This window comes from Nonomuraea sp. bgisy101, assembly GCF_057708945.1.
Genome location: NZ_JBYITD010000045.1, coordinates 1 through 56019, shown reverse-complemented (window position 1 = coordinate 56019; position 56019 = coordinate 1). Strand labels below are relative to the sequence as shown.

The window sequence follows — 56019 nt, the reverse complement described above, 5'->3', positions numbered from 1 at the left end:
GATCTTGCTCTCCACGCACTGCTCGGCCAGCTGCTGCGGCAGGCCTGAGCACTCCGCGAAGTAGTTGGAGACCCAGATGGCCGCGCCCACCGCCAGGACCAGCGTGAGCACGCTGAGACCGATGCCGACCCACGCCCTGCCCTTGCTGCCGCCCTTGGACAGGGCGATCACGCCCAGAACGAGGCCGACGAGCGCGGTGATCACACCCGTGAAGCACACCAGCAGCAGGAACAGGCTCGCGATGCCCAGGACCAGCGAAGCGGTGGCCAGCCCGTTGCCCGGCTTGGCCGGACGCCAGCCGGCGCCCTGGTACGGGGCCGCGCCGCCGGGCGGAGGCGCGTAGACGGCTCCCCCTGCCGGGGCGGCGTACGGCGGGGGCGTCTCGAAGGCGCCGGGCGCCGTTCCCTCGGGTGTGGTGCCCTGGGCGCCGCTGCCGTAGGGGCCGCTGCCCTGGCCCCCTCCGTAGGGGCTGCCGGGAACGCCGCCATACGGGCCGCCTCCTGGGGCGCCTGGGGTCCCGCCTTCGTGGCCGCCGCTGCCGGGAGCGCCGGGGACGCCCGAAGCGCCTGGAGAGCCCGGCATGCCCGGTGTGCCTGGGCGCTCGGGGGTTCCCGGAGTGCCGGGGGATTCGCCGGCGAACGCGCCGGTCCCGTAGGGCCCGCCGCCTGGTGTCTCGGCGCCGCCCAGGCCGGCTCCCTGCCCGGGAAGCCCTCCCTGTGGGCTGCCGCCGGTCCGGGGGCCGCCGTACGGGCTGGCGCCCTGCTGGGGGCCTCCGTAGGCGCCGCCGCCCTGCCGGCCCGCGCCGTAAAGGGAGCCGCTCGGCGGGGTCTGCTCACGGGACGTGCTGTAGGGCGTGGTCCCCGTGCCTGGGGCTCCGCCGTACGGACTGGAGGGTGAGACGCCGGGAGTCGACGGGTCGGGCTCGCCCCGACCGCCCGCGGCGAACGCTCCTGCGGCGGCGCCACCAAGGCCGGGAAGGTCTCTGGGGTACTCCTTCGGGCCTCCCTCGTACGGCGACGCGCCGGACAGGTGGCTCGGGTTCGTGTCGGCCGAGTCCGGATACGCAGGCTGGCCGTACGGAGGAGTGGACGGGGTCGGCGGGTCGTACCTGGAAGGGCCTGAGGGCGGCGTCATCTCGCGGGTCTGGTCGTCCTCCGCCCAGCCGGGATAGGTGGGCGTCGAGCCTGGGACCTGGTAGCCGGGCTCCGGCCTGCCCCACTCGGTGAACACCTGCGTACGGTCGGCGTCGGCGTCTCCTCCGGCGGGAGACTGCCGGCCCTGGCTCGGCGAGGGCACCTCGGGCGCGGACGGCAGGTCGGGGTGGCCGGGCTCAGGAGTGGCAGGCGGCTCGGGAACGTCCGGCTGCACCGGAACGGAAGGCGGCTCGGGCACGATCGGGGGCTCTGGCGAGATCGGCGGCTCCGGGGAGATCGGCGGCTCGGGGACGAACGGCGGCTCAGGCGGGACCGGCTGCCCCGGCTCGATCGGCGGCTCAGGCTGGATCGGCCGCTCAGGCTCGGCAGGCTGCTCCGCCCGCTCGTACCCACCCCAGGAGCCCTCTCCCCAGGAGCGCTCCGGCGACCCATGACCCCCGGGCGACGCCGGCTGCCCCGGCGACCCGTACCCGCCGGGCGACTCATACCTCCCGAATGACGCAGGCTGCTCCGGCGACTCGTATCCACCCGACGACGCAGGCCGCCCCGGCGACTCGTATCCACCTGGTGACGTAGGCTGCCCCGGCGGCTCGGACCGTTCCGACCACTCGTATCGGGCCGACGACTCGGACCATTCCGACGGCTCGTAGCTGCCCGACGACCGGGACCGTTCCGGCGACGAGGGCTCGGTCAGGTCGGGCCACTCCGACTGGTCTCCCGGCCCTCCACCCGACCACGCGGACTGCTCGGCAGGCCTCGGCGTGCCGTACGGCTCGCCCGGGCCACTCGTGCCCCATGCGGACTCCGCGGACGACGCCGTGGAAGGCCACTCCGACTCCTCGGACGACCATGACGGGGACGCCTCTGCCTCGGACCATGTGGAGTGCGCCCCGCTCGACTCCTCCGAACCCTGTGTGGAGGGCTTCGGCGTCTCAGGTGTCGGCCAGACGGGCACGTCGGACTCACGCTCGTACGGCCCGCCCCACCTGGTGGGCTCCTCCCCCGAGGAAGCGGGCGGCTCTGGCGCGATCGGCTCCCCGTGCGGCGTCGTGGACGCCTCGTCAGGCCATGGAGCCGCCTCCGGCTCGGATGGCTTGCGCTCGGCGCTGGGCTCGGTCGGATCGCCCGTGGGCTCGCCGCCTCGCGGGCTCTGGCCCGGCCGAGGGTGGTTGGGGTCTCCAGGTGTGGTCACGGTCTACGTCTCCCCCGACGTGTCGGCATGCCGGAACTCCACACTCCCCCGGAACACCCCGTCGAAACGGTGCGACACGGCAAAAGAGTGGCGATCCTTGGGTCACAGTGCGCCAAGCGCCCAGGGCGGATGTGCAACGGCCGAAGCGAGCCTTGCCCCCGGCTCTTGCGTGCCAGGAGCGAACAACCGTTTCACTTACGGCGAAACCCGGCCGCACCTCCGGGGGACCAGCCGATCCAGCCGAACCAGCCGACCCGAGGACCCGACCCACAGAACCCACAGGACCCACCCGACCCGGGCACCCAGCCGACCCGAGTCCTGCTGCCCGCACCTCACGAACCCGAACACCCCGTGAACCCGAATCCTGCTGCCCGGGCACCTCACGGACCTGAACACCCCGTGAACCCGAGTTCTGATGCCCGGACCTCTGCCTGGACCTCACGAACCCGAACACCCTGCGGAGCCGGGACCCCGACGGCCCGGGGCTCCGCAGACCCGCGCACCCCGCGGTCCAGACGGACCCGGCGACCCCAGGCGCCTCGCGGACCCGAGAACGCGACAGACCCGAGCGCCTCGCGGACCCAAGGACGCGACGGACCCGTGCGCCTCCGAACCCGAGGACGCGACGGGCCCGAGGACGCGACGGCCCCCCGGGAGGCGATGGAGCCCAGGACGCGGCGAACCCCCGGACGCGATGGAGCCCAGGACGCGGCGAACCCCGGGACGCGACAGACCCGAGGACGCGGCAGACCCGGGAACGCGACAGACCCGAGAACGCGGTGGAATCCAGGACCCGCCAATGGGGGGACGCGGCGGACGAGATGGGGTTGGTGCGGTCACAGCAGAGAGATCATCGGAGAACGTTCCAATACGGGACGAACACGTCAACTGATGTGATCAGGGCCCCTGGTGTGCGAGCAGCGTCGCAGCCGACCTAAACTGAACCACGTGCTGAAGGGCGACGGCCTGCTGGGCCATGACCTGGACCCCCGTGACCGCGCACCGAAGGACGCCTGTGGCGTCTTCGGAGTCTGGGCGCCAGGCGAAGAAGTCTCCAAACTCACCTACTACGGGCTGTACGCGTTGCAGCACCGCGGGCAAGAGTCCGCGGGCATCGCGGTCAGCGAAGGCAGCCGCATCCTCATCTACAAGGACATGGGCCTGGTGGCCCAGGTCTTCGACGAGTCGGTGCTCGGCACGCTCCGCGGGCATCTCGCGATCGGCCACTGCCGCTACTCCACGACCGGTTCGAGCGTGTGGGAGAACGCGCAGCCCACGCTGAGCTCGACCGAGGTGGGTGGTCTGGCCCTCGCCCACAACGGCAACCTGATCAACACCCCCGAGCTGGCCGAGCGCCTGGCCCCAGGCGTGACCAGGGCGACCACCGACACCGAGGTGCTCACCAACCTGCTGGCCCAGGACCGCACCCGCTCCATCGAGGACGCCGCGGCCGAGCTGCTCCCGCAGGTCAAGGGCGCCTACTCGCTGGTGTTCATGGACGAGAAGACGCTCTACGCCGCCCGTGACCCGCAGGGCATCCGCCCGCTGGTGCTCGGCCGCCTGGAGCGCGGCTGGGTCGTGGCCTCGGAGACCGCCGCCCTCGACATCGTGGGCGCGACGTTCGTGCGCGAGGTCGAGCCCGGCGAGCTGCTGACGATCGACGAGGGCGGCGTGCGCTCGCGCAGGTTCGCCCTGGCCGACCCGAAGGGCTGCCTGTTCGAGTACGTCTACCTCGCCCGCCCCGACACCACGATCGCGGGCCGCGGCGTCCAGACGACGAGGGTGGAGGTGGGCAGGATCCTGGCCCGCGAGCATCCGGTCGAGGCGGACCTGGTCATCCCGACCCCCGAGTCGGGCACGCCCGCCGCCGTCGGCTACGCCGAGGAGAGCGGCATCCCGTACGGCCAGGGCCTGGTGAAGAACTCCTACGTCGGCAGGACGTTCATCCAGCCGTCGCAGACCATCCGCCAGCTGGGCATCCGCCTGAAGCTCAACCCGCTCAAGGAAGTCGTCGCGGGCAAGCGCCTGGTCGTCGTGGACGACTCGATCGTGCGCGGCAACACGCAGCGGCAGATCGTCCGCATGCTGCGTGAGGCGGGCGCGCGCGAGGTGCACGTGCGCATCTCCTCGCCGCCGGTCGCCTGGCCCTGCTTCTACGGCATCGACTTCGCCACGCGTGCCGAGCTCATCGCGGGCTCGCTCAGCGTGGAGGAGATCCGCCAGTCGCTCGGCGCCGACTCGCTCGGCTACATCTCGCTCGAGGGCCTGACCAAGGCGACCACGATCCCCGCCGGGCGCCTGTGCAGGGCGTGCTTCGACGGCTCGTACCCCATCCCGATCGACCAGGACAACGTCGGCAAGTACGTACTGGAGAGTTCGCCCAAGTGAGCACCTACGAGGCCGCAGGCGTCGACATCGAGGCGGGCGAGCGCGCCGTCGAGCTGATGAAGGACAAGGTCGCCCGCTCGCGCCGGCCGGAGGTGGTCGACGACGCCAGCGGGTTCGCCGGGCTGTTCGACGCCTCGGCGCTGCTGCGCTACAAGCGGCCGCTGCTGGCGACCTCGACCGACGGCGTCGGCACCAAGGTCATGCTCGCCCAGCAGTACGGCAAGCACGACACGATCGGCGTCGACCTGGTCGGCATGGTGCTCGACGACCTGGTGGTGTGCGGCGCCGAGCCGCTGTTCATGACCGACTACATCGCCTGCGGCAAGGTCGTGCCCGAGCGGATCGCCGAGATCGTCGGCGGCGTGGCCGAGGGCTGCAGGCTGGCGGGCGCGGCCCTGGTCGGCGGCGAGACCGCCGAGCATCCGGGCGCGATGGGCGCCGACGAGTACGACCTGGCGGGCGCCGGCACGGGCGTCGTCGAGGCCGACGCGATGCTCGGCCCCGACCGGGTGCGTGAGGGCGACGTGGTGCTCGGCCTGGCCTCGTCGGGCGTCCACTCCAACGGCTATTCGCTGGTACGGCACGTCATCAAGCAGGCGGGGCTGTCCCTCGACACCGAGGTGCCCGAGTTCGGCCGGCCGCTGGGCGAGGAGTTGCTGGAGCCGACGAGGATCTACTCGCTCGACTGCCTGGAGCTGGCCCGCACGCTCGAGGTGCACGCCTACGCGCACATCACCGGCGGCGGCATCGAGGGCAACCTGTCGAGGTCGCTTCCCCCGCACCTCGACGCGCTGCTCGACCGCTCGTCGTGGACGGTTCCCGCCGTTTTCGGCGTGCTCGCCGGGCACGGCGGGATCGAGCGGCAGGCGATGGACCGCACGTTCAACCTGGGTGTCGGCATGGCGGCGATCGTCCCCGCCGAGGTGGCCGACCCTGCGATCGAGCTGCTCGCGGCGCGAGGGCTCGAGTCGTGGGTGCTGGGCGAGGTCGTGGCGGGCGGCACAGGCCAGGCGCGCTACCGCTAGCTCGCGGGCGCGGTCCTTCCGAAGCCTGGCTTCGGAGGGACCGCCGCCGTGTGTGCCTTCGGGAAAAGTGCGGAAACGCGGAAGTGCCCCACGGGTGGGTCACCCGCGGGGCTCACCGCGACAACAGATCAGCTATCGACGCCCGGAGGGCCGGTCGTCGTCATCGTCGCCGTAGTCATCGGCGTAATCGGCATAGCGATCCGCCAGCTCGTCGTTGAGGTCGTCGGCGTCGTCATCGTGGTTGGAGTCAGAGACTCCGAGCTCATCGCGAAGACGCTCAAGATCCGTGCCACCGCTGTTGTACTTCAGCTGGCGAGCAACCTTGACCTGCTTGGCCTTTGCTCGGCCGCGCCCCATTGGCTCGACCCCCTCGTGTGGGGTCGTCCCCGACCCCTCGTCGCTAACGCACCACACACTGACGCCATGACTTTGGGCGTCAGTCTCTCGTTCGCCTATTACCGTACCTGTTTTGCGCTCAGCTCGGTACGTCGTATGGACGTGGGGCGTCAGCCGCCCAGCCAGATGGCCCTAATTCGCCCGACTTCCGACATTCTGCGCTCAGCCAGCCTATCCGCTGCCACCGCCGGTGGCACGCCCTCCTCGGACGCGATGCCGAAAATCTTGAGCGTGGTGTCGAAGATCTGGCTCGCCTTGGCCCTCGCGCGCTCCATGTTGAAGCCCTCGATCTCGTCGGCGACCTGGATGACGCCGCCGGAGTTGACCACGTAGTCGGGGGCGTAGAGGATCCCGCGGTCGGCGAGTTGCTTCTCCACTCCCGCGTGGGCGAGCTGGTTGTTCGCGCCTCCGCAGACGATCTTCGCACGGAGCCGGGCGACCACGGCGTCGTCGAGCGCACCGCCGAGCGCACAGGGCGCGTAGACGTCGATGTCGGCCGCGGTCATCTCGGCCGCCGACGCCACGACCTCGACCGAGGGGTGGCGCTGCCGTACCCGCTCGACGGCCGAGGCGTTGACGTCGCAGACGACGACCTCTGCGCCGTCGTCGACGAGGTGGTCGACGAGGCGGTGGCCCACCTTGCCGACGCCTTCGACCCCGACCCGCTTGCCGCGCAGCGAAGCCGTATCCCACAGGAAGGAGGAGGAGGCGCGCATGCCCTGGAAGACGCCGTACGCGGTGAGGATGGAGGAGTCGCCCGCGCCGCCGTGGGCGACCGTGCGACCGGTGACGAAGCGGCTCTCGCGGGCGACGAGGTCCATGTCCTCGCTGAAGGTGCCCACGTCGCACGCGGTGTAGTAGCGGCCGTTCAGCGACTGGACGAAACGTCCGTAGGCGCGTAGCAGCGCCTCGGACTTCAGCGTGGCGGGGTCGCCGATGATGACGGCCTTGCCGCCGCCGAGGTCGAGCCCGGCGAGCGCGTTCTTGTAGGCCATGCCCTTGGAGAGGTTGAGCACGTCGGCCAGCGCGGCCTGCTCGCTCTCGTAGGGATAGAACCTGGTGCCCCCGAGTGCTGGGCCGAGCGCGGTGTTGTAGATGGCGATGATGGCGCGCAGCCCGCTCTGCTCGTCTGCGCAGAAGACGACCTGCTCATGCGTGTCCTTGTGGGACAGCCCGAAGACGTCGGTCACGGTAGTGACTCCCTGTCCGGTCCGCCGCCCCTTCGCGGCGGAGATCACCTCTCAGGGTAGAGGGCGGCACGGCATGCCGTCGCCCCATGCACCGGCGCGAGTGGCCAGGTCGCAGCGTTCAGTGTGGACCACAACGGTGCAAGCGGGTTGTCTTCGTGACACGATGCCACCGTGCTGCCCTATGCCGCTTACCTTCGTGTCTACGAGCCGCTGACCGCGTTCCCCGAGCAGGATCGCGCCGCCTGGGCCGAATACGCGGAGTCACGCGACCGTCCGCGCAGGGCCACCGCGCTCGACGCCGAGCACGGCGAGTCCATCCGGCGGCTGCTCGCGAAGCCTCCCCACCCGGCTCCGCCCCAGGAGAGCCCCAACGCCTATCTGCGGCGTGTCGAGGATCGTCTCTATGTCTGTCCCTGGCAGACCCGGTTGCGCTCGTGGCTGGCGTTCTCAGACTTTCGTGGGAGCACTCCTGTGAAACTGATGGACAGCTTCGTGCCGCAGACGATCGCCGAGCAGACCGCCGACGACTTCGACAAGTACAAGCGGCAGGGCGGCTCGTCGGCGCTGCGCACCCACATCAGGACGACGACGTGGAACGTCCCTCCCGCGTGGTTCGTGCCGTTCGACGGCAACGAGCGGTGGCTGGTGCTGGGCAAGCCGGCCAACGGCCAGGACACCACGACGACCACGGGGCGCAACCTCATCTACGTCACCTCCATGGCGCAGGCCAGGCGGCGTTCGGCCAAGGCGCTGCAGGTCATCCGCAGGCATGTGGGCGAAGTGGCCACCGGTATAGAGGTGGAGGACATCGCCAGGTGGCTGGAGGAGTTCCACCCCCACTCGCTGGTCGAGCTCGACTACGGGGGCCTCGTCCACCTGATGGACGACGAGGCGCTGCAGGCCGACCAGTCCGTGGCCGAGCTGTCGGCCGCACTCACCGGTCTGGACACAGGTCAAGAAGAACTTGCCTTCGCCATGTACCAACGCGTGATCTTGCGGTGGAAGTCAATGCAACTTCTGGAATCTGCCAACTGAACCCCAAAACAACGGTCTGACCTGCATGAGTAGGTCACGCGTCGCGGCTGCTGGCTTCTGCGAACTGAGTAGTTTGCCGTTTTCACTGCGATACCACGAAACGTGTCGCTAGAATCACCGAGCGTGACATCGCCACGTGGGCGGGCAAGTGGGTCAAAGAAGGGCTCGCCAATCGCTCTGCGTGGCGGTATGGTCACTTCGGGTGATGCCGCATATGGCCCAGAAAAGCCGCACGCGCTGGGCCATAGGGGGACATCCGTGACACGCGCAGAAGCAGTCGCAGGATCGCTGAGCCGGTCCACACGGAGGAGAGGCCGCACAAATGTCAGCTCGTACACCCGAGGCCGAGCCACTGCTCACGCCCGCCGAGGTCGCGACCATGTTCAGGGTCGACCCCAAGACCGTCACGCGGTGGGCCAAGGCGGGTAAGTTGACGTCGATTCGCACCCTGGGGGGACACCGGCGTTACCGGGAGACCGAGGTTCGTGCTCTGCTCGCGGGCATTCCGCAGCAGCGCTCGGAGTAAGTCCGGGGTCGTCACGATCCTTAGGGGGGTTCACGGTGGGCCAGGTTCTACGGCCCGGTCCACCCGCGTGACGACGTCGAGTCTCCCCGCGCGTCGGGGGACGCATACGGGAGTTGGCGCCGCCCGCCCGGCGCCATCCTTCCTCCCCTGTCACCGGCGGTGAGCGTGCGCGAGGTCCACTGTTCGGTACGGTCCCCCCGGCCTGTCAGCCACGGTGGGCCAGACCTCGCCATGAGTCACGCCAGGTCGCGAAGCAGCCGCTCGACGCCCTGGTCGTAGGTCGCCGCCACGCCGAGCAGCGCCACCATGTGGTCGACGAGCATCTTCTCGAGCGTCGGACGCTCGATGTCGCGATGCTCCAGCCAGTCGAGACCCGCGGTCTCGACCGAGGCGATCCACGACCGCAGGGTCGTGCGCAGCACAGGGCTCGGCTCGTCGACGCGCATCTGCTTCTGGATCATCAGGAACAGCCGCCGCCGTACCCCGTCGACGATCTCGCCGACCTCGCCGGCCCGGTTGGCGGGGCCGCCGCGCAGCAGCGCGGCGAAACCCGCCGCGTGTTCCTCGACGAAGTCGAAGTAGCGCCGCAGCCCCAGCGCCAGGTCCTCCAGCGGACGGCCGCCACCCTGGGGGCGCAGCCTCGACTCCAGCTGCTCGGCCGCGCTCCTGAGCGCGGCCACGTACAGCTCCTGCTTGCCGCCGAAGTAGTGGTAGACGAGGGCGCGCGACGCCCCCGCGGCCGAGGCGACGTCGTCGATCGAGACGTCCTCGGCATCACGCTCGCTGAACAACTCCAGGGCGGCCGCCATGAGCTCCTCACGGCGCCGATCCACGCTCAGCCTGCGCCGCGCAGGGCGGGTGCCGCTGCCTGCGGAATTCCCGGAAGTCACACCTGCACACTATCGGAGCCCATGCCTAATAACGCTCGGGCCCGTACCCTGCCGCGTCCTCGATCGTTTGGTGAGACAGGTGCCCATCCAACGCATCGCGGGGGAGACACATGTCAGGACCGCCAGTCAACACGTCCGTCGTCGAGGTAGTAGACACCCTGCCTCGCCCGAGACCCACCATCCGCAACGTCGCCGAACGCGCCGGCGTCTCCAAATCGCTGGTCTCGCTCGTGCTTCGCGGATCCCCGCACGTCAGCGAGCATCGCCGGCAAGCCGTGCTCCAGGCCGCGCGCGAGCTCGGTTACCGCCCCAACGCCGTGGCCCGCAGTCTCGTCGAGGGCCGCACCCACCTGGTCGGCGCGCTCGTGGCCGACCTGCACAACCCGTTCTACGCCGAGTTCCTGGACGGCCTGCAGGAGAGCCTGCACGGCGACGGCCTCAGGATGCTGATCGGCAACAGCCAATGGGACCCGGCTTTCGAGGACGAGGCCGTCGAAGCGTTCCTGGAGCTGAGAGTGGACGGGCTGGTGCTGCTCGGCATCGCTCCGACCAGCGAGACCCTCATCGAGGCGACCTCCTACACCCCCACGGTCGTCGTAGGGGAACGTGACATCGAGCTCGACAACGTCGACATCGTGGTCGACGACGACCAGCTCGGCGCCCGCCTGGCCATCGACCACCTGGTCGACCTCGGCCACAAGCGCATCGCGCACATCGAGGGCACGCGCTCCTCACGCTGCGAGGGCTACCTGGTCGCGATGAGGCGGCACGCGCTCGCGCCGTACATCATGGTCGAGCACGGCGACAGCACCGAGGAGGGCGGCAGGCGCACCGCACGCGCGCTGCTGACCCGCGACCCCAGGCCCACCGCGATCTTCGCGGCCAACGACGTCGTCGCGCTCGGCGTGCTGTCGGCGGCCAGCGAGCTCGGGCTGCGGGTGCCGGAAGACCTCTCGGTGGTCGGCTACGACAACACCCACCTGTCGGCCGTCCACCACATCTCCCTCACCTCCGTCGACCAGCCCAGGCGAACCATGGGCCGTTCGGCGGCGGCGCTGCTGAGCGACCGGATCCAGGACCCCGGCAAGGTCGCCCGGCTGCGCCAGGTCACCCCCGAGCTGATCGTACGGCGGAGCACAGGCCCCGCCTAAGCGTTGGTCAAACACCGGGGCGCCCTCCCGCCGCGGTTGTTAACTCTGACGGGTCACTGCTGTATCTGACCCGGGGGACAGTCATGCGTGATCCAGAACTGGTGTCATGCGCCCAGCGCGCGGCGGCCGAGCTCGAGCGCGCCTGGGCGCACTGGCGCGCGGGACGGGGACGGGGAACGGACGTCGGGGCCGAGTCGGTGGCCAGTTATGTGGCCCACTCCCTCGACCATCCGTGGGGCCGCCCGCGCGTGGTGCTGGGGCTCGACGCCGAGGACGCGAGAGAGCTGGCGGCGCTGCTGCAGCGCCAGGAAGTCGGCGAACACGTCTGGTGAGTCCTGCCCGTCACGTATTTTGGAGCGTATGCGTTTTCTAGCTGCCTCCACTCTCGCCCTCTGCGGCCTCGCCGCCGCCGCGTGCGGCGGCACCGCCAACAGCGAGAGGGTCGCCGCGCCCGTGACCGCCCAGCCACCGGTCGCGGGCTCTCCGGGCGCCGCGGCGCAGGTGCGGGAGAAGCCGCTCGAGGGCAAGACCATCGTGGTCGACCCCGGCCACAACGGGGGCAACGCCAGGAACCCGAAGGCCATCAACCGCCAGGTCAACGTCCTGACCCAGTGGAAGGCCTGCGACACCACCGGCACCTCGACCAACGACGGCTACAGCGAGGCCGCCTTCACCTGGGACGTCTCCCAGCGCCTCGTCAAGATCCTCAAGTCGCGTGGCGCCACTGTGAAGCTGACCCGCAAGGACAACGCCGGCGTCGGCCCCTGCATCACCGAGCGGGCCGCCATCGGCAACAAGACCAGGGCCGACGCGGCCATCTCCGTCCACGGCGACGGCTCCGCGCCCGCCAATCACGGCTTCCACGTCATCATGCCGAAGAAGATCAACGGCCCGGTCGACCCGGTCGTCGGCGACTCCCGCGAGCTGGGCCTCAAGGTGCGTGACGCCTTCAAGAAGGAGACGGGCCTGCCGTACTCCACCTACATCGGGGCGAAGGCGCTCAGCTTCCGCAGTGACCTGGGCGGGCTGAACCTGTCGACGGTACCGAAGATCTTCATCGAGTGCGGCAACATGCGCAACGCCGCCGAGGCCGCCAAGTTCCAGAATCCCGCCTTCCGGCAGCGGATCGCGCAGGGTCTGGCGGACGGTTTGCAAAATTACCTGAAGTGACATCATTTGCGGCATGAACACGCTGCTGCTGCCCCGCCCGAATGTTCTGTCCACGCTGTCCGGTTCGTATGAGCTCTCCGTAGGGGCCACCGTCTCGGGCCCCGCCGACCTGGCCGACGCGGTACGGCGGGCGCTGCCGATCCTCGACCTGCGCCCTGGCGACACCGGCGCGATCGACGTCAGGGTGGACCCGTCGCTCGGCGAGGAGGCCTACCGCCTGGTCGTCGGCTCGCGCGGCGTCGAGATCACCGCGGGCGGCAGGGCGGGCGCGTTCTACGCCGCGCAGTCGCTGCACCAGCTGCTTCCCGACGCGACCTACCGCAGCGCCGTACCGGCTGAGTCGTGGGTCGTGCCCGGCGTCCGCGTCGAGGACGCCCCCGCCCACACGTGGCGCGGGCTGCACGTGGACGTGGCGCGGCACTTCCTGCCCAAGCGCGAGGTCCTGCGCGTGATCGACCTGATGGCCGTCCACAAGCTGAACCGGCTCCACCTGCACCTCGTGGACGACCAGGGCTGGCGGGTGGAGAGCAGGGCCTACCCGCGTCTGCAGGAGGTCGCCTCCCACCGGACGCGGACCGCCACCAACTACCACCGCGAGGAGCCCGCCTACGACGGGATCCCGCACGGCGGCTACTACACCCTCGACGACCTGGCCGAGATCGCGCAGTACGCCAGGGCCCGCGAGGTCGTCGTCGTCCCCGAGATCGACGTGCCGGGCCACGCGAGCGCCATCCTGGCCGCCTACCCCGAGCTGGGGGCGACGGGCGAGCGGTTCGAGGTGCTCGACAGGTGGGGCATCTCCCCCGCCATCCTGTCGCCGCTGCCGCCGACCGTCGACTTCCTCACCACGATCTTCGATGAGCTCCTCGGGGCCCTGGGGGCGACGCCGTACGTGCACATCGGCGGTGACGAGTGCGTGCTCGACGACTGGGAGGCCTCCGCCGAGATCAGCGCCTACCGGGAGTCGCTCGGGCTGGCCGACGTGGGCGAGCTGCACGCCTGGTTCCTGCGGCGGCTGGCCGACGTGCTGGCCGAGCGCGGCGCGCGGGCCGTCGTGTGGGACGAGGCGTTCGTCAGCGGCGCGCTGAGGCAGGACACGCTGGTCATGCCGTGGCGGGGTATGGGGGTCGGACGCAGGGCCGCCGCCGCGGGGCACGAGGTGGTCGCGACCCCCGTCTTCCCGCTGTACTTCGACTACGCCGAGGCGGCTTCGGCCGACGAGCCGATGGCCATCGGGGACACGATCACGGTGACGGACGTCGCCTCGTTCGAGCCCGCGCCTGCCTCATGGGAGCCCGGCGAGCGGGAGCGGGTGGTCGGGTTGCAGGGGCAGCTGTGGAGCGAGCGCATCTCCGACGCCCGGACGCTGGACTACCGGGCGTGGCCGCGGGCCTGCGCGCTGGCCGAGGTGGCCTGGGGCGGGGAGGCCGGGTCCGACTTCATGGACCGGCTGGAGCGGCACCTGGGCAGGTTGGACGCGCTCGGGGTCGAGTACCGTCCGCAGGCGGGACCGCTGCCCTGGCAGCGGAGGCGCCCGCACCGGCCCAGCCGGGTGCAGGTGGCGGCGGCGATGGAGCACCTCGACGAGATGACCCTGTCGGCCACGTCGACCAGGCCCAGCATCTGAGGCCCCGCGCCCGCCTGGTGCCAGTGCCGTCGATCTCCCGGGCCGGCCGCCGCCCGCTGACGAGGGCGGTGGGGCTGGGTACACCCTCGCTCGGGAGATACCTCCATTCCTGCGACAGGGTGGACGACCTAGCGTCGATGACCATGACAGCATCTACTCGCACGGAGCGGAGCGCGGGAAGCCGTATCGCCAACGTCAGTCTGTGGGTCCTCCAGGTCGTCATGGCGGCCGGATTCCTCCTGGCGGCCATGGGGAAGTTCACGGGCGCGGAACCGTCCGCCGGCACCTTCGACGCCATCGGCATCGGCGACTGGTTCCGCTATCTGGTGGGCGGGCTCGAGGTCGTGGGCGTCGTGGGCCTGCTCGTTCCAAGGCTGGCCGGGCCCGCCGCGCTGGCGTTGTCCGGGCTGATGGTGGGCGCGTCGCTGACCCAGCTCATCGTCGTCGGAAGCGGCGTGGCACTGCCGGTCACGATGCTCGTCCTGTCCCTGGTGATCGCCTGGGGCCGCAGGAGCGGCACGGCGCGCCTGTGGGCCGCCCTGACCCGCCGCTGACCGCCGCATGCCGCGGGAGCCCCCCACACCGACGTGCCGATGCGCCGTGCACGTGGCCGCCCGCGACCCGGACACCTTCTCAGGCCTCAGGAGCGCAGCTCGGGGAACTGGTCATCACGCCACTCCGGGAGCGAGGACTTCGCCGAGGCGGCTTCCTCCTCCCGTCCGCGGAGCTCCACCCTGCGGATCTTGCCCGACACCGTCTTGGGCAGCTCGAAGAACTCCAGCCGCCGCACCCGCTGGTACGGGGGGAGCTTGTCGCGGGCGTGCCGCAGGATCGCCAGCGCGGTCTCCCTGTCCGGCTCCCAGCCGGCCGCCAGCGCGACGTACGCCTTCGGCACCGCCAGCCGCAGGTCGTCGGGCGAGGGCACGACGGCCGCCTCGGCCACCGCGGGATGCTCGATGAGCACGCTCTCCAGCTCGAAGGGCGAGATCTTGTAGTCCGAGGCCTTGAACACGTCGTCGGTGCGGCCGACGTAGAAGATGTAGCCGTCGGCGTCACGGGTGGCCACGTCGCCGGTGTGGTAGTAGCCGTCGGCCATCGCCTCCGCGTGGCGTCGCTCGTCCCCCTGGTATCCGGTCATGAGCGAGACCGGCCTGCGGCTCAGGTCGATGCAGATCTCGCCCTCCTCGGCCTGCTCGCCCGTGATGGGGTCGACCAGCACCACCGGCACGCCCGGTGCTGGCAGGCCCATCGAGCCTGGCTTGACCGGCATGCCCGGCACGTTGCCGACCGACAGCGTGGTCTCGGTCTGGCCGAAGCCGTCGCGCAGCGTCAGCCCCCAGTGGTGCTGGACCTGCTCGATCACCTCGGGGTTCAGCGGCTCGCCCGCCGAGACCACCTCGCGCAGCCGGCCCGGGCCGCCGGACAGGTCAGCCTTGATCAGCATCCGCCACACCGTGGGCGGCGCGCAGAAGGTCGTCACCTCCGCCCTGCGGATCTGGGCCAGCAGCGCGGCGGGATCGAACCTGCCGTAGTTGTGGACGAAGATCGTGGCCTGGGCGATCCAGGGCGCGAAGAAGCAACTCCACGCGTGCTTCGCCCAGCCTGGCGAGCTGATGTTGAGGTGCACGTCACCGGGCCGCAGGCCGATCCAGTAGGCCGTCGTCAGGTGCCCCACCGGGTAGGAGACCTGGGTGTGCTCGACCAGCTTGGGCCTGCTCGTGGTGCCCGAGGTGAAGTACAGCAGCAGCGGATCCTCCGGCGCGGTGCCGGGGTGCGCCGCGGGGGGCGCGGAAACGGCGTACGCGTCGCGATAGGCGGCCCAGCCCGGCGGGGCGTCCCCCACGCAGATCGTCGTGTACTCCCCCGGCACGTCGTCGAACTTGGCGGTGTCCGCCGCGTTGGCGATCACGTACCGGGCGCCGCCCCTGTCGATGCGGTCCGGCAGGTCCGCGGGGCCGAGGGCGGTGGTGGCCGGCAGGATCACCGCGCCGAGCTTCATGACCGCCAGCATCGACTCCCACAGTTCGACCTGGTTGTTGAGCATGAGCATCACCCGGTCCCCCCGGGAGACGCCCTGCGCCGCGAGGAACGCCGCGACCTGGTCCGATCGCCGCGCCATCTCGTCGAAGGTGTAGCGGGCCTCGGAGCCGTCCTCCTCCACCACCCACAGCGCCGTCCTGTCGTTGCCGCGGGCGATCGCGTCGAACCAGTCCACGGCCCAGTTGAAGGGGGCCTGGAGCTGCGGCCACGCGAACTGCTCGACCGCCTCTGCATGGCGCCCGCCCAGGTCGAGCAGCAGGTCACGCGCCTGGAGATAGATCTCGGTGTTGCTGGTCGCGCCCATGGCGGCAACTCCTCTCGACGGTTGCCACAAGCTACGACAGCAGTATCAGGCCCGGCACCCCCGAAAGGGGGAGATCGCCACCTACCTCCGGCGCGGACCGCGGCTTCAGCGGGTCCAGGCGGGGTCGCGGCCGGTCAGGCCGAGGACGCGGTCCAGGACGGGCGCGGCGTCGTCGACCGCGACCGCGGGGCCGTAGACACCCATGGCCCTGCCTTGTTCGGCGTTCTTCCCGACCTCGTCGTGCACGTAGTCCATGAGGTCGTCGTCCCACGTCAGGCTCTGGCCTGTCGCGCGTGCCAGGTCCCACCCGTGGACGATCAGCTCACCCATGATCATTCCGCCGACAAGTGACGCCGGGAGCTCGGTCGGCCCTCCCATGTGCGTCGTGCCCTCCCACGCGGCGGCCCGGCTCCAGGCGGCGACGACGCGCTCGACGTTCGCCTCGAGGGCGGCCGTCCAGTCGCCCGCCGTGAGGTCCACGTCCGTCTCCGCTCCGGCCGGCGGCGGCACGATCTCTCCGCGCCCTGCCCCTTCGAGCGAGGGGCCCCAGAACAGCAGGTGGTTGACCAGCTTCCGCACGTCGTACTCGGCGCAGGGGGTACGGGCGTCCAGTTGGTCGGGCTCGATGCCGCGGACGATCTCCATCAAGGGTGCGGCCGCGCGGGCCATCAGTTCTTCGCCAGACATGACGCCCAAGAAAGCACATCTCCCGCATGGTCGTCTTGAACAAACGCGACGTAAGCTCGGCCGCGTGCCCCGAGACACCCGTGAACTCGCCGGGGCGTGGGCGAGGTTCCAGCACCACGCCTTCCCGAGCCCTTCGCCTGACCTGGCGCCGTTCGTCGACCGGTACTGGGTGGTCTCATGGGAGTACGACGAGCCGTACCGCCAGCTCGTCGTGCCGTACCCGAACGTGCACCTGACCTTCCGCGACGGCGGCGCCACGGTGCAGGGTGTCCACAGCGGGCATCAGGTCAAAGTGCTGGCGGGGACGGGTGGCGTGTTCGGCGTGGCGTTCCGGCCCGGGGGGTTCAGACCGTTCCTGGGCGCCTCCGCCTCGACGATCACGAACCGGTCGATCGAGGCGAGCCAGGTGTTCCCCGGCGCGCTGCCTGACCCCGTCGAGGTCGCGACGGTCGAGGACTTCCTGCGATCGCGGCTGCCCGAGCGCGACGCCAGAGCCGAGCGTGCCGCGGACGTCGTCGCGACGGTCATCGCTCACCCCGAGATCACCAGGGTCGACGACCTGGCACGGCATGCCGGCACGAGCGTCAGGGAGCTGCAGCGGCTGTTCGCGGAGTACGTCGGCGTGGGCCCGAAATGGGTGATCCGCCGCTACCGGCTGCACGAGGTCACCGAGCGGCTGGCGCGGGGCGTGCCGATCGACTGGCCCGGGCTGGCGGCCGAGCTCGGGTACGCCGACCAGGCGCACTTCGTCAGAGACTTCAAGGAGATGTTCGGCGAGTCGCCGACCTGGTACGCCCAGCGCTATTGACCGAACCCCTCGACCCGGTTCAGCTGGGGGCGCAATCGCGGCAAGCCACGCATGCGCGCGCTAGGGTCTGGCGGCCATGGTGGAGATCACGGGGGCCGATTCCACGACGGTCCCGGCGACGGCCGGCACGCGCGCGAACCGGCAGGGTTGGCTGGACGCGCTGCGGGCGGTCGCCGCGCTGGTGGTCGTGTACGAGCACGCGCTCGATCCGCTGTTCCCCGAGCTGCGTCCCATCACGGGGCCGTGGTTCAACGCCGGCATGTACGGCGTGATGGTGTTCTTCCTGGTCAGTGGCTATGTGGTGCCTGCGTCGCTGGAGCGCGGGGGCAGCGTGGCCGAGTTCTGGACCGGCCGCCTCTTCCGCCTCTACCCGCTGTGGGCGGTGGCCGTCGCCGCGGCGGGCGTGCTGGCCGTCACGGGGGTCGACCCGATGCACGTGTGGCTGACGCAGCGGCCGGTGTCGGCCGTCGTCGGGCACGCCACGATGCTGCAGGACCTCCTGAACGTGCCCAACGTCATCAACGTGCTGTGGACGCTGTCGTACGAGATGGCGTTCTACTTCCTGGTCACGGCCCTGTACGTGGCGGGCCTGCAGCGGCGCAGCGCGGAGGTCGGGTGCGGGTTCGCCGCCGTCGCCCTCCTGGCGGGAGGGCTGCTGCCCTCCATCCTGCTGTCGCACGGCGCGACGGCGACGCTCGGCCTCACCCTGGGCGTGACCGCGCTGGGGGCGTGCGGTCTCGCGGGCGTCCTGAGCTCCCGCGCCGTCGCGCGGCGGGCGGGGGCGGCGGCGCTGGCGCTGGTCGCGGTGGGGCTGCCGGCCGTCAACGGGCGCATCCCCGCCTGGCAGAGCATGACCATCCTGGCCACCATGTTCGCCGGCACGGCGCTCTACCGGGCGCGATCAGGCCAGATCGGCTGGAGCAGGACGCTCCCGCCGGTGCTGTTGGTGCCCCTGGCGGCGGTCGCCGCGGGGGTCTGGCACGGCCAGGAGTCCCCGTGGCCGTGGGTGAACGCCGTCGTCGCCGCGTGGGTCACCTTCGCCGCCGGGATGCTGCTGGCGCACCGGGCGGTGCCGCGGTTCTGGGCGTGGCTGGGCGTGGTCAGCTACTCGGTGTACCTCATCCATCCGATCCTGCTCGAAGTGGTGGACGGGCTGGTGCCGGACCCCGGCGCGCTCGCCTGGCCGTACCGGGCGGGATTGGGGGCGGCCGTGCTCGCGGCGTTGCTGGGGACGGTCGCGCTCACGTACCGGCTGGTGGAGGCCCCGGCGCAGCGGGCCGGCCGCCGCCTCGCCGCGCGGCTCCGAGCACGACGAGGAGACGCTCGCGGCTGAGAGCGTCAGCGGGCGGTGCGGCCGATCATCGCGGGCACCGTGGTGGCGTGGCGGCGCAGGCGGCGGGACAGCTGGCGGTGGATGCGGGAGGCCCACAACGGCCCGCCGTAGATCATCCCTGTGTACCCCTGCACCAGCGTGGCTCCGGCGAGCAGCCGCTCCCACACGTCGTCCACGTCCTCGACGCCGCCGACGGACACCAGGGTGAGCCGGTCGCCGACGCGGGCCCGCAGCCGCCGCAGCACCTCGATCGAGCGCTCCTTCAGCGGCCGTCCGGACAGCCCGCCGCTCTCCCCCGCATGCCGGATGGTGGTGTTGGTCGCGATGATCCCGTCGAGCCCCAGCTCCAGCGCCAGATCCGCCACCGCGTCGACGTCGGCGTCCGCCAGGTCGGGCGCGATCTTGACCAGCAGCGGCGTACGGCGCGGCGTGGAGTCGGCGACCTCCTTGACCGCCGCGAGCAGCGGCCGCAGCAGCTCCACCGCCTGCAGGTTGCGCAGGCCCGGCGTGTTGGGCGAGCTGACGTTCACCACGAGGTAGTCGGCCAGCGGCGCGAGCTCCTTGGCGCTGGTGACGTAGTCGGCCACCGCCTCGGACTCCGGCACGACCTTGGTCTTGCCGATGTTGACCCCGACGACGACGGGCACGCCTCGCGTACGGCGGAGCCTGCGGGCCGCCGCATGGGCGCCCGCGTTGTTGAACCCCATCCTGTTGACGACCGCATGCTGCCGCAGGTCGCGGAACAGCCGGGGCCGCGGGTTGCCCGGCTGGGCGTGGGCGGTGATCGTGCCGACCTCCACGTGCCCGAACCCGAACGCCGACAGCGCCTCGGCACAGGCCGCGTCCTTGTCGAACCCGGCGGCGAGCCCGAGCGGCCCAGGGAAGTGGACGCCGAAGGCCGTCACCCGCAGCGCGGGGTCGCTCGGCGCGAGGAAACGGTGGAGCAGCCGCTTGAGCAGCGGCAACGTGGAGAGCAGCGCGAGCGCTCTGACGGTCGCGTGGTGCACGGCCTCGGCGTCGAACCGCCGCAAGACCTGCGTGAACAGGAGTCGGTACATCAAGGACCAGGCTATCGGTCCTGGCGGACAAGGCCCGCTTCGTAGGCGACGATCGCGGCCTGGACCCTGTTGCGGACCTCCAGCCTGGTGAGGATCGTGCTGACGTAGGCCTTGACGGTGCCCTCGACGATGAACAGCCGCCCGGCGATCTCGGCGTTGGACAGGCCCTCCCCGACCAGGGCGAGAACCTCCTTCTCGCGGTCGGTGAGCACCTCGATCCTGTCTCGGGCGTGCGCGCCGCGGCCCATCCTGCCGCCGCTGAGCTGGGTGATGACCCGCTGGGCGACCTTGGGCGAGAGGTAGGCGGCGCCGCCGGCGACGGCGTGGACGCCTGCGATGAGCTCGCGCGGGTCGCCGGCCTTGAGCAGGAAGCCGCTGGCGCCCACGTCGAGCGCCTTGGCGATGTAGTCGTCCTCGCCGAAGGTCGTCAGCATGATGACCGCGGTGCCTGGCGCCACCCTGCGGATCTCGGCCGCGGCGGCGAGGCCGTCGAGCTTGGGCATGCGGATGTCGAGCAGGGCGACGTCGGGCCGGTGGCTGATGGCGAGATCGACGGCCTCCCTGCCGTCTCCCGCCTCCGCGACGACCTCGAAGGCCGGGTCGACGCCGAGGATCGCGGCGACCCCGGCCCTGATCATGGCCTCGTCATCGGCGAGGAGGATTCTTACCACCTCTGTATATTGCCCGACATGGCACAGGTGAAGATCTACGGGCGGCGTGACGTGTGGGCGGGACGGCAGCGGGAGGTCTCGGACCTGCTGCACGAGTGCGTCACGAAGGCGTGGGGGCTGCCCGAGGGCAAGCGGTTCCACCGTTTCCTGCTGCTCGACGCCGACGACCTGATCTGCCCGCAGCGGGGTGAGGCCTACCTCATCGTCGAGATCGTCTGTTTCACCGGGCGCAGCGACGACGCCAAGCGGGCGCTGATCCGCGAGGTGTTCGCCAAGGCGCCGGCGCTCGGGATCCCCGCCGACGACCTGGAGCTAACGATCGTGGAGATGCCCGCTGTGAACTGGGGTATCAGGGGCGTTCCCGCCGACGAGCTGTCGCTGCCGTACAAAGTCGAGGTTTAGCCGCAGCACCAGGACCGCGGCCAGGACGGCGACGCCGCCCGCGAGCTGGCCTGGCGTGAGGCTCTCGCCGTACACGACGGACGTGGACGCGAGCGTGACCACCGGTTCCGCGCACGACAGGATGGCCGCGGTCGGCGCGCCGAGCAGCCGCACGCCCACGAACAGGGTCGCCATGGCCAGCACCGTCGAGACGAGGCCGAGCAGTCCCGTCCACATCCAGCCCTCGGCCGTGCCGGGCAGCTGGAAGCCTCCCGCGAAGCCCATGGTGATCGCGGCGGCGGTGCACACGATGGCCGACAGCAGGTAGACGTCCACGTCGGCGGGCAGGCCGTCGGCGACGGTGAGGTAGAGCGAGTAGGCGACGGCCGCGCCGAGAGCGAGCAGCACGCCCGTGGTCCCGCCTTCCGACACGCCGCCGAGGCCGAGCAGGAGCACCAGGCCTACGGCCGAGCACCCGAGGGCGGCGAGCTTGCGCCGGTCGAGCGACTCCCTGCGAAGGGCCACGGCCAGAGCGGTCACCAGGGCGGGGAAGGTGTAGAGCAGGAGCGCGGCCAGCGAGGCGTCGATCCTGGCGACGGCGCCGAAGTAGCACAGCGCCTGTACGGCGTAGCCGATGCCGCCGAGCCCCACGGCGGTGAGGAGCACTCTGCCCGTGGGGAGAGCGGGCCTGCGCCACGCGCACACGGCCCACAGCACGACGGCGGCGATGACGAACCTGCCGGTGAGCATCTCCGTCACGCTCACGCCCGACTGGTAGGCCCCCTTGGCGAAGATCGGCGACAGCCCGAACCCCGCGGCGGAGATCAGGCACCACAGCACTCCCATGGCGGGCAATCTAGGCAGTATCGAGCCATCGAGGTAGCCTTGATTTCCTTGGTGATCCAAAGGGAAAACCTCTATGACCTCGTTGCACCAGCTGCGCTGCTTCCTCGCCACCTTCGAGCACGGCTCGCTCACCGCGGCCGCCGCCTCCCTCGGCTACGCCCAGCCGTCCATCTCCGAGCAGGTGCGCCTGCTGGAGCAGCACCTCGACGTCACCCTGTTCCTCCGCGTCGGCAGGGGCGTCGTCCCCACGGAGGCCGCCTTCGCGCTCCGCCCGCACGCGCTGGCCGCCATCGCCGCGGTCGACGAGGCGGGCAGGGCGGTGGCAGCGGTCCGCGAGATGCTGACGGGCACGGTGCGCCTGGGACTGTTCGGGACGGCCCGTTTCTATCTGGGCGCCGACCTGGTGGCAGACGTCCTCGAGCGCCACCCCGGCGTCCGCGTCGAGCTGATCGGCCAGAACTCGGCCGAGGTGCTCGACCATGTCCGCAGGGGCAGGCTGGAGGCGGCGGTCGCGGCCGTGCCCGTCGCCGACGAGGGGCTGTCGGTGACGCCGGTGATGCGCGACGAGCTGGTCTACGTCAGCACCGAGCCGTCGGATCCCGTGACACCCGAGCAGCTGGCCACGCGCCCGCTCGTGCTGCCGAACGTCAGCTGGCGCGAGGAGGACGCCACCCGCCGCACGCTCACCAGCACCCTGCAGGCGGCGGGCCATGTGCTGCGGCCGAGGGTGGAGGTGGAGGATCCGGAGATGGCTCTGGAGATCGCGGCACGCGGCCTGGCCGCGACGGTGACGTGGCGGGGCGTGCTGCACAGGCTGGCCGACCGCATGCCGGGCAACCTGCGGTGGGCGCCGCTGGATCCGGCGCTGCACGACACGTTCGCGATCGTGCACGGTCCCGCCCTCTCCCCCGCCACACGCATGGTGCTGGAGCTGGCCTCGGCCAGGATGCGCGCGCTGGAGGCTCAGCTCCGCAGGTAGGCGAGGACGGCCAGCACCCTGCGGTGCCCGTCGGCGGCGGGCGGCAGGTCAAGCTTGGTGAAGATGTTGGCGATGTGCTTGGCCACGGCGGCGTCCGTGACGACCAGCTCGCGGGCGATGGCGGCGTTGGCGCGGCCTTCGGCGATCAGTCCGAGCACCTCCAGCTCTCTGGGCGTGAGGCGCCGGAGCGGGTCACGGCGGCTGCCGAGCAACTGCCTGACGACCTCGGAATCGACGACCATCTCGCCCCTGGCGACGCGCTCCAGCGCGTCGACGAACTCGGTCACCTCGCCGATCCTGTCCTTGAGCAGGTAGCCGACGCCTTCGCCCGCGTCCATGAGCTCGGCGGCGTAGGTCTGCTCGACGTACTGGCTGAGGACGAGCACGGGCAGGCCCTTCTCGCGCAGCTCCAGCGCCGCCCTGAGGCCCTCGTCGGTGAAGCCGGGCGGCATCCGCACGTCGGTGACGGCGACGTCGGGCCGGTGCTCGGCGACCGCCTCGAGCAGGGCGGCGGCGTCTCCGACCGCGGCCACCACCTCGTGCCCGAACCTCTCGAGCAGGCCGACCACGCCCTCGCGCAGCAGCACGGCGTCTTCGGCGATCACTACCCGCACGGGATCTCCACTCGCATCGTCGTCGGCCCGCCTGCCGGGCTGGACAGCGACAGTCTGCCGCCCACGACGGCGAGCCTGTCGGCCAGCCCCGTCAGCCCCGTGCCCTTGGCGGGGTCGGCGCCGCCCACCCCGTCGTCGCTGATCTCCATGACCAGTCCGTCGCGCACCCTGATCAGCACGGTGCGGGCCTGGCTGTGCTTGGCGACGTTGGCCAGCGCCTCGACGACGACGAAGTAGGCCGTCGCCTCGATCGGCTCGGGCAACCGCGCCAGGTCCGCCTCGACCTCCACAGGGACGGGCGAGCGGGAGGCCACCTCCCTGACGGCCGCCGCCAGCCCCCTGTCGGTCAGCACCCGCGGATGCACTCCCCTGATCAGCTCGCGCAGCTCGGTCAGCGCCTTCTTGGCCTCCTCGTGCGCCTGGGCCACCTGTTCCGCCGCGGTCGAGCCGTCCCGCAGGTCCAGCCTGGCCAGGCCGAGCCGCATCGACAGGGCGACCAGCCGCTGCTGCGCGCCGTCGTGCAGGTCCCGCTCGATCCTGCGCCGTTCCGCCTCGAACGCGTCGACCAGCCTGGCCCTGGAGGCCACGACCTCCTCCAGCCTGCGGGGCTCCAGGTGCGACCTGACCATCAGGACGCGCGCCCTGCCCCACATGATCAGGACGTGGATGCCGACGGGCACCAGCACGACCCCCGCGACGGACGCGACGATCGCGGGCCCCAGGTCCTCCTGTACGGCAGGCGAGACGATCAGGACGATCGGCCCTCCGACGGCGAACACCACCAGGATCAGGTCGATCCACCACAGCGCCACCAGCGAGACGAGCCCGAGCCCGAGCTCGCGCCGCCGGTTCCTGGCGACGGGCCCTGGGTCGGCCCACCGCAGCCGCCACAGCTCGAACCACGCCACCAGCGGCACGGCGGGCACCGCCAGCAGCACGGCGAACGGCGTCCCGAACGCCGCCACGGTGATCGCCACCGCGACCGCGCCGGGGATCACGCCCGCCAGGAGGTAAAGCAGAGCTCTCACCTCGGCATTGTGACCGCCTCGCCGTACCGGTGGAAAACCGTTCGACGGGGAAGGACGGGCGGCGGCAGGATGGGGGCACCACGAACCTCGGGAGGACCAGATGCGGCAGAGCCTCGCGGCAACCCAGCGTCCTGCCCTTCCTACCGAGGTTCCACGCATCCATGACCACCTTGAACATCGGCGTGCTCGCGCACGTCGACGCGGGTAAGACCAGCCTCACCGAACGACTGCTCTTCGATTCCGGCGCCATCCACAGGCTCGGCAGCGTCGACGGCGGAGACACCCAGACCGACACCGGCGCGATCGAGCGCCGCCGCGGCATCACCATCCGCTCGGCCGTCGCCTCCTTCACCATCGGCGACCTGCGAGTCAACCTCATCGACACCCCCGGACACGCCGACTTCGTCGCCGAAGTGGAGCGGGCGCTGGGCGTCCTCGACGGCGCGATCCTGGTCATCTCGGCCGTCGAGGGCGTCCAGGCGCAGACCAGGGTCCTGCTGAGGACGCTGAGGAAGATGCGGCTGCCCACGCTCCTGTTCGTCAACAAGATCGACAGGATGGGCGCGCTCCAGCGCGACATCCTCGCCGGTCTGCCCGCCGTCGCCGTCAACCGGGTGCGGCAGGGCCGTGTCGTGCCCGTCCCCATCGACGCCGAGGCGCTGGCCGACCACGACGACGCGCTGCTGGAGGCGCTCGTCGAGGGCCGGGCACCGAGTCACGGCGAGCTGCTCGAAGCGCTGGCCGCGCAGACTGCGGCCTGCCAGGTCTATCCGGTCTTCCACGGGTCGGCGATCGGCGGCGACGGCGTCGCGGAGCTCCTGGCCGGCATCCGCGACCTGCTGCCGGTGCCCGCGCCCCGGGACGAGGGACTGAAGGGCACGATCTTCGCGGTGGAGCGCGACCAGGCCGGGCGGAAGGTCGCCTACCTGCGCCTGTTCTCCGGCGAGGTGCGCCCGCGGCAGAAGCTGGACTCGGGCCAGATCACCGCGCTGCGCGTCGTCGGCGCGGCCGAGGAGGCCACGCTGACCCCCGGCAACATCGCCAGGCTCTGGGGCCTGCACAGCGCCAGGGTCGGCGACCGGCTGTCCGACGAGGGAAGCGCGACGCCTTCCTTCGCGCCGCCCAGCCTGGAGACCGTCGTGCGGCCGGCCGACCCTGCCGACGCCGCCCGCCTGCACGCGGCCCTGCTGTGGATGGCCGAGCAGGACCCGCTCATCAGCACCCGTGCCGTGCCGGGCGGCGGCTCGTCGGTGCAGCTCTATGGCGAGGTGCAGAAGGAGGTGCTGGCCGAGCGGCTGCGCGACGAGTTCGGCGTCGAGGCCGCCTTCTCCGACAGCACGCCCGTCTACCTCGAAAGGCCGGTCGGCGTCGGCGCCGACCGGTCGGAGATGAGCAGGGACAACGACCACCACTTCCAGGCCACCCTGGGCCTGCGTGTCGAGCCTGGCGACGGCTACACCTTCAGGCGCGAGGTGGAGCTGGGCTCGCTGCCGCACAGCTTCAACCAGGCGATCGAGGACACCGTCAGGGCCACGCTGCGCGAGGGCCTGCACGGCTGGCCAGTGATCGACTGCACGATCACGCTGACCAGGACGGGTTACGCCTCGCCGATCACCACCGCGGCCGATTTCCGCGGCCTGACCGCCATCGTGCTGAGATCGGCCCTGGCTCTGGCCGGCACCAGGGTGTTCGAGCCGTGCCACGCCTTCGAGGTGGAGTTGCCCGCCGAGGCGTTCGGCCAGGTCACCGCCAGGCTGACCGCGCTGGGGGCAGAACTGGCGGACGCCTCGCCCACGCTGGTGACGGGGTCGCTGCCCGCCCGCCTGGTGAACGAGGCGAAGCGGCACCTGCCTGGCCTGACGGGCGGCATGGGCGTGTGGTGGTCGAGGCCTTCCGGAGACCGCCCGATATCGGGAAGGGTTCCCCCAACTCGATTTTAGCCTCGCCTTCCCTATCGAATACGCGCAATTCCCTGATCGGGGCCGGTACCTACCGGCCCCGATCGGCTTCCCCATGCCATAAACGCGGAAGCGGTATTTCTACCCCCAACGCACTACCAACGAAATCTTGCCCATCAATCTGCCGTTTGACCTGCACGGCTTCGGAGTTCGTGATCGCCGGGAGGCTACGATCAGAATCTTTGTTAAGGGATTTCTAGCGTATTGCAGAGGCAAATATCAGCACTTCATCAATAGTAGGGACACGATAGGCAAAAGGGCCGCCGGTGAGCTTTAGCCGGATTAGGTCAGGCAATTGGCGCGTGCCCGACTTAGGTGATTAATTCCGGAGACATGATGGCTGTACCTGTTAGGGATAACCGCCCTGCCAGAGAGCGGGCGGGATCGGGCAACCGGAGGTCGAGGCGCTGGACTGCGGTCCAGCCGCTCGGTCTGATCGGCATGGACCTGGCGTGCATGACCTTCACCTCACTGATGGCGGGGCAGGAGGCCGCACGCGTCGCCCTCGCAGGGGTGCTGGTCGTGGCGGCGAACGCGGCAGGCCGCGGCTACGAGCAACGGATCCTGCCCTCGAGCCTCGACGGAGGGTTCTGGCTGGCCGGATCCGGACTCGTCGCGGCGCTCGCCGCCTATTGGGGAAGCGCCTCGCTGACGGTGGTCGTCCTGGCCTGCCTGCTGTTCACCTGCCTGGCCTTCAGTGGCAGATGCGCCTTCCACGCCGCCGTGCGCGGCGCGCGCAGGCGCGGCGCGACCACCGCTGCCGTGATCGTCGGCGCCGGCGGGCACGGGCAGCGCCTCGCTGTCACCCTGCTCGGCCACCCGGAGTACGGCCTGCTGCCGGTCGGCTTCGTCGACGAGGAGGACGAGCACGAGGCGCGGCTGCCGCTCCTCGGCCGGTCCGCCGACCTGCGCGACATCGTCCGGATGCACCGGACGCGCGCGGTGGTCATCACGGGCCAGCAGGACCAGGCCACGGCCCGGACGGCCAGGTCGCTGGGCTGCGATGTCTACCTGGCGCCTGAACCGGGCGACCTGTTCGTCGACTTCGTCCCACTGCGCGAGCACGTCAGGAGCTTCGCGCTCCTGCGCATGCGCCCCGACCCGCAGGACCGCCTGACCTGGCCGCTCAAGCGGGTCCTCGACATCGCCGTCGCGGTGGTGGGATTGGTGATCAGCGCGCCGATCCTGGCCCTGTGCGCGACGGTGGTGCGCTGGGAGATCGGCCCCGGCGTGCTGTTCAGGCAGCGCAGGGTCGGTTACGGCGGCGCACCGATCGAGCTGATCAAGCTGCGCACGCTCAAGCCTGTGGACGCCCACGAGTCGGCCACCCGCTGGAGCATCGCCCACGACCACCGGCTCGGTCCTGCGGGCAAGGCGCTGCGCAGGACCTCGCTCGACGAACTGCCCCAGCTCTGGAACGTGCTGAAGGGCGACATGAGCATCGTCGGCCCGAGACCGGAGCGCCCCTACTTCGTCGACCAGTTCTCCACCACCACGCCGCGCTACGAACTGCGGCACCGGGTGCCCGTGGGGATCACCGGCTGGGCCCAGATCAACGGGCTGCGCGGTGACACCTCGATCGAGGACAGGGCCCGCTTCGACAACCACTACATCGACGACTGGTCGCTCAGAACCGACTTCAAGATCCTGCTCAGGACCGCCTGGTCCCTGCTTCGCCCTGGTGGCAGTTAGGAATGCGCGATCTGCTTCCCTGGACCCTGATCCGCAGGCCGAGCACGCTGGCCGCGCTGACCGTCCTGCTGACCTGCGTCCCGCAGGACCAGGCCGACCAGACCTCGGCCGTCCACGTCACCATGGCCGACGTGGCGTCGGTCGTGCTGATCGCCGCCACGGCGGTCTTCCTCGTGACCGGGCGCGCGTCGCTGCCGCGTCGCGCCGTGGTGGTCGCGCCCTTGGTGATCGCGGCCACCATCGCGACGCTGGCCTCCCCCGACATGGGCACCAGCCTGCCCGGCCACATCAGGTATCTGCAGGTCTTCGTGCTCATCCCGCTGGCCGTCCTGGTGACGCTGCGCGAAAGGATCGACGCGTGGCTGGTGGGCGGCGCGCTGGTCGCAGCCGCCGCGGTACAGGGGGCGGTCGGCTGCTACCAGGTGTTCACGGGAACGGGCGCGTCCTACGGGGGCGAGCGGGTACGGGCCGTCGGCACGTTCGGCGCGCTCGACGTCATGGGCATGGCGACGGTCGTCAGCTTCGGCGCGATCATCCTGCTCGGCACCGGGCTGACCACGCGGGGCCGACCGAGGATCGCCGCCTTCACGGGCGCGGGCCTGCTGGCCGTCCCCCTGGTGCTGTCGCTGAGCCGCGGCACCTGGGTGGCGATGGCGTGCGCCGCGCTGGTCATGCTCGTCATGTACAGCATGCGCACCGCGGCCCGCGTGGTCATGGTGATGTCGGCGGTGGCGGTGCTGCTGGTGCTCGGCCTCGGCGTCGGCTCCGACACGATCGGGCAGCGGCTCGCGTCGATCACCTCCTCGGTCACCGAGCCCGACCGGTCGGTCAGTGACCGCTACGACCTGTGGCAGGCCGCCGAGGGGATGTGGGTGGACCACCCGCTGACCGGCGTGGGCCCGCGCAGGTTCGCCGCGCTGCGCGACAGCTACGCGCCCACGGGACTGTCGTCGGGCAGCGATACCGAAGACCCCGTCAACGGGTACCAGCGCCAGCCGCTGCTGTCGCCGCACAACATGTACCTTCTGGTGCTCAGCGAGCAGGGCGTGGTCGGGCTGGCCGCCTTCGCGTTCCTGTTCGGGGCGCTCGTGCTGTGGTCGGTCATCCGCAGGGGGCTGGTCATCACGGGGCTGCTGACCTGGGTGATCGTCGACTTCGCCTACGCCGACATCGGCGGCGCGCCGACGCTGGTCACAGCCACGGTGCTGGGTGTCGCGCTCTCCTGGTCCGCGGGCGGGTGGTCGTGATGACGACGACGCGCCCACCGGGGCTGAAGGCGGCGAGCCTCACCGCCGTCCTCGTCGGGCTCGGCTTCCTGCTCGGCTTCGGCCGCGACCTGCTGCTCGCCAGGACCTACGGCGCCGACTCCGGCACCGACGCCTTCCTCGTCGCGTGGATGGTGCCGGAGACGGCGGCGCCGCTGCTCATCGAGGGCGCCATGGCCTTCCTGATGGTCCCGCTGTTCAGCAGGGCGGCGGAGCTGGGCGACGACGTCAGGCATCTGGTCTCGGCGACCCTGCCGCACATGGGCGTGGCGCTGACGGCGCTGAGCGTGGTGACGGCGGCGGGCGCGCCTTGGCTGGTCGCCCTCCTGGCTCCTGGCATCGCGGACGCCGAGCTCGCGGTCCGCTGCATGCGGTTCACCGCCGTCACGATCCTGATGTTCGGGCTGGCCGGATACGCGAGCGCGGCGCTGCGCGCCAACCACGTGTTCGGACCACCCGCGACCGTCACCGTGGCCTACAACCTGGGCATCGTCACGTGCGTCTTGTGCTTCCACGATCTCGGCGTGGTCGCCGCGGCGGTGGGCGTGGCGATCGGCGGGGTGGGCATGGTGCTGGTCCAGATTCCCTCGTTCGTGCGCAGGCTCGGACGGCCCGGCAGGCCCACGTCCACGATGCTGCTGCCGCTCGGGGCGTTCGTCCCCATCGCGGCCTTCACCCTCGAACGCCAGGGACAGGTGTTCGTCGAGCGGTTCGTCGGATCGTCGCTCGCCGAAGGCTCCATCTCGCATCTCAACTACGCGCAGAAGATCGCCCAGGTGCCGATGATGCTGTCGCTGGTCGCCGCCACCGTGAGCTTCCCTCATCTGGTGCGCGCCATCGCGGCGGGAGACGGCGCCGCCGCGTCGCGGAGGCTGACCGACGACCTGCGGGCCGCCGCGACGATCGTGCTGCTGGCAACCGGTGTGCTGGTGGTCTGCGCGCCCGACATCGTGCGGCTGCTGCTGCAGTACGGCGCGTTCACCGACGCCGACACCACCGCCACCGCCCAGATCATGCGGATCTACTCGCTCGGCCTGCTCGGGCAGGCCGTCGTCGGCGTCGTGTGCAGGGTGTTCTTCTGCGGGTCGCGGCCGAGCTGGTACCCGGCCATGGCCATGGTCGCCGGCCTCGGTGCCACGGTCGCGCTGGCCCTGCCGTCGTCGGGTCCCTCGGGGATCGCGGCGGCCAACGCCGCGGGCATCACGCTGACGGCGGTGATCCTGCTGGCGGGGCTGCGCGGCTCCGACATCGGCATGCCGGTGCGCGAGATCGGCGGGCCGGCGGCCCGCCTGCTCCTGGCCGCGGTGGTCGCCACCGCGGCCGGATGGGGCGCACGTTCGCTCCTCGAAGGACTGCCATCGGCGGCGGCCCTCGTGCTCGCCGCGCTCGCGATGGCGGCGGCGTTCTGCGCCGTGACAGCACTCACGGGAACAGGGGATTTCAACAGGATGATCAGGATGCGAGGTCGCTCGTGACCGCCATGCCGCTTGTGCTCATGTATCACTCGGTGACCAAGTACGACAGCGACCCGCTGCTCGTCACCGTCTCACCCGACAGGTTCGCCGCCCAGATGCGCTGGCTGTCGGCGCGCGGGCTGCGCGGGGTCTCGATGCGGGACCTCATCGCCGCGCTGCGATCAGGAACGGCACGCCGCCTGGTCGGTCTCACCTTCGACGACGGCTACACGGACTTCGCCTCCGAGGTCGTCCCCGTCCTGCTCGACCACGGGTTCACGGCCACCGTGTACCCCGTCACGGGCGAGCTCGGCGGCTTCAACGCGTGGGACGCCGACGCCGGCTATCCCCGCAAACCGCTCATGGACGCCGACGACGTGCGCAGGATGGCCGACCTCGGCATGGAGGTCGGCTCGCACTCCGTCGCGCACCGCTCGCTGACCACTCTGGCCGACGAGGAGCTCGCGCACGAACTGGTGGCGAGCAAGGCGGCGCTGGAGGAGATCGTCGGCGGTGAGGTGACCGGCTTCTGCTACCCGTACGGTCACGCCGGCGCCCGCGAGGTGGCCGCCGTCCGCGAAGCGGGCTACCAGTACGCGTGCGCCATCTGGAAGTCCGAGCTCAGCAGCCTGCACGCGCTGCCGCGCACCTACGTCGGCGACCGCGACGGCTCGCTGCGGCTACACGCCAAGCGGCTGCGACACCGGATGCGGTGGGGGTCGTGAAGGTTCTCCACGTCATCACCGGGCTGGCCGCCGGAGGTGCCGAGCAGCAGTTGCGGGCGCTGCTGCCGTACATGAACGCGCGGTGCGAGGTCGCGGTGCTGACGGGGCTCGGCGTGATGGCGGAGGCCATCAGGAAGGCGGGCGTGCCGGTCCACCAGCTCGACATGCACGGCAACCGCGACGTGCGCGCGGTGGGGCGGCTGGCCAGGCTGATGCGGGCGGGCCGCTACGAGGTGGTGCACGCCCACCTGTACCGCGCCTGCGTCTACGGCAGGCTGGCCGCGCGGCTGGCCAACGTCCCCGCGATCGTGGCGACCGAGCACTCGATCGGGTACGAGCGCATCGAGGGACGGCGCATCACCATGGCGATCAGGCAGCTCTACCTGGCCAGCGAGCTGCTCGGCCACACCACCGTGGCGGTGTCCCGCGCCGTGGCCGACCGGCTGGTCGCGTGGGGGATCCCGCGCTCTCGCATCGTGGTCATCGCCAACGGCATCGACGGCGCCGCGTTCGGCTACGACCCGCGGCTGAGGCAGCGGACCCGCGCCGCGCTGGGCCTGCCGATGGACACGTTCGTGGTCGGCGGGGTCGGGCGTCTCGAGCATGGCAAGCGCTTCGACCTGCTCATCGAGGCCATGAAGAGCGCAGGGGACGCCGAGGACCCGCGCATGGTCCTGCTGCTGGTCGGCGCGGGATCGCTCAGGCGGCGGCTCGAGGCTCTCGCCCGCGCGATCGGGGTCGAGCGGCGAGTGATCTTCACCGGCGAGTCGGCCGACATGCGGGGCATGCTCTCGGCGATGGACGTGCTGGCCGCGCCCTCGGAGGAGGAGACGTTCGGCCTGGCCGCCGTCGAGGCGCTCGCGGCGGGCCTTCCCGTCCTCTACGGCACCTGCCCCGCCATCGACGACCTGCCCCGTGACGCCGCGCCGGGAGCGCGGCGCGTCACCCAGGGCGAGCTGGGCGCCGAGATCAGGGCGCTGGCCGCGGCGCGGCCCGCCAGGTTGGCGCCTCCTGGAGCCGTCCGGCTCTACGACATCCGACACCAGGTCGACCAACTGGAAGCGCTCTACCGGCGCCTGCTGGGCGCCACAGCGAACAAGGAGTAGCGATGACATGGAAGCAGCTTCGGGTGATGCGGTGGCTGGCGCGGTGGTGGCTGCCGCTGTCGCTGCTGCTCGGGGTGCAGGCGGGTCTCTTCTACTCCCTGGTCAAGGAACCCGTCTACAGCTCCGACACCTTCGTGGTGGTCGTGGCGGACGGGGACATGACCGAGGCGATGCACTACGCCCAGGCCTACAGCAGGATCGCCGTCCAACCCGGCCTCATCGTCGGCGACGAGGAGGCACGAAGGACGCTGAGCGCGTCCGCCTCGCCCGACGCGCCGCTCATCAAGCTCACCGCGCTGGCCCCTACCGCCCGTGAGGCGGCCGACCAGGCCAACCAGGCGGCCGCCGCGCTGATCATCTACGCCAACGGCCACTCGACCGACACCAAGGTGCGCATGACCAGCTTCGCCGCCGCCGCCCTGCCGACCTCGCCCTCGTCGCCCGTCCTGCTGGTCAACGTGACCGTCGGGGCGGCCGCTGCGGTGCTCGTCGCGGGTCTCGTCTACCTGGCCGCGCCGTACATGCTCGCCCGGCCCATGCCGGAGCAGGCCGCCGCGGTGAGCGAGCCGACGAAAACTCCTGCGATGAGCGGGGCGGAGACGTGAGGGGCCCCGCGGGCCCGCGTGTCCTGCACGTGACACAGCCCGTGGACGGCGGCGTGGGCGCCTACGTGGCCGCCGTGGTGGCGGACCAGGTACGGCGCGGCTGGCAGGTGGCGGTCGCGTGCCCGCAGGAGGGCCCGCTGCGTGAACAGCTGGCCGAGCTGGAGGTGCCGTGGCTCGACTGGCCGGTGGAGCGCTCACCCGGCCCGCGCGACGTTGCCGCGATCCGGCGGCTCGGCCGGCTGGTCGCCGCGTTCGGACCGGACGCGGTGCACCTGCACTCGGCCAAGGCGGGACTGGCCGGCAGGGCCGCGATCCGCGGCAGGATACCCACGATCTTCCAGCCGCACGGCTGGTCGTGGCTGGCCGCCCGCGGCCTGGTCGCCAGGGCCGCGCTGGCGTGGGAGCGCCGGGCCGCCCGATGGTCGGACCTGCTCGTGTGCGTGGGCGAGGGCGAGTCGGCGCTCGCCCGGCGCAACGGTGTGCGGGGCAACCTCGTGGTCGTGCGCAACGGTGTCGACCTGCGCCGGTTCCACCCCGCCGACAAGGAGGAGCGGGCCACCGCGCGGGAGCGTCACGGCATCCTCTGGTCGGCTCCGCTGGCCGTGTGCGTCGGCAGGGTCACCCGCCAGAAGGGGCAGGACCTGCTGCTGTCGGCATGGGAGCTGGTCATGGACAGGTGTGAGCAGGCCAGGCTCGCCATCGTGGGCGACGGCGACCTGCTCGACGAGCTCCGCTCGCTGGACACGCCGGGCGCCCAGTTCGTGGGCGCCGTGGACGACGCCCGGTCCTGGTACGCCGCCGCCGACGTGGTGGTCCTGCCCTCCCGCTGGGAGGGGCTGCCGTTGACCGCCCTCGAGGCCATGGCCACGGGGCGGTCACTGGTCGTCTACGACGTTCCCGGCCTGACCGAGGTGGTCGGCGAGGGCGCGGGCGTGGCCGTACCGGCTGAAGACGTTCCCGCGTTGGCCGAGGCGCTGCTGCTCAGGCTCGCGCAGCCCGAGCTCGCCTCCGCCGAGGGGCGCGTCGCCGTGGCCCGCTCCGCGTCCTTCGACATCGCGGTCGCGTTCGACGAGCTCGCCGAGCACGTACTGCGGCTGTCCGGCTCTTCCGCCTTTCTCGGCGCCACCGGCGGGGTGGGCGGCGGCGCCGGCGTCGGCGTCGGGACCGCGGCGGCCTCGGCCGCCTGCGCCTGCGCTTCGAGGACGGGCGCCGGCGGCGTCGGCGTGAACGGCGTCGGCGTCAGCGGCGTCGGTGTGAACGGCGTGGGCGTGAACGGCACCGTGTCGAACGGAGGCAGCGTGACCGTCGTGTCCTCCGGCGGGATGAACGGCGCCGGCGTCAGCGCGCCGGACCCGACCGGGCTCGGCGTCCCCGGCTCGGCCGAGGACGGCTCCGGCGTGCCGGAGGCGGTCTCGAGCGGGCTCGGCGTGAGCAGCGTCGACGGCAAGGGGGTCGGCGCCAGCGGCGTCGCCGTCACGGGCGCCGGCTGCTGCAACAGCTTGCGGAACAGCGCCGACGAGCGCGGATTCGACGAACACTGCCAGACGCCATGCGGACAGTAGTCGGAGATCGAGTGATAGACCACGTCGTGCTTGGCGATCCAGTCGAGCATCCTGCGCACGTAGTCGGGGCGGTCTCCGTAGTGGAACAGCCCCCACTCGGGGAACGAGATCGGCTTGCCGTGCGCCTCGGCGAAGTCGGCCTGCGCCTGAAGCCCGTACGGCTGCTCCACGTAGTCGGAGAAGGACTTGCCAGGGGCCAGGTCGTAGCTGTCCATGCCGATGATGTCGACGACGTCGTCGCCCGGGTAGCAACTCGTCCAGGCGATCGCGTCGTGTCCTCGCGTCGGCGCGAAGTCGAAGCGGAACCGCTGTCCCGGCGTCGCTCGCATCGCCGTGACGATGCGCCGCCAGTAGCTCTTCCACGCGTCGGGATCGGGCCTGCACCGGTGGGAGTAGGTGCTGCCGTTCATCTCCCAGCCGAGCACGATGATGGTGTCGGCGGCGTCGGCGTCCACCAGCTTCTGCGCCAGGCGCTCGAAGAACGGGTCGAAGGCGCCGTTCGCGCCCGCGCGGAGCAGCGTGGCCACCTCGTCGTCGGACATCTCGCCCTCGTTCGGGGTGATCATCGGCACGTTCAGCGCCAGGATCCGGCCCGGCTTGGCGGCGCGCCAGCGCGTCCACGGCTCGAGGATGAACCCGGGGCCCTGCAGCGACCCCCAGACCTCCCCCGGCAGATAGGTACGGCCGACCGTCACCTCGGCGCCCAGCCACGACTCGAAGCGGGGCACCTGCTCGGGCCCTCGCTTGTCGGAGGCGAGAAAGACACCGAGCGCGGCGGTCTCGCGCGCGTCCTCGTCACGCAGCGCACCGTTGACCCGCGTGCCCGTGGAAAACCACGCCACAGCCGCCGATCCCGCGAGTATCGCGAAAAGACAGCGAACGTATCCATTTTTGGCGGTCATTACGCACGTCTCCATATGTTGTCTCAGGTCTCACCCTATATACCCAGGTCACCGACATAGCCAATACCAAGCCCGCGAGTTGCAGGGGAATGCCCTAGATGAGGCATTGACTTTTGGAGTGGAACGCAGAAAATGCTTGATTCGACCGTCCCCGCGCTGGTGCTGCGGTTGGACGACAATATCTTTCATCATGGGACACTCGGCGCTATTCGCTCACTCGGCAGAGCCGGTGTGGAAGTGCACGGGCTCATCGAAGGCCGTCACGCGCCCGTCTCCCGGTCGAAATACCTGAGCCGCATGTACACCTGGCCGCGAAGCGGGGGCGTCGTCGAGACGCTGGTCGCGGTGGCCGAGCGGATCGGGCGCAGGGCCGTGCTCGTCGTCATGGACGACGCCGGCGCCATCGCGGTGGCCGAGCACTCGGCCGCGCTGCGCCCCTACTTCCTACTGCCCGACCAGGCGCCGGGGCTGCCCCGCGCGCTCGCCGACAAGGCCAAGCTGGCCGCGCTGTGCACCTCTCTCGGCATCCCACACCCCGAGACCCGGACCGTGACCTGTGAGGACGACGTCTCCTCCGCGGTCGGCGACCTCGGGCTGCCGCTGGTGGCCAAATGGGCCCAGCCGTGGCTGCTCCCCCGCGAGGCCGGCCTGCGCAACACCAGCCTGATCCACGAGCCCGAGCAGGCAGTCGGCCTGCTCGGGCACAAGAACGACTGCGACCTGCTCCTGCAGCGCTTCGTGCCAGGCGGCCCCGGGTCCGACTGGTTCTTCCACGGCTACTACGACCACGCCTCCACCTGCCTGTTCAGCGGAACGGGAAGGAAGGAGCGCTCCTATCCGCCCGGCGCCGGGCTCACCACGTACGGCAGGGCACTGCCCAATCCCGCGATCGAGAACGCGGCCAACACGATGGCTGCCGAGCTGGGCTACCGCGGCGTCCTGGACATCGACTTCCGTTACGACACGGCCGATGACCTGTACTACCTTCTCGACTTCAATCCACGTCTCGGTGCGCAGTTCCGGCTGTTCGGCGACGGTCGCGGCCTCGACCTCGTGCGCGCCATGCACCTGCACCTGTCGGGCAAGCCGTCGGCCGCGGCCCGCGGCCTCTACGGGCGGACCTTCCTGGTCGAGAACTACGACGTCTATCCGGCGTTCCGCTTGGGACGCGAACGGACGTGCACCGGATGGCTGCGCGCCATATACGACGCCGACGAGCTCGCCTGGCTTTCGGCGGACGATTTCTGGCCCTTCGTGGCAATGGCTAGACAGTCGATAAGGCGTGGCTTTACTCGCCTGGCGAGGGGCCGGAAATAGGCTTTTGTGTGCCTACGAACAGGAGGGGAAGATTTGCAGACGCCGGTGCTAGACGTGGCAATTGTGGGCGCGGGTCCCTATGGCCTTTCGGTGGCCGCCCACGCCCTCGCGGCCGGACTCGAAGCGCGCGTTTTCGGGCGACCCATGCAAGCATGGGAATGGCATATGCCACGCGGGATGCTGCTGAAATCCGAACCGGACGCCTCTCATCTGGGCGATCCCGACAAGCGGTACGGCCTCGACGCCTTCCGCCGCTACTCCTATGGCGAGCCCATCCCCGTGGAAACGTTCGTCGCCTACGGCAAATGGTTCCACGCGCAGGCTGTCAGAGACGCGCTCGACGAGTCGACGGTGACCGAGGTAGGCACAGAAGGCGGGCTGTTCACCGTCACGCTCTCGTCAGGGGCGTGCGTGCTGGCCAGGACCGTCGTGCTGGCGCTGGGCTTCCTGCCGTTCGCGCACAGGCCGAGCGCTCTGGCCGAACTGCCGCCCGAGGTGTCATCACACAGCTCCGACCACCACGACCTGTCGGCCTTCGCAGGCCGGCACGTGGCCGTCGTCGGCGCGGGCCAGTCCGCGCTGGAGACGGCGACGCTGCTCGTGGAAGCGGGCGCCAAACCGCGCATCATCGCCAGGACCAAGGCGCTGGCCTGGAACGAAACGCCCAACGACCAGCGCTCGGTCCTGGCCCGCACGCTGGCACCCCGTTCGGGGCTCGGCGCTGGGTGGCGGTCTCTGGTGTACGCCGAGATGCCGGGCGTCGTCAGGTACCTGCCGAAGGCGACCCGCAGCCACATCGTGCGCACCACGCTGGGCCCTGCGGGCTCGTGGTGGCTCAAGGAGCGCTTCGACGGCGCGGTTCCCGTGACGTTGGGCGCGCGGCTGGAGGGCGCGGACCACCGCGGCGCCGTACGGCTGCACCTGACCACCGGTAGGGGCAAGGTCGAAACGCTCGAGACCGAGCACGTGATCGCCGCGACCGGCTACCAGGTGGACGTGGGCCGGATCGACATCCTCGACCCGACGCTGCGGCGCGGCATCCGGTCATTGGGTCCGACGCCGCGGCTGTCGAGGACCTTCGAGACCCCGCTGACGGGGCTGTATCTCGTCGGACTCGCGGCGGCCGCCTCGTTCGGCCCCGCCATGCGGTTCGTCCACGGCTGCGACTTCGCCGCGAGAAGGGTCACCCGTGGCCTCGTAGGCCAGGTCCGCAAAGCAGTTTGATCTTGTACCAAGTCCCGACTGGAAGAACAAGGGAGCGAAATTGGGTGTGCGTGTATTCCTCGCCGGTGTGACAGCCGCACTCGTCGGGGCCGCGGGAATCGTTCCCTTCGCCTACGCAGGCGAACGACCGATCTCCTTCACGAACTCGCCGACCGAAGCCGCGGGCGACACCCCGTCAGGAGTGACGGTCGCCATCACCAAGACGATGCTCAACGGGTCGCGGGTGGGCTCGGCCAGGGTGTCGCCCACCGATCCTCAGGCTCCGGCCGACGAGTACCTCATCCCCGCCAACGCCAAGGCGGACGCGGGCATCGTCGACCGCTACGAGGACTTCAAGGTCGACGTCAACGGATGGGCTGACGTCGCCGAACTGACGTTCACCTTCTCCAGGCCTGTACGCGACCCGCGCCTGCACGTGTTCGGCACGGGAGGCGTGACCGAGGGCCCCGAAGGCAGGCGCGACGACTACTGGCCGGGAGTGGACCTGGTCCGGGGAACTCCCACCATGCCCACCTTCACCAACGCGGCGGGCTTTCCCGGCTTCACGGTCACGGACACCTCGATCGTGCCCGACCGTGTCTACAGGGTCGCCTCCACCACCTGCGGCGTCGTGTACACCTGCGGCACCGTCCAGGTGAACGGCACGATCACCTCGTTCACCATCAGGCTGCGCGCCCGCAACGTGCGCACGATGGGCGACGCGGGCGTCCCCCACCTGTGGGGCGCCTTCAAGCTGTCGCTGTACGAGGACGACTCCGACGCGCCAGCCTCGTACGGCGCCGCCTCGCACGCCATCACCGACACCTTCATCGGTGAGGACGTGACGGCCGACAACATCAACACGCTGAGTTTCATGCCGCGAGGGCTGCGGCAGAACACCGACACCGACGACGGGTTGAAGCCCGAGGACATCCAGCGCCTGCCGGACGGCGCCACCTCGTACTCGCTGGAGGTTCCCGTGCGCTCCGGTTCGGGTGCCGACCTGGCGGGGTGGATCGACTTCGACCGCGACGGCAGGTTCGAGGCGTCCGAGCGGACCGACGCCAACGTCGACGCGGGCGCCGGCAAGCATACGCTGACCTGGAACGTTCCCGAGGCGGTCGGGCAGGGGAGCACGTGGATGCGGCTCCGCATCGCCGCCACGTCCGGCGGAGTGGCGGATTCGACGGGATGGGCCGACAGCGGCGAGGTGGAGGACTACCAGCTCGCGCTCCCGAGGCGCGAGGCCATCACGCCGACGACCGAGTCGTCCGAGGCCGAGCCGCCGGTGATCGCGCCGCCGGTGGTCAACCCGCCGAGGGTGGTTTCGGCCAGGGTGGTCCCGTCGAAGGCGAACAGGCCGAGGCGGGAGCAGCCCAGGACGGACCGGCCCAGGTACGAGGGCAGGCACAGGTTCGAGGGCAGGCCCGGGTACGAAGGCAGGCCCAGGGCTGAGCGGCGCAGGCACGAGGCCCATCGGCACGAGGGCCAGCGGCCGGGGTCCGGCCGGCCCCACGCCGACTGGCCGACGCCGAACCGGGCCGCGTTCGAAAGGATGAGGCACGACCGTGCCGAGGCCAGGCGAGCGCGTTCCGAGGCCGACGCCAGGCGCCACCGGGGCGACACCGGGGCCAGGGACGACAGACGCGGTTCCAGGCGCGACAGGGCCTCGGCCCTCGCCGCCGCCAGGCGTGAGCGGGCCGAGGCCACGCGTGCACGGATCAGGGACATGCGCGAGCGGGCCGCTGACGAGGCCGCCAAGGCCGAGGTCACGCCCGAGCAGAGCATGCCCCAGCCTTCCTGGGAGTCGACCGAGCTCAAACCGCTGACCGCGGTGGAGTACGGGTGGCATGTCGCCACCGGGGAGCGCCCCGACTTCTGATCGCCTGAAGGTTCCGAGCGAGGCCCGCATCTCTGATGCGGGCCTCGTTCGCGTCTCCCCGCCGGTATCCACCGCCGTCCTGACGCCCCGGTACAGGCCTTCCGTCACGGCGGACCGGTGAAGGGAAGGCCTTTTGTCACGGCGGCTGCTGATGGTTTCCCGTCACGGCTGGCTGTTGAGGAAGGTGAGCACCGCCAGGACCCGGCGATGTCCTCCGTCTGCCACCGGCAGGCCGAGCTTGGCGAAGATGTTGCCGATGTGCTTGTGCACGGCGTTGTCCGTGATGAACAGCCGCTTGCCGATCTCGGTGTTGCCGAGCCCCTCCGCCATCAGCGCGAGCACCTCCCGCTCGCGGTTGGTGATCGCGTCGAGGGCGTTCTTGCCGGTGCCCGCCATGAGCTGGGCGATGACCTCGGGGTCCATGACGGTGCCGCCGGCGGCGACCCTGCGCAGGCCGTCGACGAACTCGCCGACCCTGCTCACCCTGTCCTTCAGCAGGTAGCCGACGCCGCCCTTGCCGTCTGACAGGAGCTCGCGGGCGTACACCTTCTCGACGTACTGCGACAGCACGAGAACCGGCATGCCGGGGTGTGCCTGACGGACCTCCAGCGCGGCCCTGATCCCCTCGTCGCGGAAGGAGGGCGGCAGCCGTACGTCGGCGATCACGGCGTCGGGTTCGTGCTGTTCGACGGCTTCCATCAGGGCGGGGCCGTCGACGACGACGGCGGCCACCTCGATGCCCTTGGTGCCGAGAAGCAGCTCGAGACCAGCCGAGAGCAGCACGTTGTCCTCTGCGATCACGACGCGCATGGCAGCTCCACCGTGATCGCGGTCGGCCCGCCTGCGGGGCTCTGGACGAGCACGGTGCCGTCGAGCGCGGCGGCCCTGCGCCGGATGCCGACCACGCCGGTGCCGCGGCCCTCGTCCACCCCGCCGATCCCGTCGTCGGTGACCTCGACGAGGAGCCTGCCGCCCTGTCTGCTCAGCCGTACCGTCGCGCGGGTCGCGCCGCTGTGCTTGGCGGCGTTGGTGAGAGCCTCGGCCACGATGAAGTAGGCGGCCGCCTCGACGGCCGCGGGCAGCCTGCCGAGCTCGCCGAGCTCCGCCTCGGTGGGGACGCCCGCGCGCGCGGCCACCGCCGCGATCGCGCCTTCGAGTCCGCGGTCGGCGAGGATCGGCGGATACATCGTGCGGATCACGTCGCGCAGTTCGACCATGGCCTCCTCGGTCCCCTCGTGGGCCTCCTTCAGGAGGGTGGCGAGTGTTCCCGCGTCGTCGTCGAGCGCCTCCCGCGCGACACCCAGCCGCATCGCGATGGACACCAGCCTGGCCTGGGTGCCGTCGTGCAGGTCCCGCTCGATACGGCGGAGCTCGGCGCCGTGGGCGTCGAGCACGCCCGCCCTGCTCTCGGTCAGCTCGTCGACGCGCTCGGTGAGCTGGTCCTCCACCGAGGGCTCCAGCGCCTTCATGCAGTGGCGCGCGTGGAAGCGCGACATGCGCGGCAGCGTCCACCATCCCAGCGCCCCCAGCAGGAGGAGCTGCACGCCGCCCATGGTGAGCGCGGTGTCCCAGCTTCGCACCGGCGTGCCCACCAGCACCCGCATCGGGTCGCCCTCGGGGTACAGCCACCACAGGGGGACGCTGACCAGCGTGGTGACCGGCCCTACGACGCAGATCAGCGCGAGCAGCCCGGCGGACAGGCCGATCGCGACGTGCTGGAGCGTCCACAGCACGTCACGCCTGCTCTCGCGGTCGAGCGCCTGCTTCCACTGCGCGCGCAACCCCTTGGGAAGGCTGGTCCTTCGCGGCGGCAGCGGCACGCCCAGCAGCGCGGCGGCCCGGCTCCGGTGCCACTCGGCCCACCAGCGCAGGCCCATCATCATCGGAGGGAACACCACGAGTCCGAGCCCGCCGAACGCCGTGGTCATGACGCCGACGGCCAGCAGCGGCAGGACGAGCATGGTCGCCACCGCCGACGGGAGGCCGATCAGGAGGTACAGTCCCCCTCGCCACATTTGTCTGGTTCGCTCGCGCATGCTGTCCAGTTTGGATGACGCCGGGACCCTCGCGCACTACAGCGGACTGCACCCCTCAGGGCGCGGCCGGGGAGGCCCGCGCCTATCGGGCCTCAGCCCGCCTCGTCCCGCACGGCTCCGGCGAGGATCGCGTCGAGCAAGCCCGGATAGCGGGCGTCGAGGTCGTCCCTGCGCAGTGTGAGGAGGTTCTCCCGGCCTGACGAACGCGGCTGGGGCGATCCGCTGGTCATCGGCGCCTCCTGCTGCAGAGCGTGCACGGCTACAGCGCCCTGCAGACCGGCCTCGCCTTCCTGGTCCCCTCCCTCGCCATCGCCACCGGCACCCAGCTCGGCGAACGCCTCGCGACCAGGATCGGCAACCGCGGCATGCTGGTGATCGGCTTCGTCGTCGGTGCGGCGGGCACGGCGGCCATGGCGTTCGGCTTCGACGCTGGCGCGGGTTACGGCCTGCTGCTACCAGGACTCGTCGTCTCCGGCGTCGGGCAGGGCATCGTGTGGACCTCCATGTGGATCGCCGCCGCCACCGGCACCGCCGCCGACGAGCAGGGCGTCGCCAACGGCATGGCCTCCACCGCCCTCAACAAAGGTCACCTCGCCGCCCGCTGACGGCCCGCGCCACGCAGGAGGGCCACACAGCCGCCCTACGGCCCACGCCACGCAGGAGGGTCACCTCGCCCCCCGCTGACCGCCCGCGCCACGCAGGAGGACCACACAGCCGCCCTACGGCCCACGCCACGCAGGAGGGTCACCTCTTCGTGACCAGCTTGTCGAAGGCGCGGTCGGGCAGGAGCCTGTTGAGCCACAGGACGGTCCTGGCCAGGTGGCCGACCGGATGGCGGGGCCTGGGGTGGGCGGACTCGACGGCCTTCCTGATGGCCGTCGCCACCACGGCGGGATCCGAGCCCCCTGTCGAGCTCTCCGCCCGCTCCGCCATCGCCTGCGCGAGGTCGCGGTAGGCGCCGCGCCCCGAGATCTCGCGGATGTCCTGCTCGAACTCCGTCTTGATGAGGCCGGGCTGGATGAGCACCACGTTGACGCCGAACGCCTTGACCTCCTGGCGGAGCGAGTCCGTGAGCGCCTCGAGCGCGTGCTTGGAGGCGTGGTACCAGCCACCGAGCGGCAGGGCGATCTCGCCGGCGATCGACGAGACGTTGACGATCGAGCCCGATCCCCGCTCCCTCATGTGCGGCAGCACCAGCCGGGTCAGGTGCGCCACCCCGAACAGGTTGACCTCGAACAGGTGGCGCGCCTGGTCGAGCGGGACGTCCTCGACGGCTCCGTACAGCCCGATCCCCGCGTTGTTGACGAGGACGTCGATGCGACCCTGCTCGTCCAGGACCGTGCGGACGGCGTGCTCGACATCGGCCGGGTTCGTGACGTCCATGGCGAGGGCGTGGCCGCCGGGCACCTGGCGAACGCGGCGTGCCGCGCCGTACACGGTGTGGCCGGCGCGCACGAGCTCCAGCGCGGTGGCGTGGCCGATCCCCGACGAGGCTCCGGTGATGAGGCAGATCTTCGCGGTCATAGATTTACAATACAGCACTGATCTGTATCGTATCCGGACGATCCGAAGCGCCTCCACGCCGGGTCTCCACCGCCGTCGGATCCGCCACGTGAGTGCCGGCGACCAGCCGTGAGAGGACCCCCGCCACCACGTCGACATCCCCGTACCGGCCGGGCTCGCTTCGTCGTCCGGCGCTTACACCTGTACTTGGACAAAGGACTGGAAGGCATTGCCGCAGGCGCTTGCCCTGCCGTCTCAGGTGCCGCAAGCTCGGCCACACCTGGGTCCGAGCCGCTCACCAACAGGCGCCGGCGACACGTGTCCGGGCTAGCCGGGCATTGATGCCAATCGGACACTAAAGGGCCATACCTACAGGCCAAAGAGGCCTGATCGCACTTGTACACACGGCAAACAGACCTCCCGAACACTGTCGACACAGGTTTCCCTCTTAGGCGGTGAATCAATGAATTGCCTGAGAAAGGCGGGAACCATGTGGTTGATACGACTCTTGGTAGTGATGTCGGCCCTGACGATGACCGCGGCTGAGCCCGCGGTCCCGGCATCGTTTTCGCGCCCCGGAGACGTCCAACCCGTCGGCCCCCGTGGCCAATGGACGCTCAAGTTCCGGGACGAGTTCAATGGATCGGAGGTCGACGGGTCGAAGTGGCAGTATCGCTCGACGGCCGAGTCCGACTGGTCCGACGAGCCCTTCGGCACCGGCAATCCGGACAGTAAGCAGCTGGAGTTCGACCAGCCCCGCAACTGCTCCGTGGCCGGCGGTGCCCTGACCATCACAGCCGAGCCCGACGACATCCGGTCCCAGTCAGGACACTGGTACGGGTGGTCCAGCTGCCTGATCACCTCCACCGGGCAGGAGGGCTACACCTTCCGGCACGGGTACGTCGAGATCAGGGCGACGCTTCCGTCACCTCGGGGATTCTGGCCGTCGTTCTGGACGTGGCATGCGCACGGTTACGGGGACCGGGCCGAGACGGACATCTTCGAGTACTTCTCCGACAACCACCGGAACCTGTATCTCTCCTGGCACTGGGACAACGACGACACGTGCATCCACCAGCCCAACTTCGATCCGAGCGAGGGCATGCACGTCTACGGGGCCGACTTCCGCGAGTCGGGGACGGACTTCTACATCGACGGGACCAGGGTGTGCCACGCGGACGGCCCGCCTCCGGGGGCGGTCAACCTGATGGTGAGCAACTTCGTGTACTCCGAGGTGCCTCCAGAGCAGGGGTCGGCGGGGCACATGGTGGTGGACTACGTCCGCGCATGGCAGAGGTAGGAGCGTTCCGTCAGGACCGCGCCTCGTCCTCCGTGACGAGGCGCGGTCCTGGCGGCCCTGCATCTCCAGGGTGCCGGCTTCGAGCTCCGGCGGCGGCGCCTCGGTCGCGTGGTCCTGGGCGAGTGCCCGGAGTCACCGACCTGCCCCTCGGCCTGCATCTCCCGCAGCGATCACGCCTGTCCCACCAGGGCAGGCGCGCACCGAGCAGTGACGGCCCGGTGGGCGGGCTGCGAGAATGGCACCATCCCCCGATGCGGCAGGACGGCCGGCGAAAGGGGCCACACGTGCGTGTCTCTCTGATCCAGCTCCTGGTCTCGGACACCGAATCCGCCGACGAGCGCCGCGCACGCGCCGCCGCCCTGGTCCGCGGCCGGGCCGGCGACGACCTCGTGGTGCTGCCCGAACTCTGGACGACCGGCGCCTGGGCGTACGACGACTGGCAGGCGGGCGCCGAACCCGTCGACGGCCCGACGGCGCGGGCCATGTCGGCGGCGGCCAGGTCCGCGGCCGTGTGGCTGCACGCGGGGACCGTGGTGGAGCGCAGCGACGACGGTTCGCTCTACAACACCGCGCTGCTCTTCGACCGGTCCGGCGCGCTGCGCCGTACGTACCGCAAGATCCACCGCTACGGTTTCGACACCGGAGAGGCCGTCTGGATGGCCGCGGGGCGAGAGGTCGTGACGATCGGCACCGAGCTCGGCAGGCTCGGCTTCGCCACCTGCTACGACCTGCGGTTCCCCGAGCTGTTCCGTGCGCTGGTCGATGCCGGGACGGAGATCCTGGTCGTGCCCGCCGCGTGGCCGGCCCGGCGCCGCGAGCAGTGGCGGATCCTCGTGCGCGCCCGCGCGGTCGAGGAGCAGGCCGTCGTCCTTGCGTGCTGCGCCGCGGGCAGCCACGGCGGCATGGAGCAGGCGGGCGGCAGCATGGTGGTCGACCCATGGGGCACGGTGCTCGCCGAGGCGGGAGCGGGCGAGGAAGTCCTCACGGCCGAGATCGACATGGACGTGGTCGCGGCGATCCGGGCGGAGCTCCCGGTCCTTCAGGACAGGGTGCTTTCCATCCCTGCGCCCGAGAACGCCCGGAGCGCATCCGCCCCGTGAGGCATCGGCACGCCTCACACGTGCCCGTTCTCGCCCTCCTCGCCGTCATGGAACCGGAACGCCGCGGCGTCATGGCGCGCTGGACCCGGACGCGGCTCGTCACGCGGGCCGCTGCTCGCGCGCACGCCGTCGCCCCGCGCTGCGAGGCCGCCGACCTGCGCTGAGCTCCGCGAACGGCAGGCGCCCTGCCATGCGCTCACCCATGACGCCGCGTCCCGCCCGCACCTGCGCCTGCGCCTGCGCCTGCGCCTGCGCCTCGAAACGCTAGCCTCCCTCCATGAACAGGACATCGAGTGCGGCCATGCTCGGCATCGCCTTCGGGGCGGGTACCTCGCTGGTCAACGCGTTGTCCTCGCCGTACTCCCTGCTGGGCGCGCCGCTCGACGGCACGCTGTGGGGCGGCGCGGCCAAGGTGCTCAGCCTGCTCGTGGACAGCGGCTGGGCCTGGGCGGCGCTCGCGGTCGGCGTGGGCTGGCTGGTGAGCGTGGACTGGCCGGCCGGCGCAGCCAGGCCGGCTGGCGTGGGCAGAGCGGCCGGCGCGGGCAGGCCGGTCGGCGCGGGCAGGCCGACCGGCGCGGGCAGGCCGACCGGCGCGGGCAGGCCGACCGGCGCGGGCAGGCCGGTCGGCGCGGGCAGGCCGACCGGCGCGGGCAGGCCGGCCGGCGGGCTCGTGCGGGCAGGCGTGGCAGGAGTGGTGGCTCTGATGGCGGCCACCGCCGCCTATTACGCCATGGACGCCCTCCTCCGGGATGAGCCGCTGTCCTGGTTCTGGCCGGAGACGCTGCTGTGGTGGGGCGCCAGCGTGGTCTTCGGCTCGGTGCTGGGCGTGGTGGGCGCCTCCACCCGCCGCCCGGGGGTGATCGGGCTGCTCGCGGGGCTGACCGTACCCGTAGGCGCCGCCGCGCAGATGGTCGTCCTGCCGCCAGGCCCGAGCCTCGCGGTGACCTCGGCGATGGTGTGGGCTCAGATTCTCGTCTGGACAGGCGCCCTGCTCGGCGCCGGACTGGCGATCGCCCGGTACGTCACGCGCCGCCGTACCCAGACCGCGTGATCGGACCGCCGGCGCCAAGAGAACGTCGGTGAGGGCGGCTAGTATCCGGCGGGTCCTGCTTCGCCTGCCGTACAACCGCAAGGAGTAGCCGTGCCCCAGCCTGGCGTCCCGCTCGAGTTCGTCGCCGCCGACGGTCCCGTTCGCGAGCCGGTGACCAAGGTCGGTGGGCAGCCGGTGTGGTTGGAGGAGCCGCAGTGGCCGGTTTCGCGTACGACCGGTGAACCCATGGAGTTCTTGGGCCAGTTCGCACTCGACGGAGGCCGCCTCGCCTATCTGTTCATGACGGGAGAAGGTGACGGGTGGACCTGGCATCCCGAGCGCGGCGACAACGCTCTCGTGATCCAGCCGAGCGGTCGCATCCCGGACTTCGTGACCGTGCGGGCGCAGGCGGAGGGGCCGTCGGCAGGTGAAGACCACCTGCCGCGTACGGCGGAGAGGCACTCGTCACTCTTTCTCGGCGGACCTGACACCGAGCCGGAATGGGTGCAGGACGACGAGCATCCGGGAGAGGGCTGGGAACTGGTGGTCCAGCTGACAGAAGAGCTGCCGTTCTTCGTCAACTTCGGGGACGCCGGAGCCGGTTGGGCCTTCGTCTCACCGGACGGCAAGGAGGGCCGATTCCTCTGGCAATGCTGCTGAGGGTTGATCGACGGCCGCTCGCTGCAGGAGCATCTCGACGCGGACGGACCGCTGTCGGTCGAGGAGACCGCGAACCTCGCCACGAAGCTGCTGCGAGCGCTCGGCGCGGCGCACGACGCGGACCGCCGGGCGGCTTCAGCAGGAACCACCCGAGAGACGGGGCGCCGGTGGACTCCCTGCCGCGCTCCAGCCGGGGTCGACACCGAGCAAACGCCATTCGGGCATCAGCACAGGCCGCCTCCGCCGGCGGCAGAGCTGACCTGCACGTAGTAGTCGTTGGGGTGCTTCTCTACCGGCCTGTCCGAGAACCCCAGCGAGAGGTACACCTTCCGGCCATCGACGGTCTTGACGAGGCAGTCCTCCCCCATTTCCGCTGGTGCCGGCTTCCAGCCGTCCTTGGTCACAGCCTTGCGGTAGAAGGACACCGCATCGGCGCGCGAGCCCGAAAGGCGGTAGGACTGCCCGGCGTACGCAAGTTGATCGTCGTCATCGCATCCCCCATCGCGCCCGTCGTAAGGCTTCGCATCGACCGGGTGCGTATCGAGGATGCCGAGCGTTGCCATGGAGGAGGCGAAGCGCTTGTCGTCGTCGGTGCACGTGTAGGGAAAGAACGACGTGGGGAGCATCAGCGAGACGAGACGGTCTCCGATGAGAGACCCGACGCCTGCGGCATATACGGCGACGACACCACCCGCGACGCAGCCGACAGCGAGCACCGCGACGATCGCACGCTTCATGATCCACACATTAGCGCCAGCGACGGTTTCCCCTCATCACAAGATCCTCCTGGCCGTCCACGAGGTCCGCCTGTGTCACACCGCTGTCACCTCAACTCCTCGGCCTGAGAAACCAGGGAACTCCTCGCGCGCACCTGCCGTATGGAAAACCCGCCCTGTTCCCACCGCCCGGGAAGCCCAGACGGTGTCAGCACATTGAGGGAATGCAGGTGAAGGAATTCTCTGGCGGGGTCCAAAAAGGAGGGGGTGGGCCAAACGTAGGGGGCGTGCCAAACGTAGGAGGTGCGGCACTGGTGGTCGCGGGGGCTGGTTCCGGGGTGGTCCCCGAGGTCGGGTCGGGGGTCGAGCCCTTCCTGGATTCGTCGCCTGTCGGCGTGTTCGCGAGGCTCTCGGTGTGGGCCTGCTTGGTGGTCGGCGCCGACGTCCTGCGGCGGGGCGTCTGCTTGGGCATCGCCTGCGTGGGTATCGTCCACCTGGACGCCGGGGGTGTCGTCAGCCGTTCCGCTTCTTTGGTCTGTGACGGCACGGCGGCGGGGGACGTGGTGGGTTGCACCGTCGGCTGAAACGTCGAGTTCCCCTGGGCGGGCGACCCCACCGGGTGCCCGCCCGCGTTCATCAGCAGACCGCCCGCGACGGCCAGCGCCGCCACCGCGCAGCCGGCGACCGTCAGGATCACCGTACGGCGACGCCCGCGCCTGGCGGGACGCACGTGGTGCGTGGTCAGCCTGGCGGCCAGGCCATCGGCGCTCGGCCGCTTGGCCGGATCCTTGGACAGGCTGGCGGTGACGAGTTCGAGCAGCATTCCGTCCAGCCCGGAGATCTCCGGCTTCTTGTGGAGGATGCGGTGGATCACCGCCGGGGTGGAGTCCGCGCCGAACGGGGGCTGGCCCGAGGCGGCGAACACCATGGTCACGCCCCATGCGAAGATGTCGGCCGCCTCCGTCGCCGGCGCCCCGGCGATGTGCTCCGGCGCGAGGTACGACGGCGTCCCCATCAGCGATCCGGTCGAGGCGGTGCCCGGCGCGTCCAGAGCACGGGCGATGCCGAAGTCGATCACAACGGGGCCTTCCGGCCCCATCAGGATGTTGGCGGGCTTGAAGTCCCGGTGCAGGACCCCGGCACGGTGGATGGCGGCCAGCGCGGTGGCGGTGCTGATCGCCAACCGGTCGAGCGCGGCGCCGCGCCGCGGCCCCTCCAAGGTGACGAGGGTGTGCAGCGAGGGTCCTGGCACGTACTCGCTGACGATGTACGGCCGTTGGCCGGCGAGGTCGGCGTTCAGCACGGGGGCGGTGGAGAACCTGGCCACCCGCCGGGCGATCTCCACCTCGCGAAGGAACCTACTCCTCGCGTCAGTGTCGGTCAGCAGGCCAGGATGTAAGAGCTTGACGGCGACTTGCTCGCCGGATTCCGTCCGCCCCAGGTAGACCACGCCCTGGCCGCCCTGCCCGAGGCGGCCGACGATGTCGTATGGACCCAGCCGCTGCGGATCGTCCTCCACTAACGGTTGGTTCACGCTGGCCCCCAGAGGCGGATCAACAGACAGGAAAAACGTATCAGCGTGACGCCGGGCTGTCTGCATTAGTGATCAAGAAAGGGTAACCGCACAAACAAGCCGCGTGTGCCCGCCCCAGACGTCGTCATCGCCGATGACCGCGGTACGACCTTGCGGACGGCTCCGGCCTCCGGCGGCGTACCTTCCGGCGGTGCCCACCATCACCGCCAGGTCCTGGGACAGACTGGACGCATCAGTCCCAGAAAATGTTCGACGGATGCCGTTGCCGGTGGGTGCTCAGAGTGCGTCTGCTTGCCGGGCGCGGATGCGACGTAGGAGCGGCATCACCCAGTGGCTGCCGTAGGCGCTCTGAAGCGCAGCAAGTCGCCAGTCAGCGCCGGTGATCGTGCCCCGACAGTGAACACTCGAGCATCGACACTGCATGGCCCATGTGTCCACCCCACTGTGGGTGGCGTAGTCGAGGGAGAGTTCCTCGCCGGGCATGACGGGCCTGCGCGCAACGACGGTGGTGGAGCCGTCATGCCAGAGATTGGGATCGCAGGAGTGGTTGCCATAGCGAACCGGGTGGCCGGGATCAATGAGGAGGTGCACGCCATCCTCGACAGTCAGGCTGCTGTAGGGCGGTGCCAGCCTGGCCAGAGTCGCATCGTCGATGACTTGTCCTCCAAGTCGCATGACGACGTCGCCCAGCCCGATCTCCGCTGTAGCGAAGAGCCCGAGACCTTCGATCTGTGAGGGACGGACTTCCGCGCTCGGCGTGAGCCAGCACTCGGTCGGATAGCGGTTCGTGGTCATGCGGCAGTCCTCCTGAGCGCCTATCACGGCGAAGGCCGTCAACCTCCGCGAGCTCCCCATGCTCCTTGGATCATTCATCAGGCATGTCTTGGGACGGCACGCTCCACCACGTCGTGGATCCAGGCAGCCGGGCTGGAGGTTCTGCCTCGGTTGATGCTGGACACGTCAGCCCAAAACAATCTTGACCTTGCTCCCGCCCTTCCCGCTATCGAGTGTGCTTCCATCTGATCCGACCTCGGAGGACGCGAACGTAGTCGAATCACATCGTCCGGGAGATCGTCGGGCACTCTGGCATCGAGGCCACCATGACGATCTACGCTCACACCTCCCTCGACAGGAAGCGCAAGGCTCATGGCAAGCTCGGCGATGCCCTGGGATAGTCACCCACCGCCATGAAGCGCTCCAGGTCGTCCCGGGGCGCTTCGTCATGATCAGTAGTGCGGAGCCGCCCACATCGCGCAGGAAGGTCCGCCCATCTTGCCGCTGAATGCGCAACGGCATCGTGTTGTCTGTACGGCTCACAGGACGATTACCACGCCCGCCAAGAGTCCGGGACCAGGAGCCTGGCGATCGCCCATGGTGCTCCAGAGCTGAGACTGGTGGCCGACGTTGCCGTCAGCGTTGTCGTCACGAATCCCACCGCGCCCAGCGGCACTACCCGACGCCGGAGGACCCGGCACCCGATCGCGCCCATCGCGACCGCCGTGTGGCCTTCACCGTCTCCGGCCATACGGTCAGGGTCTCCGCCGCACGGTCATGAGGTGATCACGACCTGCTGTCCCTGTGAGTTGAGCAGTCTCCGGCGACCCAACGGCTGCCGGAGCCCTACCGTGACCTCGTGCGTGTAACCCGTCCCCGCAGACCTGGTCTCCCAAAACGGCCGAGGGGTTAAGTGATCATGACCATCTACGTCGACGCCTCCCTTGACGACAAGCGCGCCGCCCTTGGAGCGCGAGGTCTTCGCTGCTCGACCGAGGCGGCCGTCCACGCGCAGGAGCACTGCCGGGTTGCCGTTGACCACGGTGGGGTCACCGGCGAGCGTGACTTGGGCCTTGCCGAAGCCGCCGACGATCATGCGGGCCACCCTGTCGGCGCCGATGAGGCCGTGGCGCGGCCTGTTTGACGCCGCCGCCGACCAGGACGACCTCGAGGGCGAGCACGTCAAGCAGGCCCTGCAGGTCCCTGGTTTCGAGCGCGCGCTGGAACGACTGCAAAGCCGCCCTGGCCTGGTGCGGGGAGACCGCTTCGCGTGGGCGGCGGGCGTCGACGCGCCGGCGGGCGCGGTGCGCGATCTGGCGGACGGCGGCGGGGCTCTTGCCGACGGCGGCCGCGATCTCGTTGTAGCTGACGTCGAAGGCCTCGCGTAGTACGAAGACGGCGCGTTCGGTCGGTGGCAGGGTCTCCAGGACGAGCATCAGCGCCATCGACACGCTCTCGACCAGTTCGGCGCCTTCGGCCACGTCCGGCGTGGTGAGCAGCGGCTCGGGCAGCCAGGGGCCGACGTAGTCCTCCTTGCGGCGTTTCACGGCGCGCAGCCGGTCGAGCGAGCGCCGGGTGGTGATCCGGACCAGGTAGGCGCGTTGGTCGGACACCTGCCTCAGGTCGACCTTGGCCCACCGCAGCCAGGCTTCCTGCAGGACGTCTTCGGCGTCGGCCGCCGAGCCGAGCATTTCGTAGGCGACGGCGAATAACAGATTGCGGTGCGCGACAAACACCTCGGTCGCCTCGGTGGCGTACCCGTTCATATTTCGTCTTCCTTCTGCGCGGCCCGTCCTGCTTGCCGAAGGCATGCGAGCGCGCGTTCGCACCGGGTCCCCTTTCGTTGGCCGCCAGGGGGCTGGTGGCAACTGCGCCGGCCACGCTCATGAGCATGCGATGGGAGTGAAGACAGCGCCGCTCTCCACCTTGGATGCCGAGTGCTGATCAGCCGGCCGGCCAGCCGGGTTCTGGGAGTTCCTTCGGTCTCTTGAATCACCAGGGGTTGTGGTAGCCCAGGTTCACGGCCAGGGCGGCCACCATGGTGACGAGGAAGAAGGCCCAGTTGGCGAGGTTGCGGGAGCCCACTCGCAGGTGGGCGATGAGCGCGCCGACGAAATACAGCACGAGGCCGGCGGCAGCCAGGATGCCCAGCAGCGGCACGCCGAACCCGGCCAGCAGCCCCAGCGAACCCCCCACCAGCATCAAGCCCAGCATTGGTCCCCATGACTGCGGCAGGCGCTTCACCTTCATCTGCGCCATGGGGTAGTCGTGGCGGATCAGGTACATGACCCCGGCGATGCCGCTGATGGTCGCGGCGAGGATGGTGACCGTGGCATAGGCGATGAACATGAACGTTCCCTTTCTGGGGTTGGCGCCCGGCTTGCAATGGAGCGACCCTGCTCCGGGTCCGCCGGTAAAGGCCCCGCCTTCGGGAGGCGATACGACACGTGTCGTGTAGCTGCGATGGCGACACGCTATGTGTCGCCAAAGCACGCTGTCAACACGCTACGTGTCGTTTCCTGTTACAGTCGGGCCATGCCTACATCGCCGAACCCGCTACGCCGCCGCGAGACCAGCCGCCGGGCCATCCTGGATGCGGCGCTGCAACTATGTGCCGAGCTTGGTTACGGCCGGCTGACGATCGAGGCGATCGCCGCCCGCGCCGGTGTCAGCAAGAAGACGATCTACCGGTGGTGGTCTTCCAAGGGGGCTGTCGTCTTGGAGGCCGTCGACGACGCGGCGAACCTGGTCGCCGACCACGTAGACACCGGCCACCTTGCCGCCGACCTGCACGCCCAGCTGTCTGCCGTCATCCAGTTGCTCAGCCCGCCGAACAACTCCGCCATCACCGGGCTTATCGCCGAAGCCCTCCACGACGACGAATTGGCGCACGACCTGCGGGAACGGGTCATCAGGCCACGCATCACCGCGTTCAACGAACGTATGCGCAAGGCCCAACTCGATGGGCAACTAGCTCCCGATGCCGACCTGGACGTCGCCCTGGACCTGTTCTACGGGCCTATCTACCACCGACTCGTCTTCCACCTCGGCATGCCCGACGCCGAGCAACTCCACACGCTCGTCGCACACGCCCTACGCGCGTTCAGCCCGCCTGGGTCAACACCATGACCTCTCGTACGGGCACCCCGGAGCCGCCACCACACTCGGGGCGCTTCATTGCGCGACAGCGTGCATGTCGCTAATTGTATGGACCATCGCGTTTCGGACACTCGCGCCGGGTGCCGGTCCTTGTCAGGACGGTCACAACAGACCACAGCTGATCATGTGAGCACAGGAGATAACCCATGGGATCAGAGCAAATGGTGACGGTGTTCGGCGCGTACGGGCACACCGGGCTTTTCGTGGTGGCGCAGCTGCGGGATCGCGGGTTCGTTCCGGTCCTGTCCGGGCGCGACGCCGACAAGCTGCAGGAACTGGCGTACGAATCCGGGCTGGAGGCCCGTCCGGCGTCGGTCGATGACCCGGACGCGCTCGACCGCGCACTGGCCGGCGCGGCAGCCGTGATCAACTGCGCCGGCCCCTTCGCCACGACGGCCGCCCCCGTGATCGAGGCGGCACTACGCGCCGGGATCCCGTATCTGGATGTGGCGGCCGAGATCGAGGCCAACGTCGATACGTTCACACACTTCGCCGACCGCGCCCGCGCCGCGGGAGCGGTGATCGTCCCCGCGATGGCCTTCTACGGCGGCCTCGGCGACCTGCTGACCACCGCCGCGATGGGCGACTGGACGGCGGCCGACGAGGCGCACATCGCGTACGGGCTGAACGGTTGGCACCCCACCGCCGGCACGCGCGCCGCAGGCGTGATCTCCCGGCAGCGACGGGACGGCCGGCGCGTCCGCTACGCCAACGGGCAGCTGGAGTACCGCCATGACGACCCGCCGACCATGGAATGGCCCTTCCCCGCCCCGATGGGGCCCCGGGCCGTCATCGGAGAGTTCACGATGGCCGACGTCGTCACCGTCCCCAGCCACCTGTCCATCCCCGAAGTGCGCACCTACATGACGGTCGAGGCGGCCAGGGACGTCCTGGCCCCTGACACACCGACGCCGGCCCCGGCCGACGAGCTGGGGCGGTCGGCGCAGACCTTCCTCGTCGACGTCGTCGTGCGTTCCGGCGGCACCGAACGGCGCGCTGTGGCGACGGGCCAGGACATCTACGCCATCACCGCGCCGCTCGTCGTGGAAGCGGTTGACCGCATCCTCACGGGACGGACCAGGACGGTCGGTGTCGCCTCCGCCGGCGAACTCTTCGACGCGACCGACTTTCTCCGCGCGCTGTCCCCGCACATTTCCGTGGACCTACGTCCATAGCAGCACGCCCGACGCGGACGGCCGAATCGGCATTGACCACCTCTGCGACCGAGAGGGCCGTCTCAACCCTGCGGGAGGCGACAAGCGGGTTGCGCCGTGAGTGGGCTCATACCCACCACGGCTCATCCCTGCGCGCGGCGCTGGTGCTGCTCTGCTCCGCGATGCTGGGGCATACGGCCCGGCGCCGCGCTGCCCGCTTCGCCTGAGCGGGCCATGTGAGCGGGCCATGGCGGAGAGCCGCGTGCAGGAGGCTGCAACGCGAGCGTGCAGCTTTTCCGGCTTACCCCGCCTCTGCGAGCCCTGCAGGCCTAGTCGACGCGGGAGAGTACGAGCGGATCCTCCTCACCGGAGACGGCGGTGAGCGTTTCCTCGTCATCGGACAGGGTGAGGGTCCCGCTGCTCTTGGCGAAGCCGCAGTCCAGGAAGAATTTGTAGTCGTCGTCGGCGGGTTTGACGGTGCCCTCGCAGGCGCCACCGTCCGCGCTGCTGGTGATCGCGCCGTCCCCGGTGATCTCGACCGTCACCTGAGAGTCGTCGGCGTCCCCCTTCCATGTGCCCTCCAGCGCGCCCAGCCCGCTTCCACAGGAAGTGAGCAGGAGTGCGGCGCAGAGCAGGCCGGCCATCGCGCTGAGTTTGGAAAACATGTACCTGACTCCTTCGTTCGAAGATCACTGATGTCTTGCACTCGGTGACGAGATCGGGGCTGGTGACCGGGATCCGCGCGGGTGGTGGTGGCGGCCGGCCGTATCGGCGACCGGCCCGTCAGGGGCCGGCCGGCGGGGTGGTCCTGGGGTGCACCACGATGGGCGCGCTGGACCTGACGACGCCCGAGCCCCTGATGGCCTGGCCGTCGTGCGCCTTCCAGATG

At 70.5% G+C, this 56019-nt stretch carries 54 protein-coding genes and 2 pseudogenes (1 of these 56 only partly in view); 33 read left to right on the top strand and 23 right to left on the bottom strand.

The features are described from left to right. Nucleotides 1-1392, bottom strand: partial view of a DUF4190 domain-containing protein gene (locus tag AC3EO4_RS48805; protein ID WP_431902869.1) — the 5' portion only. Its footprint begins 21 nt before the window's first position; the window shows 1392 of its 1413 coding nt (coding positions 1-1392); its start codon is at nucleotides 1390-1392; the stop codon falls past the left edge of the window. Between the two features lie 1902 nt (nucleotides 1393-3294). Between AC3EO4_RS48805 and purF the strand changes: the two genes are divergently transcribed. Then, nucleotides 3295-4734, top strand: coding sequence for an amidophosphoribosyltransferase (gene purF / locus AC3EO4_RS48800; protein ID WP_379572190.1), 1440 nt, complete (start codon nucleotides 3295-3297; stop codon nucleotides 4732-4734). After that, entirely contained in the window at nucleotides 4731-5759 is a 1029-nt protein-coding gene (gene purM, locus AC3EO4_RS48795) for a phosphoribosylformylglycinamidine cyclo-ligase (protein WP_431902868.1), read from the top strand. Before purF ends, purM begins: the two co-directional genes overlap by 4 nt. Before the next feature lie 132 nt (nucleotides 5760-5891). Here the strand turns inward: purM and AC3EO4_RS48790 are convergent, their stop codons facing one another. Together AC3EO4_RS48790 and AC3EO4_RS48785 are read right to left on the bottom strand one after the other, a co-directional pair. Beyond that, nucleotides 5892-6116 carry a DUF3073 domain-containing protein gene (locus AC3EO4_RS48790; protein WP_379572186.1) on the bottom strand — a complete coding sequence of 75 codons (225 nt, stop codon included), beginning with the start codon at nucleotides 6114-6116 and terminating at the stop codon, nucleotides 5892-5894. 149 nt (nucleotides 6117-6265) lie between these two features. Further along, complete coding sequence (locus AC3EO4_RS48785) at nucleotides 6266-7345, bottom strand: Leu/Phe/Val dehydrogenase (RefSeq protein ID WP_379572184.1); 1080 nt, start codon at nucleotides 7343-7345, stop codon at nucleotides 6266-6268. A gap of 171 nt (nucleotides 7346-7516) precedes the next feature. Here AC3EO4_RS48785 and AC3EO4_RS48780 point away from each other — a divergent pair, with 171 nt between their 5' ends. Both AC3EO4_RS48780 and bldC read left to right on the top strand, forming a co-directional pair. After that, on the top strand, nucleotides 7517-8380 hold the full coding sequence (locus AC3EO4_RS48780; protein WP_379572182.1) for a DUF8083 family protein: 864 nt from the start codon (nucleotides 7517-7519) through the stop codon (nucleotides 8378-8380). Between the two features lie 322 nt (nucleotides 8381-8702). Further along, a complete protein-coding gene (bldC, locus tag AC3EO4_RS48775; RefSeq protein WP_013133571.1) occupies nucleotides 8703-8906 on the top strand; it encodes a developmental transcriptional regulator BldC in 204 nt (67 codons plus the stop codon). 236 nt (nucleotides 8907-9142) lie between these two features. Here bldC and AC3EO4_RS48770 read toward each other — a convergent pair whose 3' ends face one another. Continuing rightward, complete coding sequence (locus AC3EO4_RS48770; RefSeq protein WP_379572180.1) at nucleotides 9143-9796, bottom strand: TetR/AcrR family transcriptional regulator; 654 nt, start codon at nucleotides 9794-9796, stop codon at nucleotides 9143-9145. Nucleotides 9797-9906: 110 nt separating this feature from the next. On the opposite strand from AC3EO4_RS48770, the gene AC3EO4_RS48765 reads away from it, so the two are divergent. The 5 genes from AC3EO4_RS48765 (at nucleotide 9907) to AC3EO4_RS48745 (ending at nucleotide 14298) form a co-directional block, all read left to right on the top strand. Further along, nucleotides 9907-10947: a LacI family DNA-binding transcriptional regulator gene (locus AC3EO4_RS48765; protein ID WP_379572178.1), complete on the top strand. Its 1041-nt coding sequence runs from the start codon at nucleotides 9907-9909 to the stop codon at nucleotides 10945-10947. Between the two features lie 83 nt (nucleotides 10948-11030). Continuing rightward, nucleotides 11031-11279, top strand: a complete 249-nt coding sequence (locus AC3EO4_RS48760; RefSeq protein WP_379648357.1) for a hypothetical protein — start codon at nucleotides 11031-11033, stop codon at nucleotides 11277-11279. 28 nt (nucleotides 11280-11307) lie between these two features. After that, complete coding sequence (locus AC3EO4_RS48755) at nucleotides 11308-12117, top strand: N-acetylmuramoyl-L-alanine amidase (protein WP_431902862.1); 810 nt, start codon at nucleotides 11308-11310, stop codon at nucleotides 12115-12117. A gap of 13 nt (nucleotides 12118-12130) precedes the next feature. Further along, nucleotides 12131-13744 carry a beta-N-acetylhexosaminidase gene (locus AC3EO4_RS48750; RefSeq protein WP_431902860.1) on the top strand — a complete coding sequence of 538 codons (1614 nt, stop codon included), beginning with the start codon at nucleotides 12131-12133 and terminating at the stop codon, nucleotides 13742-13744. A 143-nt stretch (nucleotides 13745-13887) separates the two neighbouring features. Beyond that, nucleotides 13888-14298 (top strand): DoxX family protein, encoded by a 411-nt coding sequence (locus tag AC3EO4_RS48745; protein WP_431902858.1) that lies wholly within the window; start codon nucleotides 13888-13890, stop codon nucleotides 14296-14298. 86 nt (nucleotides 14299-14384) lie between these two features. Here AC3EO4_RS48745 and AC3EO4_RS48740 read toward each other — a convergent pair whose 3' ends face one another. Both AC3EO4_RS48740 and AC3EO4_RS48735 read right to left on the bottom strand, forming a co-directional pair. Next, entirely contained in the window at nucleotides 14385-16088 is a 1704-nt protein-coding gene (locus AC3EO4_RS48740; RefSeq protein ID WP_379572168.1) for an AMP-binding protein, read from the bottom strand. Nucleotides 16089-16193: 105 nt separating this feature from the next. Further along, nucleotides 16194-16775 (bottom strand): TIGR03086 family metal-binding protein, encoded by a 582-nt coding sequence (locus AC3EO4_RS48735; RefSeq protein ID WP_379572166.1) that lies wholly within the window; start codon nucleotides 16773-16775, stop codon nucleotides 16194-16196. A 64-nt stretch (nucleotides 16776-16839) separates the two neighbouring features. Here AC3EO4_RS48735 and AC3EO4_RS48730 point away from each other — a divergent pair, with 64 nt between their 5' ends. Next, nucleotides 16840-17583 (top strand): DUF6597 domain-containing transcriptional factor, encoded by a 744-nt coding sequence (locus tag AC3EO4_RS48730; RefSeq protein WP_379572164.1) that lies wholly within the window; start codon nucleotides 16840-16842, stop codon nucleotides 17581-17583. Between the two features lie 76 nt (nucleotides 17584-17659). Then, entirely contained in the window at nucleotides 17660-18916 is a 1257-nt protein-coding gene (locus tag AC3EO4_RS48725; RefSeq protein ID WP_431902856.1) for an acyltransferase family protein, read from the top strand. A gap of 5 nt (nucleotides 18917-18921) precedes the next feature. On the opposite strand, the gene AC3EO4_RS48720 is transcribed toward AC3EO4_RS48725, so the two are convergent. Beyond that, nucleotides 18922-19974, bottom strand: a complete 1053-nt coding sequence (locus tag AC3EO4_RS48720; RefSeq protein WP_379572160.1) for a quinone-dependent dihydroorotate dehydrogenase — start codon at nucleotides 19972-19974, stop codon at nucleotides 18922-18924. An 11-nt stretch (nucleotides 19975-19985) separates the two neighbouring features. Further along, nucleotides 19986-20645 carry a response regulator gene (locus tag AC3EO4_RS48715; RefSeq protein WP_379572158.1) on the bottom strand — a complete coding sequence of 220 codons (660 nt, stop codon included), beginning with the start codon at nucleotides 20643-20645 and terminating at the stop codon, nucleotides 19986-19988. Nucleotides 20646-20663: 18 nt separating this feature from the next. On the opposite strand from AC3EO4_RS48715, the gene AC3EO4_RS48710 reads away from it, so the two are divergent. Beyond that, the gene (locus AC3EO4_RS48710; protein ID WP_379572156.1) at nucleotides 20664-21047 is read left to right on the top strand and encodes a tautomerase family protein; all 384 of its coding nucleotides are present in this window, start codon (nucleotides 20664-20666) and stop codon (nucleotides 21045-21047) included. Here the strand turns inward: AC3EO4_RS48710 and AC3EO4_RS48705 are convergent. Continuing rightward, a complete protein-coding gene (locus AC3EO4_RS48705; protein ID WP_431902853.1) occupies nucleotides 20958-21872 on the bottom strand; it encodes a DMT family transporter in 915 nt (304 codons plus the stop codon). The genes AC3EO4_RS48710 and AC3EO4_RS48705 overlap by 90 nt on opposite strands. A gap of 73 nt (nucleotides 21873-21945) precedes the next feature. Here AC3EO4_RS48705 and AC3EO4_RS48700 point away from each other — a divergent pair, with 73 nt between their 5' ends. Beyond that, nucleotides 21946-22851 (top strand): LysR family transcriptional regulator, encoded by a 906-nt coding sequence (locus AC3EO4_RS48700; RefSeq protein ID WP_379572152.1) that lies wholly within the window; start codon nucleotides 21946-21948, stop codon nucleotides 22849-22851. Here AC3EO4_RS48700 and AC3EO4_RS48695 read toward each other — a convergent pair. Both AC3EO4_RS48695 and AC3EO4_RS48690 read right to left on the bottom strand, forming a co-directional pair. Then, nucleotides 22836-23465 carry a response regulator gene (locus AC3EO4_RS48695; protein ID WP_379572150.1) on the bottom strand — a complete coding sequence of 210 codons (630 nt, stop codon included), beginning with the start codon at nucleotides 23463-23465 and terminating at the stop codon, nucleotides 22836-22838. The two genes, AC3EO4_RS48700 and AC3EO4_RS48695, sit on opposite strands and share 16 nt — an antisense overlap. Continuing rightward, nucleotides 23456-24493, bottom strand: coding sequence for a sensor histidine kinase (locus AC3EO4_RS48690; protein ID WP_431902851.1), 1038 nt, complete (start codon nucleotides 24491-24493; stop codon nucleotides 23456-23458). Before AC3EO4_RS48690 ends, AC3EO4_RS48695 begins: the two co-directional genes overlap by 10 nt. Nucleotides 24494-24654: 161 nt before the next feature. On the opposite strand from AC3EO4_RS48690, the pseudogene AC3EO4_RS48685 reads away from it, so the two are divergent. The 8 genes and pseudogenes from AC3EO4_RS48685 to AC3EO4_RS48650 all read left to right on the top strand — a co-directional run. Beyond that, a pseudogene (locus AC3EO4_RS48685) lies at nucleotides 24655-26418 on the top strand (GTP-binding protein); the annotation flags it as partial. 489 nt (nucleotides 26419-26907) lie between these two features. Continuing rightward, nucleotides 26908-28143 (top strand): sugar transferase, encoded by a 1236-nt coding sequence (locus AC3EO4_RS48680; protein WP_379572145.1) that lies wholly within the window; start codon nucleotides 26908-26910, stop codon nucleotides 28141-28143. A gap of 2 nt (nucleotides 28144-28145) precedes the next feature. After that, nucleotides 28146-29390 carry an O-antigen ligase family protein gene (locus tag AC3EO4_RS48675; protein ID WP_379572143.1) on the top strand — a complete coding sequence of 415 codons (1245 nt, stop codon included), beginning with the start codon at nucleotides 28146-28148 and terminating at the stop codon, nucleotides 29388-29390. Then, nucleotides 29390-30883: a murein biosynthesis integral membrane protein MurJ gene (murJ, locus tag AC3EO4_RS48670; protein WP_431902849.1), complete on the top strand. Its 1494-nt coding sequence runs from the start codon at nucleotides 29390-29392 to the stop codon at nucleotides 30881-30883. The genes AC3EO4_RS48675 and murJ overlap by 1 nt, the downstream gene beginning before the upstream one ends. Nucleotides 30884-30888: 5 nt before the next feature. Beyond that, nucleotides 30889-31587, top strand: a complete 699-nt coding sequence (locus AC3EO4_RS48665) for a polysaccharide deacetylase family protein (RefSeq protein ID WP_431902848.1) — start codon at nucleotides 30889-30891, stop codon at nucleotides 31585-31587. Beyond that, nucleotides 31584-32693, top strand: a complete 1110-nt coding sequence (locus tag AC3EO4_RS48660) for a glycosyltransferase (protein WP_431902846.1) — start codon at nucleotides 31584-31586, stop codon at nucleotides 32691-32693. The genes AC3EO4_RS48665 and AC3EO4_RS48660 overlap by 4 nt, the downstream gene beginning before the upstream one ends. A 2-nt stretch (nucleotides 32694-32695) precedes the next feature. Then, nucleotides 32696-33298: a YveK family protein gene (locus AC3EO4_RS48655; RefSeq protein WP_379572135.1), complete on the top strand. Its 603-nt coding sequence runs from the start codon at nucleotides 32696-32698 to the stop codon at nucleotides 33296-33298. 29 nt (nucleotides 33299-33327) lie between these two features. Continuing rightward, nucleotides 33328-34860: a glycosyltransferase gene (locus tag AC3EO4_RS48650; RefSeq protein ID WP_431902844.1), complete on the top strand. Its 1533-nt coding sequence runs from the start codon at nucleotides 33328-33330 to the stop codon at nucleotides 34858-34860. A gap of 176 nt (nucleotides 34861-35036) precedes the next feature. Here the strand turns inward: AC3EO4_RS48650 and AC3EO4_RS48645 are convergent. After that, nucleotides 35037-35270 (bottom strand): annotated as a pseudogene (locus AC3EO4_RS48645) (glycosyl hydrolase); the annotation flags it as partial. Here AC3EO4_RS48645 and AC3EO4_RS48640 point away from each other — a divergent pair. From AC3EO4_RS48640 to AC3EO4_RS48625, 4 genes are all read left to right on the top strand, one after another. Beyond that, nucleotides 35257-35538, top strand: coding sequence for a hypothetical protein (locus tag AC3EO4_RS48640; RefSeq protein ID WP_379572131.1), 282 nt, complete (start codon nucleotides 35257-35259; stop codon nucleotides 35536-35538). The pseudogene AC3EO4_RS48645 and the gene AC3EO4_RS48640 sit on opposite strands and share 14 nt — an antisense overlap. Before the next feature lie 356 nt (nucleotides 35539-35894). Beyond that, nucleotides 35895-37079: a carboxylate--amine ligase gene (locus AC3EO4_RS48635; protein ID WP_488186382.1), complete on the top strand. Its 1185-nt coding sequence runs from the start codon at nucleotides 35895-35897 to the stop codon at nucleotides 37077-37079. Between the two features lie 6 nt (nucleotides 37080-37085). Then, the gene (locus tag AC3EO4_RS48630) at nucleotides 37086-38303 is read left to right on the top strand and encodes an NAD(P)-binding domain-containing protein (RefSeq protein WP_379572127.1); all 1218 of its coding nucleotides are present in this window, start codon (nucleotides 37086-37088) and stop codon (nucleotides 38301-38303) included. 46 nt (nucleotides 38304-38349) lie between these two features. Then, nucleotides 38350-40164 (top strand): GEVED domain-containing protein, encoded by a 1815-nt coding sequence (locus AC3EO4_RS48625; protein ID WP_431902842.1) that lies wholly within the window; start codon nucleotides 38350-38352, stop codon nucleotides 40162-40164. Nucleotides 40165-40326: 162 nt separating this feature from the next. Here AC3EO4_RS48625 and AC3EO4_RS48620 read toward each other — a convergent pair whose 3' ends face one another. From AC3EO4_RS48620 to AC3EO4_RS48610, 3 genes are all read right to left on the bottom strand, one after another. Further along, the gene (locus AC3EO4_RS48620; RefSeq protein ID WP_379572125.1) at nucleotides 40327-40974 is read right to left on the bottom strand and encodes a response regulator; all 648 of its coding nucleotides are present in this window, start codon (nucleotides 40972-40974) and stop codon (nucleotides 40327-40329) included. Beyond that, the gene (locus AC3EO4_RS48615) at nucleotides 40962-42200 is read right to left on the bottom strand and encodes a sensor histidine kinase (RefSeq protein WP_379572123.1); all 1239 of its coding nucleotides are present in this window, start codon (nucleotides 42198-42200) and stop codon (nucleotides 40962-40964) included. Before AC3EO4_RS48615 ends, AC3EO4_RS48620 begins: the two co-directional genes overlap by 13 nt. Before the next feature lie 92 nt (nucleotides 42201-42292). Continuing rightward, nucleotides 42293-42430, bottom strand: coding sequence for a hypothetical protein (locus AC3EO4_RS48610; protein ID WP_379572121.1), 138 nt, complete (start codon nucleotides 42428-42430; stop codon nucleotides 42293-42295). A gap of 21 nt (nucleotides 42431-42451) precedes the next feature. Here AC3EO4_RS48610 and AC3EO4_RS48605 point away from each other — a divergent pair, with 21 nt between their 5' ends. After that, complete coding sequence (locus AC3EO4_RS48605; protein WP_379572119.1) at nucleotides 42452-42805, top strand: MFS transporter; 354 nt, start codon at nucleotides 42452-42454, stop codon at nucleotides 42803-42805. A 139-nt stretch (nucleotides 42806-42944) separates the two neighbouring features. Here AC3EO4_RS48605 and AC3EO4_RS48600 read toward each other — a convergent pair whose 3' ends face one another. Beyond that, nucleotides 42945-43724 (bottom strand): oxidoreductase, encoded by a 780-nt coding sequence (locus tag AC3EO4_RS48600; RefSeq protein WP_431902839.1) that lies wholly within the window; start codon nucleotides 43722-43724, stop codon nucleotides 42945-42947. A 496-nt stretch (nucleotides 43725-44220) separates the two neighbouring features. On the opposite strand from AC3EO4_RS48600, the gene AC3EO4_RS48595 reads away from it, so the two are divergent. The 5 genes from AC3EO4_RS48595 (at nucleotide 44221) to AC3EO4_RS48575 (ending at nucleotide 47793) form a co-directional block, all read left to right on the top strand. After that, complete coding sequence (locus AC3EO4_RS48595) at nucleotides 44221-45003, top strand: glycoside hydrolase family 16 protein (protein WP_431902838.1); 783 nt, start codon at nucleotides 44221-44223, stop codon at nucleotides 45001-45003. A 284-nt stretch (nucleotides 45004-45287) separates the two neighbouring features. Next, on the top strand, nucleotides 45288-46103 hold the full coding sequence (locus tag AC3EO4_RS48590; protein ID WP_431902836.1) for a nitrilase-related carbon-nitrogen hydrolase: 816 nt from the start codon (nucleotides 45288-45290) through the stop codon (nucleotides 46101-46103). A gap of 20 nt (nucleotides 46104-46123) precedes the next feature. After that, nucleotides 46124-46267: a hypothetical protein gene (locus AC3EO4_RS48585; protein WP_379572111.1), complete on the top strand. Its 144-nt coding sequence runs from the start codon at nucleotides 46124-46126 to the stop codon at nucleotides 46265-46267. A 113-nt stretch (nucleotides 46268-46380) separates the two neighbouring features. Then, the gene (locus tag AC3EO4_RS48580) at nucleotides 46381-47154 is read left to right on the top strand and encodes a hypothetical protein (protein ID WP_431902834.1); all 774 of its coding nucleotides are present in this window, start codon (nucleotides 46381-46383) and stop codon (nucleotides 47152-47154) included. A 90-nt stretch (nucleotides 47155-47244) separates the two neighbouring features. Continuing rightward, on the top strand, nucleotides 47245-47793 hold the full coding sequence (locus tag AC3EO4_RS48575) for a YwqG family protein (protein WP_431902833.1): 549 nt from the start codon (nucleotides 47245-47247) through the stop codon (nucleotides 47791-47793). 224 nt (nucleotides 47794-48017) lie between these two features. Here the strand turns inward: AC3EO4_RS48575 and AC3EO4_RS48570 are convergent, their stop codons facing one another. The 6 genes from AC3EO4_RS48570 to AC3EO4_RS48545 form a co-directional block, all read right to left on the bottom strand. Further along, entirely contained in the window at nucleotides 48018-48530 is a 513-nt protein-coding gene (locus tag AC3EO4_RS48570; protein WP_431902831.1) for a hypothetical protein, read from the bottom strand. 187 nt (nucleotides 48531-48717) lie between these two features. Continuing rightward, nucleotides 48718-50043, bottom strand: a complete 1326-nt coding sequence (locus AC3EO4_RS48565; protein WP_431902829.1) for a serine/threonine-protein kinase — start codon at nucleotides 50041-50043, stop codon at nucleotides 48718-48720. A gap of 276 nt (nucleotides 50044-50319) precedes the next feature. Then, nucleotides 50320-50838, bottom strand: coding sequence for an SET domain-containing protein (locus AC3EO4_RS48560; RefSeq protein ID WP_431902828.1), 519 nt, complete (start codon nucleotides 50836-50838; stop codon nucleotides 50320-50322). A gap of 754 nt (nucleotides 50839-51592) precedes the next feature. Then, entirely contained in the window at nucleotides 51593-51913 is a 321-nt protein-coding gene (locus AC3EO4_RS48555) for a hypothetical protein (RefSeq protein ID WP_431902826.1), read from the bottom strand. Continuing rightward, entirely contained in the window at nucleotides 51867-52583 is a 717-nt protein-coding gene (locus AC3EO4_RS48550) for a sigma-70 family RNA polymerase sigma factor (RefSeq protein WP_431902824.1), read from the bottom strand. The genes AC3EO4_RS48555 and AC3EO4_RS48550 overlap by 47 nt, the downstream gene beginning before the upstream one ends. A 226-nt stretch (nucleotides 52584-52809) precedes the next feature. Then, nucleotides 52810-53166: a DoxX family protein gene (locus AC3EO4_RS48545; protein WP_379573481.1), complete on the bottom strand. Its 357-nt coding sequence runs from the start codon at nucleotides 53164-53166 to the stop codon at nucleotides 52810-52812. A 186-nt stretch (nucleotides 53167-53352) separates the two neighbouring features. Here AC3EO4_RS48545 and AC3EO4_RS48540 point away from each other — a divergent pair, with 186 nt between their 5' ends. Both AC3EO4_RS48540 and AC3EO4_RS48535 read left to right on the top strand, forming a co-directional pair. After that, nucleotides 53353-53946: a TetR/AcrR family transcriptional regulator gene (locus tag AC3EO4_RS48540; RefSeq protein WP_431902822.1), complete on the top strand. Its 594-nt coding sequence runs from the start codon at nucleotides 53353-53355 to the stop codon at nucleotides 53944-53946. Nucleotides 53947-54122: 176 nt separating this feature from the next. Then, nucleotides 54123-55151: a saccharopine dehydrogenase family protein gene (locus AC3EO4_RS48535; RefSeq protein WP_431902821.1), complete on the top strand. Its 1029-nt coding sequence runs from the start codon at nucleotides 54123-54125 to the stop codon at nucleotides 55149-55151. 308 nt (nucleotides 55152-55459) lie between these two features. Here AC3EO4_RS48535 and AC3EO4_RS48530 read toward each other — a convergent pair whose 3' ends face one another. Further along, nucleotides 55460-55795 (bottom strand): hypothetical protein, encoded by a 336-nt coding sequence (locus AC3EO4_RS48530; protein ID WP_431902820.1) that lies wholly within the window; start codon nucleotides 55793-55795, stop codon nucleotides 55460-55462. Nucleotides 55796-56019: the final 224 nt, after the last annotated feature.

Bases quoted from the DNA above. Each gene is read 5' to 3' on its own strand.
- AC3EO4_RS48635 (WP_488186382.1), top strand. From the start codon at position 35,895: ATGCTTGATTCGACCGTCCCCGCGCTGGTGCTGCGGTTGGACGACAAT.
- AC3EO4_RS48580 (WP_431902834.1), top strand. From the start codon at position 46,381: ATGAACAGGACATCGAGTGCGGCCATGCTCGGCATCGCCTTCGGGGCG.
- murJ (WP_431902849.1), top strand. From the start codon at position 29,390: ATGACGACGACGCGCCCACCGGGGCTGAAGGCGGCGAGCCTCACCGCC.
- AC3EO4_RS48720 (WP_379572160.1), bottom strand. From the start codon at position 19,974: ATGTACCGACTCCTGTTCACGCAGGTCTTGCGGCGGTTCGACGCCGAG.
- AC3EO4_RS48615 (WP_379572123.1), bottom strand. From the start codon at position 42,200: ATGCGCGAGCGAACCAGACAAATGTGGCGAGGGGGACTGTACCTCCTG.
- AC3EO4_RS48755 (WP_431902862.1), top strand. From the start codon at position 11,308: ATGCGTTTTCTAGCTGCCTCCACTCTCGCCCTCTGCGGCCTCGCCGCC.
- AC3EO4_RS48725 (WP_431902856.1), top strand. From the start codon at position 17,660: ATGGTGGAGATCACGGGGGCCGATTCCACGACGGTCCCGGCGACGGCC.
- AC3EO4_RS48760 (WP_379648357.1), top strand. From the start codon at position 11,031: ATGCGTGATCCAGAACTGGTGTCATGCGCCCAGCGCGCGGCGGCCGAG.
- AC3EO4_RS48680 (WP_379572145.1), top strand. From the start codon at position 26,908: ATGACCTTCACCTCACTGATGGCGGGGCAGGAGGCCGCACGCGTCGCC.
- AC3EO4_RS48750 (WP_431902860.1), top strand. From the start codon at position 12,131: ATGAACACGCTGCTGCTGCCCCGCCCGAATGTTCTGTCCACGCTGTCC.
- AC3EO4_RS48735 (WP_379572166.1), bottom strand. From the start codon at position 16,775: ATGTCTGGCGAAGAACTGATGGCCCGCGCGGCCGCACCCTTGATGGAG.
- AC3EO4_RS48705 (WP_431902853.1), bottom strand. From the start codon at position 21,872: ATGGGAGTGCTGTGGTGCCTGATCTCCGCCGCGGGGTTCGGGCTGTCG.
- AC3EO4_RS48740 (WP_379572168.1), bottom strand. From the start codon at position 16,088: ATGGGCGCGACCAGCAACACCGAGATCTATCTCCAGGCGCGTGACCTG.
- AC3EO4_RS48600 (WP_431902839.1), bottom strand. From the start codon at position 43,724: ATGACCGCGAAGATCTGCCTCATCACCGGAGCCTCGTCGGGGATCGGC.
- AC3EO4_RS48620 (WP_379572125.1), bottom strand. From the start codon at position 40,974: ATGCGCGTCGTGATCGCAGAGGACAACGTGCTGCTCTCGGCTGGTCTC.
- AC3EO4_RS48570 (WP_431902831.1), bottom strand. From the start codon at position 48,530: ATGAAGCGTGCGATCGTCGCGGTGCTCGCTGTCGGCTGCGTCGCGGGT.
- AC3EO4_RS48595 (WP_431902838.1), top strand. From the start codon at position 44,221: ATGTCGGCCCTGACGATGACCGCGGCTGAGCCCGCGGTCCCGGCATCG.
- AC3EO4_RS48555 (WP_431902826.1), bottom strand. From the start codon at position 51,913: ATGATCGTCGGCGGCTTCGGCAAGGCCCAAGTCACGCTCGCCGGTGAC.
- AC3EO4_RS48655 (WP_379572135.1), top strand. From the start codon at position 32,696: ATGACATGGAAGCAGCTTCGGGTGATGCGGTGGCTGGCGCGGTGGTGG.
- AC3EO4_RS48550 (WP_431902824.1), bottom strand. From the start codon at position 52,583: ATGAACGGGTACGCCACCGAGGCGACCGAGGTGTTTGTCGCGCACCGC.
- AC3EO4_RS48535 (WP_431902821.1), top strand. From the start codon at position 54,123: ATGGGATCAGAGCAAATGGTGACGGTGTTCGGCGCGTACGGGCACACC.
- AC3EO4_RS48765 (WP_379572178.1), top strand. From the start codon at position 9,907: ATGTCAGGACCGCCAGTCAACACGTCCGTCGTCGAGGTAGTAGACACC.
- AC3EO4_RS48665 (WP_431902848.1), top strand. From the start codon at position 30,889: ATGCCGCTTGTGCTCATGTATCACTCGGTGACCAAGTACGACAGCGAC.
- AC3EO4_RS48610 (WP_379572121.1), bottom strand. From the start codon at position 42,430: ATGACCAGCGGATCGCCCCAGCCGCGTTCGTCAGGCCGGGAGAACCTC.
- AC3EO4_RS48710 (WP_379572156.1), top strand. From the start codon at position 20,664: ATGGCACAGGTGAAGATCTACGGGCGGCGTGACGTGTGGGCGGGACGG.
- bldC (WP_013133571.1), top strand. From the start codon at position 8,703: ATGTCAGCTCGTACACCCGAGGCCGAGCCACTGCTCACGCCCGCCGAG.
- AC3EO4_RS48560 (WP_431902828.1), bottom strand. From the start codon at position 50,838: ATGACCACGAACCGCTATCCGACCGAGTGCTGGCTCACGCCGAGCGCG.
- AC3EO4_RS48530 (WP_431902820.1), bottom strand. From the start codon at position 55,795: ATGTTTTCCAAACTCAGCGCGATGGCCGGCCTGCTCTGCGCCGCACTC.
- AC3EO4_RS48545 (WP_379573481.1), bottom strand. From the start codon at position 53,166: ATGTTCATCGCCTATGCCACGGTCACCATCCTCGCCGCGACCATCAGC.
- AC3EO4_RS48540 (WP_431902822.1), top strand. From the start codon at position 53,353: ATGCCTACATCGCCGAACCCGCTACGCCGCCGCGAGACCAGCCGCCGG.
- AC3EO4_RS48745 (WP_431902858.1), top strand. From the start codon at position 13,888: ATGACAGCATCTACTCGCACGGAGCGGAGCGCGGGAAGCCGTATCGCC.
- AC3EO4_RS48700 (WP_379572152.1), top strand. From the start codon at position 21,946: ATGACCTCGTTGCACCAGCTGCGCTGCTTCCTCGCCACCTTCGAGCAC.
- AC3EO4_RS48675 (WP_379572143.1), top strand. From the start codon at position 28,146: ATGCGCGATCTGCTTCCCTGGACCCTGATCCGCAGGCCGAGCACGCTG.
- AC3EO4_RS48790 (WP_379572186.1), bottom strand. From the start codon at position 6,116: ATGGGGCGCGGCCGAGCAAAGGCCAAGCAGGTCAAGGTTGCTCGCCAG.